The organism is Streptococcus sp. SS-4456, assembly GCF_036680365.1.
Classification (GTDB): domain Bacteria; phylum Bacillota; class Bacilli; order Lactobacillales; family Streptococcaceae; genus Streptococcus.
Genome location: NZ_JAVIHI010000011.1, coordinates 1 through 57,255, shown reverse-complemented (window position 1 = coordinate 57,255; position 57,255 = coordinate 1). Strand labels below are relative to the sequence as shown.

Annotated in this window: 60 protein-coding genes (1 of these 60 only partly in view); 18 read left to right on the top strand and 42 right to left on the bottom strand. The window is 43.3% G+C overall.

What is annotated here, in order from left to right:
• The 10 genes from gndA to rsmH form a co-directional block, all read right to left on the bottom strand.
• A protein-coding gene (gene gndA, locus RFK25_RS05025) for an NADP-dependent phosphogluconate dehydrogenase (RefSeq protein WP_172028260.1) crosses the window boundary here: on the bottom strand, positions 1 to 1,153 show its 5' portion. It extends 275 nt beyond the left edge of the window; 1,153 of the gene's 1,428 nt are visible here — the first part of the coding sequence; its start codon is at positions 1,151 to 1,153; its stop codon lies beyond the left edge, outside the window.
• An 87-nt stretch (positions 1,154 to 1,240) separates the two neighbouring features.
• Positions 1,241 to 1,780 carry a YceD family protein gene (locus RFK25_RS05020; RefSeq protein ID WP_332411968.1) on the bottom strand — a complete coding sequence of 180 codons (540 nt, stop codon included), beginning with the start codon at positions 1,778 to 1,780 and terminating at the stop codon, positions 1,241 to 1,243.
• A 9-nt stretch (positions 1,781 to 1,789) separates the two neighbouring features.
• Positions 1,790 to 2,707, bottom strand: coding sequence for a thioredoxin-disulfide reductase (trxB, locus tag RFK25_RS05015; protein WP_332411966.1), 918 nt, complete (start codon positions 2,705 to 2,707; stop codon positions 1,790 to 1,792).
• Between the two features lie 11 nt (positions 2,708 to 2,718).
• Positions 2,719 to 2,943: a DUF4059 family protein gene (locus tag RFK25_RS05010; RefSeq protein ID WP_172028263.1), complete on the bottom strand. Its 225-nt coding sequence runs from the start codon at positions 2,941 to 2,943 to the stop codon at positions 2,719 to 2,721.
• Between the two features lie 17 nt (positions 2,944 to 2,960).
• Complete coding sequence (locus RFK25_RS05005) at positions 2,961 to 4,304, bottom strand: DEAD/DEAH box helicase (protein WP_332411963.1); 1,344 nt, start codon at positions 4,302 to 4,304, stop codon at positions 2,961 to 2,963.
• 209 nt (positions 4,305 to 4,513) lie between these two features.
• Entirely contained in the window at positions 4,514 to 5,347 is an 834-nt protein-coding gene (locus tag RFK25_RS05000; RefSeq protein WP_332411962.1) for a hypothetical protein, read from the bottom strand.
• A 98-nt stretch (positions 5,348 to 5,445) separates the two neighbouring features.
• Positions 5,446 to 6,444 (bottom strand): phospho-N-acetylmuramoyl-pentapeptide-transferase, encoded by a 999-nt coding sequence (mraY, locus tag RFK25_RS04995; protein WP_332411961.1) that lies wholly within the window; start codon positions 6,442 to 6,444, stop codon positions 5,446 to 5,448.
• A gap of 1 nt (position 6,445) precedes the next feature.
• A complete protein-coding gene (gene pbp2x, locus RFK25_RS04990) occupies positions 6,446 to 8,695 on the bottom strand; it encodes a penicillin-binding protein PBP2X (protein WP_332411959.1) in 2,250 nt (749 codons plus the stop codon).
• Positions 8,695 to 9,018 carry a cell division protein FtsL gene (ftsL, locus tag RFK25_RS04985; protein WP_024412194.1) on the bottom strand — a complete coding sequence of 108 codons (324 nt, stop codon included), beginning with the start codon at positions 9,016 to 9,018 and terminating at the stop codon, positions 8,695 to 8,697. The genes pbp2x and ftsL overlap by 1 nt, the downstream gene beginning before the upstream one ends.
• Positions 9,019 to 9,029: 11 nt before the next feature.
• The gene (gene rsmH, locus RFK25_RS04980) at positions 9,030 to 9,980 is read right to left on the bottom strand and encodes a 16S rRNA (cytosine(1402)-N(4))-methyltransferase RsmH (protein ID WP_332411955.1); all 951 of its coding nucleotides are present in this window, start codon (positions 9,978 to 9,980) and stop codon (positions 9,030 to 9,032) included.
• Positions 9,981 to 10,453: 473 nt separating this feature from the next.
• Between rsmH and RFK25_RS04975 the strand changes: the two genes are divergently transcribed.
• The 8 genes from RFK25_RS04975 to RFK25_RS04940 all read left to right on the top strand — a co-directional run bounded on the left by RFK25_RS04975 (position 10,454) and on the right by RFK25_RS04940 (position 16,253).
• Positions 10,454 to 10,642 (top strand): helix-turn-helix transcriptional regulator, encoded by a 189-nt coding sequence (locus tag RFK25_RS04975; protein ID WP_002942681.1) that lies wholly within the window; start codon positions 10,454 to 10,456, stop codon positions 10,640 to 10,642.
• Between the two features lie 15 nt (positions 10,643 to 10,657).
• A complete protein-coding gene (locus RFK25_RS04970; protein WP_332411953.1) occupies positions 10,658 to 10,858 on the top strand; it encodes a hypothetical protein in 201 nt (66 codons plus the stop codon).
• 10 nt (positions 10,859 to 10,868) lie between these two features.
• A complete protein-coding gene (locus RFK25_RS04965; RefSeq protein WP_332411950.1) occupies positions 10,869 to 11,951 on the top strand; it encodes a DUF3278 domain-containing protein in 1,083 nt (360 codons plus the stop codon).
• 12 nt (positions 11,952 to 11,963) lie between these two features.
• Positions 11,964 to 12,308 (top strand): MFS transporter, encoded by a 345-nt coding sequence (locus RFK25_RS04960; RefSeq protein WP_332411947.1) that lies wholly within the window; start codon positions 11,964 to 11,966, stop codon positions 12,306 to 12,308.
• The gene (locus RFK25_RS04955; protein ID WP_332411945.1) at positions 12,298 to 12,645 is read left to right on the top strand and encodes a hypothetical protein; all 348 of its coding nucleotides are present in this window, start codon (positions 12,298 to 12,300) and stop codon (positions 12,643 to 12,645) included. Before RFK25_RS04960 ends, RFK25_RS04955 begins: the two co-directional genes overlap by 11 nt.
• Before the next feature lie 175 nt (positions 12,646 to 12,820).
• The gene (locus RFK25_RS04950; RefSeq protein WP_332411943.1) at positions 12,821 to 14,170 is read left to right on the top strand and encodes a TrkH family potassium uptake protein; all 1,350 of its coding nucleotides are present in this window, start codon (positions 12,821 to 12,823) and stop codon (positions 14,168 to 14,170) included.
• Positions 14,171 to 14,180: 10 nt separating this feature from the next.
• Positions 14,181 to 14,846 carry a potassium channel family protein gene (locus tag RFK25_RS04945; protein ID WP_332411941.1) on the top strand — a complete coding sequence of 222 codons (666 nt, stop codon included), beginning with the start codon at positions 14,181 to 14,183 and terminating at the stop codon, positions 14,844 to 14,846.
• Positions 14,847 to 14,915: 69 nt separating this feature from the next.
• Entirely contained in the window at positions 14,916 to 16,253 is a 1,338-nt protein-coding gene (locus RFK25_RS04940; RefSeq protein ID WP_332411938.1) for an MATE family efflux transporter, read from the top strand.
• Between the two features lie 18 nt (positions 16,254 to 16,271).
• On the opposite strand, the gene RFK25_RS04935 is transcribed toward RFK25_RS04940, so the two are convergent.
• The 15 genes from RFK25_RS04935 to RFK25_RS04865 all read right to left on the bottom strand — a co-directional run bounded on the left by RFK25_RS04935 (position 16,272) and on the right by RFK25_RS04865 (position 30,526).
• A complete protein-coding gene (locus RFK25_RS04935) occupies positions 16,272 to 16,643 on the bottom strand; it encodes a hypothetical protein (RefSeq protein WP_332411937.1) in 372 nt (123 codons plus the stop codon).
• Positions 16,644 to 16,720: 77 nt separating this feature from the next.
• Positions 16,721 to 17,794: a site-2 protease family protein gene (locus RFK25_RS04930; protein WP_332411936.1), complete on the bottom strand. Its 1,074-nt coding sequence runs from the start codon at positions 17,792 to 17,794 to the stop codon at positions 16,721 to 16,723.
• Positions 17,795 to 17,875: 81 nt separating this feature from the next.
• Positions 17,876 to 18,133, bottom strand: a complete 258-nt coding sequence (locus RFK25_RS04925) for a DUF896 family protein (protein WP_024393888.1) — start codon at positions 18,131 to 18,133, stop codon at positions 17,876 to 17,878.
• A gap of 18 nt (positions 18,134 to 18,151) precedes the next feature.
• Positions 18,152 to 18,589 (bottom strand): hypothetical protein, encoded by a 438-nt coding sequence (locus RFK25_RS04920; protein ID WP_332411935.1) that lies wholly within the window; start codon positions 18,587 to 18,589, stop codon positions 18,152 to 18,154.
• A 9-nt stretch (positions 18,590 to 18,598) separates the two neighbouring features.
• Positions 18,599 to 20,635: a glycine--tRNA ligase subunit beta gene (gene glyS / locus RFK25_RS04915; protein ID WP_332411933.1), complete on the bottom strand. Its 2,037-nt coding sequence runs from the start codon at positions 20,633 to 20,635 to the stop codon at positions 18,599 to 18,601.
• Positions 20,635 to 21,552 carry a glycine--tRNA ligase subunit alpha gene (glyQ, locus tag RFK25_RS04910; RefSeq protein ID WP_002939388.1) on the bottom strand — a complete coding sequence of 306 codons (918 nt, stop codon included), beginning with the start codon at positions 21,550 to 21,552 and terminating at the stop codon, positions 20,635 to 20,637. The genes glyS and glyQ overlap by 1 nt, the downstream gene beginning before the upstream one ends.
• A gap of 195 nt (positions 21,553 to 21,747) precedes the next feature.
• Positions 21,748 to 22,509 (bottom strand): elongation factor Tu, encoded by a 762-nt coding sequence (locus tag RFK25_RS04905; protein ID WP_332411930.1) that lies wholly within the window; start codon positions 22,507 to 22,509, stop codon positions 21,748 to 21,750.
• A gap of 310 nt (positions 22,510 to 22,819) precedes the next feature.
• Complete coding sequence (locus RFK25_RS04900; protein WP_332411928.1) at positions 22,820 to 23,524, bottom strand: B3/B4 domain-containing protein; 705 nt, start codon at positions 23,522 to 23,524, stop codon at positions 22,820 to 22,822.
• Between the two features lie 196 nt (positions 23,525 to 23,720).
• Positions 23,721 to 24,350, bottom strand: coding sequence for a hypothetical protein (locus tag RFK25_RS04895; RefSeq protein WP_332411927.1), 630 nt, complete (start codon positions 24,348 to 24,350; stop codon positions 23,721 to 23,723).
• Between the two features lie 18 nt (positions 24,351 to 24,368).
• Entirely contained in the window at positions 24,369 to 25,280 is a 912-nt protein-coding gene (locus RFK25_RS04890; protein ID WP_332411926.1) for a hypothetical protein, read from the bottom strand.
• Positions 25,281 to 25,566: 286 nt separating this feature from the next.
• Positions 25,567 to 26,259, bottom strand: a complete 693-nt coding sequence (locus RFK25_RS04885) for a methionine ABC transporter permease (RefSeq protein WP_332411923.1) — start codon at positions 26,257 to 26,259, stop codon at positions 25,567 to 25,569.
• Positions 26,260 to 27,324: a methionine ABC transporter ATP-binding protein gene (locus RFK25_RS04880; RefSeq protein WP_332411922.1), complete on the bottom strand. Its 1,065-nt coding sequence runs from the start codon at positions 27,322 to 27,324 to the stop codon at positions 26,260 to 26,262. It abuts the gene before it with no gap.
• Positions 27,317 to 28,684: a M20/M25/M40 family metallo-hydrolase gene (locus RFK25_RS04875; protein WP_332411921.1), complete on the bottom strand. Its 1,368-nt coding sequence runs from the start codon at positions 28,682 to 28,684 to the stop codon at positions 27,317 to 27,319. The genes RFK25_RS04880 and RFK25_RS04875 overlap by 8 nt, the downstream gene beginning before the upstream one ends.
• Positions 28,685 to 28,822: 138 nt before the next feature.
• Positions 28,823 to 29,680: a MetQ/NlpA family ABC transporter substrate-binding protein gene (locus RFK25_RS04870; RefSeq protein WP_332411919.1), complete on the bottom strand. Its 858-nt coding sequence runs from the start codon at positions 29,678 to 29,680 to the stop codon at positions 28,823 to 28,825.
• 156 nt (positions 29,681 to 29,836) lie between these two features.
• On the bottom strand, positions 29,837 to 30,526 hold the full coding sequence (locus RFK25_RS04865) for a gamma-glutamyl-gamma-aminobutyrate hydrolase family protein (protein ID WP_332411918.1): 690 nt from the start codon (positions 30,524 to 30,526) through the stop codon (positions 29,837 to 29,839).
• 373 nt (positions 30,527 to 30,899) lie between these two features.
• Between RFK25_RS04865 and metE the strand changes: the two genes are divergently transcribed.
• A complete protein-coding gene (gene metE, locus RFK25_RS04860) occupies positions 30,900 to 33,149 on the top strand; it encodes a 5-methyltetrahydropteroyltriglutamate--homocysteine S-methyltransferase (protein ID WP_332411917.1) in 2,250 nt (749 codons plus the stop codon).
• 3 nt (positions 33,150 to 33,152) lie between these two features.
• Complete coding sequence (gene metF / locus RFK25_RS04855) at positions 33,153 to 34,040, top strand: methylenetetrahydrofolate reductase [NAD(P)H] (RefSeq protein ID WP_172050525.1); 888 nt, start codon at positions 33,153 to 33,155, stop codon at positions 34,038 to 34,040.
• Between the two features lie 650 nt (positions 34,041 to 34,690).
• On the opposite strand, the gene RFK25_RS04850 is transcribed toward metF, so the two are convergent.
• Positions 34,691 to 36,151, bottom strand: a complete 1,461-nt coding sequence (locus RFK25_RS04850; protein ID WP_332411914.1) for an NCS2 family permease — start codon at positions 36,149 to 36,151, stop codon at positions 34,691 to 34,693.
• 229 nt (positions 36,152 to 36,380) lie between these two features.
• Here RFK25_RS04850 and RFK25_RS04845 point away from each other — a divergent pair, with 229 nt between their 5' ends.
• The 7 genes from RFK25_RS04845 to RFK25_RS04815 all read left to right on the top strand — a co-directional run bounded on the left by RFK25_RS04845 (position 36,381) and on the right by RFK25_RS04815 (position 42,354).
• On the top strand, positions 36,381 to 37,193 hold the full coding sequence (locus RFK25_RS04845; RefSeq protein WP_332411912.1) for a Cof-type HAD-IIB family hydrolase: 813 nt from the start codon (positions 36,381 to 36,383) through the stop codon (positions 37,191 to 37,193).
• 221 nt (positions 37,194 to 37,414) lie between these two features.
• Positions 37,415 to 38,404, top strand: coding sequence for a PTS sugar transporter subunit IIB (locus RFK25_RS04840; protein ID WP_105144980.1), 990 nt, complete (start codon positions 37,415 to 37,417; stop codon positions 38,402 to 38,404).
• A 49-nt stretch (positions 38,405 to 38,453) separates the two neighbouring features.
• Positions 38,454 to 39,260: a PTS mannose/fructose/sorbose transporter subunit IIC gene (locus RFK25_RS04835; RefSeq protein ID WP_332411905.1), complete on the top strand. Its 807-nt coding sequence runs from the start codon at positions 38,454 to 38,456 to the stop codon at positions 39,258 to 39,260.
• Between the two features lie 21 nt (positions 39,261 to 39,281).
• A complete protein-coding gene (locus RFK25_RS04830; protein ID WP_105144979.1) occupies positions 39,282 to 40,193 on the top strand; it encodes a PTS system mannose/fructose/sorbose family transporter subunit IID in 912 nt (303 codons plus the stop codon).
• 63 nt (positions 40,194 to 40,256) lie between these two features.
• On the top strand, positions 40,257 to 40,631 hold the full coding sequence (locus RFK25_RS04825; RefSeq protein ID WP_105160027.1) for a DUF956 family protein: 375 nt from the start codon (positions 40,257 to 40,259) through the stop codon (positions 40,629 to 40,631).
• 214 nt (positions 40,632 to 40,845) lie between these two features.
• Positions 40,846 to 42,120 carry a serine--tRNA ligase gene (gene serS / locus RFK25_RS04820; protein WP_332411901.1) on the top strand — a complete coding sequence of 425 codons (1,275 nt, stop codon included), beginning with the start codon at positions 40,846 to 40,848 and terminating at the stop codon, positions 42,118 to 42,120.
• Between the two features lie 18 nt (positions 42,121 to 42,138).
• Positions 42,139 to 42,354, top strand: a complete 216-nt coding sequence (locus RFK25_RS04815; protein WP_332411899.1) for a PspC domain-containing protein — start codon at positions 42,139 to 42,141, stop codon at positions 42,352 to 42,354.
• Positions 42,355 to 42,399: 45 nt separating this feature from the next.
• Here RFK25_RS04815 and RFK25_RS04810 read toward each other — a convergent pair whose 3' ends face one another.
• The 16 genes from RFK25_RS04810 to RFK25_RS04735 form a co-directional block, all read right to left on the bottom strand.
• Complete coding sequence (locus RFK25_RS04810; RefSeq protein ID WP_332411897.1) at positions 42,400 to 43,068, bottom strand: CPBP family intramembrane glutamic endopeptidase; 669 nt, start codon at positions 43,066 to 43,068, stop codon at positions 42,400 to 42,402.
• Between the two features lie 10 nt (positions 43,069 to 43,078).
• Positions 43,079 to 43,540, bottom strand: a complete 462-nt coding sequence (locus RFK25_RS04805; protein WP_332411894.1) for a GNAT family N-acetyltransferase — start codon at positions 43,538 to 43,540, stop codon at positions 43,079 to 43,081.
• Positions 43,541 to 43,604: 64 nt separating this feature from the next.
• Positions 43,605 to 44,378 (bottom strand): acetyl-CoA carboxylase carboxyl transferase subunit alpha, encoded by a 774-nt coding sequence (locus RFK25_RS04800; RefSeq protein ID WP_332411893.1) that lies wholly within the window; start codon positions 44,376 to 44,378, stop codon positions 43,605 to 43,607.
• Positions 44,375 to 45,241 (bottom strand): acetyl-CoA carboxylase, carboxyltransferase subunit beta, encoded by an 867-nt coding sequence (gene accD, locus RFK25_RS04795; RefSeq protein WP_332411891.1) that lies wholly within the window; start codon positions 45,239 to 45,241, stop codon positions 44,375 to 44,377. Before accD ends, RFK25_RS04800 begins: the two co-directional genes overlap by 4 nt.
• 125 nt (positions 45,242 to 45,366) lie before the next feature.
• Positions 45,367 to 46,734, bottom strand: a complete 1,368-nt coding sequence (locus tag RFK25_RS04790) for an acetyl-CoA carboxylase biotin carboxylase subunit (protein ID WP_332411889.1) — start codon at positions 46,732 to 46,734, stop codon at positions 45,367 to 45,369.
• 296 nt (positions 46,735 to 47,030) lie between these two features.
• A complete protein-coding gene (gene fabZ, locus RFK25_RS04785) occupies positions 47,031 to 47,453 on the bottom strand; it encodes a 3-hydroxyacyl-ACP dehydratase FabZ (RefSeq protein ID WP_023371400.1) in 423 nt (140 codons plus the stop codon).
• Positions 47,450 to 47,926 (bottom strand): acetyl-CoA carboxylase biotin carboxyl carrier protein, encoded by a 477-nt coding sequence (accB, locus tag RFK25_RS04780; RefSeq protein ID WP_332411887.1) that lies wholly within the window; start codon positions 47,924 to 47,926, stop codon positions 47,450 to 47,452. The genes fabZ and accB overlap by 4 nt, the downstream gene beginning before the upstream one ends.
• A complete protein-coding gene (gene fabF, locus RFK25_RS04775) occupies positions 47,927 to 49,162 on the bottom strand; it encodes a beta-ketoacyl-ACP synthase II (protein ID WP_332411885.1) in 1,236 nt (411 codons plus the stop codon). It abuts the gene before it with no gap.
• 293 nt (positions 49,163 to 49,455) lie between these two features.
• Positions 49,456 to 50,190: a 3-oxoacyl-[acyl-carrier-protein] reductase gene (gene fabG / locus RFK25_RS04770; RefSeq protein WP_332411883.1), complete on the bottom strand. Its 735-nt coding sequence runs from the start codon at positions 50,188 to 50,190 to the stop codon at positions 49,456 to 49,458.
• Between the two features lie 9 nt (positions 50,191 to 50,199).
• On the bottom strand, positions 50,200 to 51,120 hold the full coding sequence (fabD, locus tag RFK25_RS04765) for an ACP S-malonyltransferase (protein ID WP_332411881.1): 921 nt from the start codon (positions 51,118 to 51,120) through the stop codon (positions 50,200 to 50,202).
• Between the two features lies 1 nt (position 51,121).
• Positions 51,122 to 52,087: an enoyl-[acyl-carrier-protein] reductase FabK gene (fabK, locus tag RFK25_RS04760; RefSeq protein WP_332411879.1), complete on the bottom strand. Its 966-nt coding sequence runs from the start codon at positions 52,085 to 52,087 to the stop codon at positions 51,122 to 51,124.
• 167 nt (positions 52,088 to 52,254) lie between these two features.
• The gene (locus RFK25_RS04755) at positions 52,255 to 52,479 is read right to left on the bottom strand and encodes an acyl carrier protein (protein ID WP_002938891.1); all 225 of its coding nucleotides are present in this window, start codon (positions 52,477 to 52,479) and stop codon (positions 52,255 to 52,257) included.
• 57 nt (positions 52,480 to 52,536) lie between these two features.
• Positions 52,537 to 53,514, bottom strand: coding sequence for a beta-ketoacyl-ACP synthase III (locus tag RFK25_RS04750; RefSeq protein WP_332411877.1), 978 nt, complete (start codon positions 53,512 to 53,514; stop codon positions 52,537 to 52,539).
• Positions 53,511 to 53,945: a fatty acid biosynthesis transcriptional regulator FabT gene (fabT, locus tag RFK25_RS04745; RefSeq protein ID WP_332411875.1), complete on the bottom strand. Its 435-nt coding sequence runs from the start codon at positions 53,943 to 53,945 to the stop codon at positions 53,511 to 53,513. The genes RFK25_RS04750 and fabT overlap by 4 nt, the downstream gene beginning before the upstream one ends.
• Before the next feature lie 79 nt (positions 53,946 to 54,024).
• A complete protein-coding gene (locus RFK25_RS04740) occupies positions 54,025 to 54,816 on the bottom strand; it encodes an enoyl-CoA hydratase (protein WP_332411873.1) in 792 nt (263 codons plus the stop codon).
• Positions 54,817 to 54,972: 156 nt separating this feature from the next.
• The gene (locus RFK25_RS04735; RefSeq protein WP_332411871.1) at positions 54,973 to 55,614 is read right to left on the bottom strand and encodes an HAD family hydrolase; all 642 of its coding nucleotides are present in this window, start codon (positions 55,612 to 55,614) and stop codon (positions 54,973 to 54,975) included.
• 173 nt (positions 55,615 to 55,787) lie between these two features.
• On the opposite strand from RFK25_RS04735, the gene RFK25_RS04730 reads away from it, so the two are divergent.
• Positions 55,788 to 57,143 carry an aspartate kinase gene (locus RFK25_RS04730; protein WP_332411868.1) on the top strand — a complete coding sequence of 452 codons (1,356 nt, stop codon included), beginning with the start codon at positions 55,788 to 55,790 and terminating at the stop codon, positions 57,141 to 57,143.
• The last annotated feature ends 112 nt before the right edge of the window (positions 57,144 to 57,255 follow it).

Sequence of the window (57,255 nt, the reverse complement as noted above, 5' to 3'; positions counted from 1 at the left end):
CACGTCCGTATGCATCTGTAATCTTTTGCAAGAAACGAGCACGGATGATACAACCTGCACGCCAGATTTTTGCGATTTCACCAAATGGCAGGTTCCAGTTGTTTTCTTTAGATGCTACACGTAATTGGGCAAAACCTTGTGCATAAGACATAATTTTTGAGAAGTAAAGGGCTTGACGGATTTTTTCAACCAATTCAGCCTTATCTCCTTCATAGGCAAATGGAGCTGGTTTTGGAAGGACCTTGCTAGCTGCCACACGCTCATCTTTGTAAGTTGAGATATAACGAGCAAATACGGATTCTGTAATCAATGACAATGGCACACCCAAATCAAGTGATGATTGGCTTGTCCATTTACCAGTACCTTTGTTACCAGCAGCATCCATGATATAGTCAACGATAGGACCATCTTGACCTTGGTCATCCTTGCGTTTCAAGATGTCCGCTGTGATTTCAATCAAGTAGCTGTCTAGTTCACCCTTGTTCCACTCAGTAAAGATGTCAGCCATTTCATCTACTGACAAGCCGAGCAAGTGTTGCATGAGGTCATATGACTCTGCAATCAACTGCATGTCACCATACTCGATACCATTGTGGACCATTTTTACGTAGTGACCAGCTCCATCTGGACCGATATAAGTCACACAAGGCGCTCCATCTTCTGGCGCTTTTGCTGAAATTTCTTCCAAGACATCTGCCACCAATTCGTAAGCTTCTTTTTGACCACCAGGCATGATAGATGGACCTTCAAGGGCTCCCTTTTCACCACCAGATACACCTGTACCGATGAAGTTGATACCTGAGTTTGCCAATTCTTTTGAACGACGGATAGTGTCTTCGTAGAAAGTATTTCCACCGTCAATCAAGATGTCTCCTTCATCCAAGTGTGGCAAGAGCGCTTGAATGGTTGCGTCTGTACCAGGACCAGCTTGAACCATAAGCATGATACGACGTGGTTTTTCGATAGATGCCACAAAGCTTTCCACATCGTAACTTGGTACCAAGTTTTTACCTGGGTTGCTTGCAACAACGTCTTCTGTCTTATCAGCAGAGCGGTTGTAAATGGCTACTGAATAACCACGTGATTCAACGTTAAGTGCCAGGTTGCGGCCCATAACAGCCATCCCTACCACACCAAAATTTGCTTTTGTCATTTGTTTACTCCTCTAATTTGTATCCCTTTCATTATACACCGAAAGGGGAAAGTTGACAAGAATTTTCAGATAATTTAACCATCCAAACTATTCTTCACTATCAAACAAGCCCTGCAATTGAGCAAAAGGACTATTGGCTTCTTTTTTCTCCTGGACATCTTGCTGAAAGGCTTCTTCTGTCATCAAGGTCCAGGCTTGACCAGATGGTAGGTCGGTTCCTGCCTCTTCCTCAGGTGTCAAAACCTTGATAGGAATAGCTAGGAGAATATTATCCGCTACACTTTCTTCTAAGACAATGTGGTCATCTTCTACTACCAGTACCATATCCTCATCAATCAAGTCCTGCTCCTTAAGAACTGCTTCATTGGCGACAAAGAGTTCATTGACGTCTTGCACTTCATGTAACAGGACAGGTTGCAAAGAACGGCTGGAAGCCAAGGTAATATCGTAAGTCATCTGATAGTCCAAGAAAAAGAAACCTGACTCAAAGCGAACATTTCCACTTACTTGTACAGGAGACAAGCCTAAAACTTCACTATTTCGAGCCTGCAATTCTTCCTGCAAGTCCAAGGTTTTCTCAAAGGAAATTCCATCTGGATTTTTCTGAATGTCGTAAATATGAAACATTGTATTCCCCTATTCAGCTAGTTCTGTGATGTAGTTATAGACTTCCTGACCAGCAACTGCCCCATTTCCAACAGCGGTCGCAATCTGACGCAGTTGGTTTTGGCGAATATCACCAATAGCGTAAATACCAGATTTGCTGGTTGCCATCTTTTCATCCGTGATAATCCAACCAGCCTCGTCCGTAATACCCAAATCGACAACCGAATCCGTCATCGGATCCAAACCGACATAGATAAAGACACCACCGAAGTCCAGTTCACTAACTTCTTCCGTTTTCACATTTTTGATACGGACACTTTGAACCCGAAGATTATCACCCTTGATTTCTTCCACGACGCTATCCCAGATAAAGTTGATTTTTTCATTGGCAAAAGCGCGGTCTTGAATGACTTTTTGGGCACGGAGCTGGTCACGTCGGTGAACGATAGTGACAGATTCTGCGAATTGTGTCAAGAAGAGGGCTTCTTCGACCGCAGAATCTCCACCACCGACAACCAAGAGTTTTTGTCCACGGAAGAAGGCTCCGTCGCAGACTGCACAGTAGGAAACTCCACGGCTATTGTAGGTATCCTCACCCGGAACACCTAGTAAACGATGTTTAGCCCCCATAGCTAGAATGACAGTTTTGGTTTCCAAAACACCGTCTTCTGTAATGACTTTCTTAATTGGTCCCTCTTCTTCGATACGCACCAAGGTACCAAAAATGTGATCTACTCCGAATTTTTCCAAAGGTTCAAACATTTTTTCTGCCAAGGCTGGACCAGAAATATGGTCATAGCCTGGATAGTTTTCAATTTCAGCGGTGTTGTTCATCTGGCCGCCGTAAATTCCACGCTCCAAAAGTGCCACTTTTAGATTGCTTCGTCCTGCGTAGAGGGCAGCAGTCATCCCTGCAGGACCTGCTCCAACAACTATTGTATCGTACATATCTTTTCCTTCTATGCTTTAAACATTAACAAAATCCCCATGACCCCAAAAGCAAGTATTGGAATGGTCATGACGTTGATCATCAACAAATCAAATATAAAATCTTGGCGCTCTTGTGGCGTTCGATCAACTTTTTTACCTGCTCTTACAGCAAAATAAATCAAGCTAGATAGAATAGCCAGCAGGGCTGCGACCAAAAGCCCCTGCAAATAAAAACTGAGAATATTTTGTAACATGGTCTTTTCCACCCCTCCTAGAAGGTTTGGCGTTTGGCCTTGCGCTCTGCACGTCCCTTGGCACGCGCTTCCACACGTTTGGTCTTGCGACGTTTCTCATCAACAGCCCATTGGATTTTCTTCTTGTAGCCTGGCTTGACTTTTTTCTTTTTCTTCTTAACCAAGCCAATCATTTCCAAGTCCAGTTTTTCACGAGTTTTTTCTCGGTTGACACGGCGATCACGGTCATAGGTATCGACAAACTCACCATTCTTCATTTCTTTTGGCAAGAATTTGATGTTAAGTTTTTCTAACTCTCGAATGTCCTCATCATCACTCGGCTGATAGAAGGTAATGGCTATGCCTGATAAGCCATTTCGTCCTGTTCGACCCACACGGTGGACAAAGAAGGAAAGGTCCTGAGGAATGGCATCGTTAATGACATGGCTAACACCTTCAATATCAATTCCACGCGCTGCCAAGTCTGTTGCTACGATGTACTGATAATCCAAGTTTTTCACCTGGTTCATGATTCGCTTGCGTTCACGCGGTGGAATATCCCCGTGAATTTTTGCAACCCGCAAACCATTTGCAGTTAAGTAACTGTGCAATTCATCTGCACGGGTCTTTGTATTAACAAAAATCATAGCCAAATATGGCTGCATGAGCTTGGTCGCTTCCAAAATCTGCGCATTGCGATCACGGCCCTTGGTTGAAATCAGCCAATTTTCAATGGTAGCTGAAATGACCGTCTGGGTCTTGATTTGTTCCATGACTGGATTGGACAAGTATTTTTTCAAAAACGGTTGCAGTTTCTGCGGAATAGTGGCTGAAAAGACCATAAATTGTAGATCTTTTGGCAGACTTCCGGCAATCTTATCTACCGTTTCCAAAAAGCCCATGTCCAAGGTCATATCTGCCTCATCCACCACAAAGGTTTTAGCTTTATGAATCGCAAGGTCACCTGATTTAACCAAGTCATAAATACGGCCCGGGGTCCCGACAACAATATGGGGCTGACCAGTTTGAAGTTTGTCAATTTGACGGTTTTTATCTGTACCACCAACATAATTGGTCACACGAACTTCGATGTCCGAATGACTAGCCAACTGGCGTGCTGCTTGATAAATCTGAGTTGCCAATTCTCGTGATGGAGCTGTAATAACTGCTTGAACCTGGTCTAATTCCTCATTTAGCTTTTGGAAGATGGGAATTAAGAAGGTATGGGTCTTTCCTGAGCCTGTTTTTGACTCTCCAATCAAGTCACGACCAGACAAGACGATTGGGATTAGTTTTTCCTGAACCTCTGTCGGCTGAACAAAGTTAATTTCTTTCAAGGCCTCCTGAATATAAGGCTTGAGTTTCATATCTGTAAATTTCATAGTTTCCTCTTTAGAACCCGTATTCACAAGGCAAGTATAGTCTTTTAGTACTAGTCAACGAACCGCAGGCATAACTGGAGTTAGGCAAGGCGAGTTAAAAAGAAAAACTAAATGACGATACCAACAATGGATACTGGTTCTTCATTATACTGCCTTCTATTATAGCATGATTTAGGTTGACAAGCAAAAAGGACGGATGCCCGCCCTCATTAACTCTCACTTACTTCAGTAAATTCTGCCTCGATAATCCCTAGTTCTTTTTCCTCTGCCAAACTAGCCTTGAAGGCTTCGCTGAGTTCTAGTTCGCTATCGAAATCACCATTTAATTTTTTTACAAAGGTATCGGCTAACAAACCACCCATTGGTTGGAAAGTAAAATAGGTCAAACCACCTGAAATCAGTCCACCCAAAATAGGGACCGCATTAGCAATGGTTTTCTCCACAGTCTTTTTGGTAATCTTAACACCAATCACTGCAGCAACCTTTTTCACCAAGGGATACCAAGTCGTTTTGGTCAGAGCCTGCATGGCTACTTTCTTACCAACATTTGCCCCAACTGTTTTGGATACTTTATTTAGAAGCACTGCTGAACCACCTGCTCCAAACATGACACCGATGTAGGCAATAATACGGATTTGAACCTCTTCTGGAATTTCCTTTCCTTGACCAACAAACAACTCATCTTCTCCAAAAAGATAGGCAATTTGCTGCGATAAATTCAAGGCAAAGCCAAAATACTGAGCAATATCTGCTGTCCCAGCTGCTATGGCAGTAAAAGGATTGCCCGGCAAGCCTGCTGCAAAGGATAGAAGCGAGGTCTTGGTTGTCATATCATTGATGATTTTATCGGCCTCTTTGCGCAGGGCTTCGAGGCTATAGACAGCTGTTGGCCCATCCGCTAAAATCTTATCTATATAAGGACTATCCTTAAACCGAGTTTTCAAAAATTCTTCCCTGTTGACTTTAACCATCGGAAGCTGACTAGCTGCCGTCATGGTCTGGAGCACGACTCCATAAAGCTGTTCTTGGTTCAACTGTTCCATAATTATCCTCCGCCGACTCTACTTCTCTTTATTCTACATCTCATCGACCATTTTTGTCAAGGTAAAAATAAAACAGCATTTCTGCTGTTTCTGAAATTCTATAGATAAAGAATAGCCAGGGTAATCAGGCTCATGACAAGTCCGACTGACCAAAGGAAGAAGTCAACCTGCCACTCACTCCATTTTTCAGACTTGCCTGTCAAACCACCCAACTCCAAATGATGATGGAATGGTGTCATACGGAAGATACGACGACCTTCTCCAAAGCGTTTTTTAGTATATTTGAAATACGAAACTTGTAACATAACAGATGACGTTTCGATAACATAGACCAAACCGATTAGGAGGAGGGTCCATTCTTGACGGAGGGCAATGGAAATGGTTGCCAACATCCCACCGAGTGCCAGACTTCCCACATCTCCCATGAAAATCTTGGCTGGTTTACGATTATAAACGAAGAAGCCAAGCAAGCCACCAATCATGGTTACACAGACCAAAAGAATGTCAAACTTCTGTTCCTTGTAGGCAATGACAGAATAGGCAAGCAAACTAATAACAACCGAAATAGAGGCCAAGCCATCAATACCATCAGTCAGGTTGACCGCATTTGAAAAACCAACCAACCAGAATAGAACAAAGGGTAAATAGAGCATACCGAGATTGATGATATGACCAAATACATTGAGCTCTCCTCCGCCAGCACCATTCACATGGACAAAGTAGAATACCAGTCCACCCAAAATCTGCAAGGCTAATTTTTGTTTCGGATTTAGCCCTTCATTGATTTTTTTGAATATTTTTAAGAAATCATCCAAAAAACCGACCAATCCATAGAGTGCAAGGATGAAGAGAATGGCTAAGACGCCACCCGTTAACATTTTCAAACTAGCCGCAAAGAGGAAGCTAACAATAATCGCTACCACCAGAAAGACTGTCCCACCCATGGTTGGGGTTCCTGCTTTGAACTGGTGTTGCTTGACATCCTCGTGCATCTGTTGCCCTTCGATGCGCTTGGCTTGATAAAAGGTAATAAATCGTGGTATCAGGATAACCGTTGCCAAAAAGGCTACCAGTCCCGATATGAGTGCAAACTGCATATTATTCTCCTAATGTAACTGTTAATTTCTTGGTTTTATTCAATTTGGTCCCTACTTCAACATTTTGTTTGACTACTTTTGAGCCCGAACCTTCGTAGGTTACCTCAATACCTGTCCATTCGGCAAAGATATCCATATTTTCTTTTGTTATGGCATATAGGTCAGGCATATCTTCCAACTTATTGGCCAACAAGAGGACTTGTTGATTAGGGGCTACCAAACTATCTTTTTCTAAGGAAACTTCCTTAATCTCAGCACCATTGCCCAGAATAACCGGTTGGACCAGATAACGGCGAAGTTCTTCCGCCGACTCACCCGGAGCTTTCCCTATCAAATCTGGTAACTTGTAGTCTGTTTCTTTTTCTACATAAGTCAAGGACGGAGCAGGTGCATCTAGATTGAGATTATCCTTCAATAACATTGCTTCTTTCAAAGTAGGACTGATAATAGTATCCCAAGAGAGAACACTCAAGACTTCTGGCTGACGAATGGTCACATACATAATAAATTCCGGGTCCTCAGCAGGAATCATGGCCACTACCGAGTTGGTATAGGCTCCTTTGATATAACCCTGGCCATCTTCACTGGCAATTTCGGCACTCCCTGATTTCATGGCAATATCATAGCCTTCCACCTGAATAGCTGGACCCTGCAAATCATGAGAGTAGAGTGTTCCGAACACAGGGTCTGTTCCGACATTGATCATATAGCCAAGAGTATCGTCTGCCGCTTTTTCCGAAACAGGGTTCCCGACTTCTTCTTTTGCAGCAATACGTGCAGAGTCTGTATTGGGATCATAAAGGGCGGAAATAAATTTCGGTTCTAACATAACCCCATTATTGGCAATAGATGTGAAACTTCTGATCATCTGGGTCTGGTTGGCAGAAATACCTTGACCAAAAGTTGACATTGCGATTGTGACAATATTGTCTTCCGGAACTAAGCCGGGTGCTTCATCTCCCATTCCGAAACGGGTTGGATAACCAAAACGGAACTTAGTCAGGTAATTCAACCATTTCTCATCCCCCATCTGCTGTTGGAGCAGGGTCATACCAACGTTACTTGACAAAGAAAAACCTTGGGCATAATTCAGGGTTACCGCAGATTGACCAGCGTTGAGGGTCCAGTCATTGATTTTTGCATCGGCAATCACATACTCGTTATTGGTATAGTAGGCATTTGGATCAAAAGTTCCATTGTCAATGGCTGATGCAACAGTCAAGACCTTCATGGTTGAACCAGGTTCAAAAGCCTCTTGGTAGAGGAGAGAACGCTCCAAAAGCCCCTCTTGGCCTAAACCTTCCTTGGTATCTGAATCATAACTAGGACGTTGCGTCGTTGCTAAAATTTCACCCGTCTTTGCAGACACTAAGGTAGCATTTGCATAACGACCTCTGGCGGTATCAAAGAAAGTATTCATATTGGTTTCCAAGGACCGTTGCAGGTCTGCAGAAATCGTCGTATAGACATCCTGACCGTTAATGGTTTCTTTCTTAACTGTTTCTGTTCCCGGCAGCACACGTCCCTGGCTGTCCTTTTCATAGACAACCTTGCCATCCTGACCGGCCAAAATATCGTTGAGATAGTACTCCATGCCACTCATACCTTGCAGGCTATGACTACCATCCTTGTTTTCAATCAAATTGGCTAACCCAACAAAGATTGAAGCAAAGTTTCCATTTGGATACATCCGACCTGGGCTGGCATTAAAGGCTATCCCTTCAATCCCCGCCGCCTTCATCTCCTCCTGGATAGTGGTCATGGTATTATAAGAAATATTTTTCCCTAAGGTTCCAAAATAAACCTGCTTCAGTTCTGGCTGTCGTAACTGTTGAAGAACGTAATCCGTTTCCATTCCAAGGTGGTTTTTGAATACATCTGCAACCTTACTAAATTGACTGTCCTGAACATAAAGAATTTTCTTCAATTCGGAAACATATTCCTTATCAATAATAGCATAAACGGTATAGGTGGTAGAATCTTCTGCAATAGGTATACCTGTTCGATCATAGATGGTTCCCCGTTTGGCCTGAACAGTTACTTCTTGCTGGTGGACAGCCTCTGCTCTCTCCGATAATTTCACACCTGCCTTGCTATCTGTACCAATAATGTAGGCAAAATTAAAGAGAAAGATAGAAAAGATTAAAATCGTCAAAAACAGCAGACCTTGGCCTACTCTTCGACGATTTTGGGACGGAAGATACCTTGTTTTCAGGACATACTGCAAGAGTTTATTGTTTCTTCTGGGCATTATTCAGCTACTCCAATATTGTCGTTATTAAATGTTAATCCAGCTTTCTCCGCTATCTCCATCAGACGTGCCGAACGTGTGAGCTCATTAACAGCCTGTTTGGCATCATTGATTTCAATCTGTTTTTGATTGATGTTTTGATTAACCTTGGCCATTTCAGACTGGACTTGAATCAAACGGGTCTGCAAGAAAATAATCCCTATCGCCAAGGCCAGACCGGATAGGATAATACTGGTATAAAAGGCTTTTTCTACACGGGTGAAGGTTTTAAACTTATCACCAATCACTCGCATGGTAGCTTCTCTACGTTTTTCTTGTAACATAGATGTTTCTCCTACTTATGTACTCTCTTGGCTACGCGCAACTTGGCTGAATGGGCACGATTATTGGTTTCCAATTCTTCTTGACTAGGTAAGATAGGCTTACGATTGACCAATTCAAGCGGTGCTTTTAAATCATCTGGGATAAAAGGCAAACCTTTTGGCACATCAATCGTACTCGCTTCCTTGAAGAGTTGTTTGGTCAAACGATCTTCTAAAGAATGGAAGGTAATGACGGAAATGCGTCCGTCCAAGGCTAATAAGTCAATGGCCTGCTGGATAGACTCATCCGCCGCTCCCAATTCATCGTTGACCTCAATCCGAATGGCCTGAAAAATCTGCTTGGCAGGATGTCCCTTCTTCTTGAGTTCCTTGGCAGGCTTAGCAGACTTAATCAGCTCTGCCAACTCTGTCGTTGTTTCAATCGGTTTGACAGCACGCGCCTGTTCAATCTTACGAGCAATCTGCTTGGAAAACTTATCCTCTCCATATTTGAAGAAAATCCGCACCAAATCATGGTAGTCATAGGAATTGACCACATCATAGGCCGTCAACTGACCATCACGGTTCATCCGCATGTCAAGCGGTGCATCCTGTTTATAGGAAAAACCTCGCTCCCGCTCATCCAGCTGAGGACTGGACACACCTAAATCGTAACAAATCCCATCAATTTCTGTCACTCCAAGTTCTGCCAAGCGGACCTTGAGGTTGCGGAAATTGTCCTTGATAAAGGTGACTTGTCCCTTTTCAATGTAGGATGCCAAGCGGATTTGGGCATGATCAATAGCCGTCTGATCCTGGTCGAAGGCATAAAGATGCCCACCATCTGTCAACTGACTGAGCAGGTACTCACTATGCCCTGCTCCACCCAGCGTTGCATCTACATAAATTCCATTTGGTTTGATGTCTAACATATCTACTGTCTCATGCAAGAGAACAGTTGTGTGATTAAATTCCTTGCTCATATCTTATCTATTGTACCACAAAATAAATCAAAAAGATGTTGCAAACTTTTTACAAAAAACATGTCAAATATAGTTGACAATATTTCTCCATAGGTATATAATAACATTACAGAAAGATGTCAGATATAGTTGACATAACCAGTGAGGCCTCCCACATTTTTTTACAGTTATATGTCGGATATAATTGACAACATTTTAAAGAGGCTGGGCTCAAGCCCCGCTTCTCAAAGTTAGTGTCAACATCTCAGCGCAGTGGTTGATTGGCAGATTTGTTCGTGTTTTACACTCCAAATCTGACCATTACGACTGTTGCGAACAAAGTTCGCTCTATTTCCAACCTCAAAAGGTTCACTGAACCTTTTGAGCTGTGCGGGGGTGGGAAGACGAACTCTTCTATGAATGGTCGAGTTCTTTCCCACTCCCTCATTTTTAGACAATTGTGTCAGATATAATTGACACAGAAAGGAGGGCACATGAACCGTGTCAAAGATTATCGCCTACTTCTAGGTATTTCCCAGCTGGATCTAGCCAAGGCCATCGGCGTATCCAGGCAGACCATCAACATGATTGAAAACAACAAGTACAACCCCTCGCTAGACCTTTGTATCAACCTAGCCAAAGCTTTACAGACCGACCTCAACAGCCTCTTTTGGAATGAATAGAAAGGAAAAATTACCATGAAAAAGAACACACGTAAAGCTCTCATCTCTACCCTTATTTTTATCCCTCTCTTTGTCCTCTTTCAGCTTTGGGGCAATAGCGGAGCTGACATCTTGCACATTATCAGCCAAGCCAAATTCTGGATACAACTGCTGATTGCTGGGACCATCTACTTCTTAGGCTTTGTTTACATCTTACCATTGTTCGATCAAAAATAAGGAGCTGCTTATGAAAAAGGAAACCTTTCAAGATAAATTGATCAAACGATTTTACGGTATCGCAGGTCCCTTGGATGAATTTCGCCAAAAAGAAGCCTTCCGACTAGGCAATACCTGCTTTATCCTGCTCTTTTGGGGCACCATGGTTCTTACCCTGCTGGCACTTGCCCTATCCAAACGCTACCCAGAAGTCGTTGCCTATGGCTACCCAACTGCTCTACTCCTATCCACTCTTTCCGCCAGTATGTATATGGCATCCAAGATGCGCCACAGCCAAGTGGACAGTTTAGATGTAGAAGAATTGACTAGCAAGGAACAGAAGCAGCTCAAGGGAGCAAGTTTCAAATTCACCCTCTATTTCACTGCCGTTATGTATATTTGGACTGTTGTTTTTGGTGCCTGGATGGAGGGACTCAATCCTCTCGACCACCTATTTGACCTCCGAAAATTCCTTGCAGCCTGTCTAGGTGGTATTTTCACAGGCATTGCTATCGAAATCATGTTACGCAAGCGCATGAAAAAAGCAGAACAACTGACTGTCAGCTCTGCTATTTCCAAAACAGAACCTAAGTGGATCCAAAACATGATACGGCACGTTTATGGTATTCGCGGGCCTTTAGACGAGTATCGACGGACTAAGGCAGATGAGATTGGGGGAATAGCCTTTATCTACCACTTCTACTTCCTAGCTCTCGGAAATGCCATCGCCTACTTCCTAGCCTACCGCTATCCTGTCGAGGTGGCTACCTACTATCCAATGATCATTGGCTTCTTCAGTATTATCCTAATTGGTATCGTTAATATGCGCACCCTCCATGCTGACCTGCCTCAATATGACGTGGACGAACTAAGCCCTGAGGAAAGACAAGGCCAGACCCTCAATCCACTCGTTTGGGGACTGGGGGTTGCCCTGCTATCTAGCCTCTTTGCTGGGCTGGCAGACCTCTTTAGCCTCCAGCTTCCCCTACTGGATTCCATCTTCCACGTAAAATCCCTCCTCTTCGGTGGCATGATGGGCCTCTTTGCCAGTCTAGCCCTGTCTGCCCTTGCCTATCTGCAAAAACTGGAAGCAGATACTGCCAGGAAAAAATAAGGAGCTGACCCCATGGATAAACCTTTTACACCCAAACAAACCTGTCGATTCTTTGTTCTATTTTATGCTATATTTTCTGCCTTCTTCATCTACTCTTACATGGTCAATGAGCCGATTAGTGGTTCCTTCTTACTTACCTTACCGACCATTCAAATCATCAAATCCTATCAAACAGCCGAAGAAAAACGATACTTTATCATTCAAGCCATCTTTGCCCTGTTTGCCATGACCTTGACCTATTCCGTGGGCATTTGGCTAGGACATGTCAAACCACGTGTTCTCATCCTTCCTGCTGGATTTGCTCTGGCTATTCTTTATCGGATTTATTTCAAAAAGGAGAAACCATATGAACATTGACAAACCGAAACTCATACTCGCTTTGTTTGTTCTCTCCTATACAGCAATTTGCGGCCTGTATATACATAGCTACCTGACTGGGGACAATCCACCAATCTTTATCTTACTGTTCACTATACTTCCAATCTTGAATAGTGACTGGCAAACTACCCGTCCAGAATCAAATGCTGTCCAAGAAGCTATCCATCTTTATCGTAAACCACTGCTCTGGTTTCTCATTGCAGGTTTTGCCCTAACTTTCTCCATTGGATTTTTCACTGGTCAAATCAAACCACTCTTAGCTGGATTTTGGGGAATATTAGCCATCCTACTCTTCTTTAGACAATTGAAAAAGTAAGGATATATCAATTCTCTACGAATAGGTAACTTCCTAAAAAAATGAAAAGTTTGGATAATATAGGGTTGGCTCAAATCCAGGCCTTTTTGGCTAGCAAATAATCTACTTTCTGGCTTACTTTTTTTCCTTTTTATGCTACAATATGCTCATCTTTATTTTTTGAAAAGGTAGCTTTATGAAAGCATTTAAGATACACCTTACTCCCAGCCAACGAATTATTCTCAGCTTTCTGCTGGTCATTCTCCTTGGCTCCCTCTTACTTAGTCTGCCCATTTCGCAAGTCCCTACATCTAATGCCCGTTACTGGGACCATCTCTTCACCTCTGTGTCCATGGTTTGCGTGACTGGATTGTTTACAAAAGCTGTTGCCGATACCTATTCTACGTTTGGTCAAATCATCTGTATGCTACTCATTCAGATTGGTGGACTGAGCCTGGTTGGTTTTATTGGCCTCTTTGCCCTACGAGGTGGTCGGAAAATCAATTTTATGAGTATGGCAACTCTCCAAGAAGCCCTCAATCGCTCTGACACAAAACATTTTAGAAATTTTCTCAAGTCTGTTTTCGGCTTCACCCTAGCCATTGAAACACTGGGAGCTATTCTCTTATCTCTGCACTTCGTACCAGAATTTGGTTGGGCTAGGGGGATATTTACTTCCATATTCCTAGCCGTTTCAGCCTTCTGTAATGCTGGTTTTGATAATTTCGGCGCCACCAGTATTGTCCGCTATGTTGACAATCCCTTGATTAACCTAACCTTAGCCAGCCTAATCATCATGGGAGGACTGGGCTTCTCTGTCTGGTTTGATTTGCAAACCCAGCTTGGGCAAAAATTCCATCTTCGTAAACTGGGATTTCATACCAAGGTGGTTCTAGGTTTGACTGCCACGATTTTGAGCTGTGGTACCCTATTAACCTTACTTACAGAGTGGAACAACCCTGCTACCATCGGTCACCTATCCTTTGGTCACAAACTACTAGCAAGCTTTTTCCAGACTGTGACCATGCGAACGGCGGGATTTGCTAGTATTGACTATACAACAGCGACTCCTATCACTCTGCTGATCTATATCTTTCAGATGATGCTGGGGGGAGCACCAGGAGGAACGGCGGGAGGAATTAAAATTACTGCCTTCCTCACCCTGGTCCTCTATGCCCGTAGCGAGATTTTGGGACTGCCCCATACCAACTTCCTTGGTCGTACCATTGATAGCCTGACCATCCGCAAGGCTTTTGCGACCTTCTCTGTCTTTCTTTTGGTCTTTTTGACAGGCTTGTTTGCTTTAGTTCTCACAGATAGGCAGCAACCCCTGCTCTTCTTGGTCTTTGAGGTCATGTCAGCCCTAGCAACCGTTGGCGTGACTGCCAACCTGACCCCATCACTCACCATGGCAGGACAGGCCGTTATCATGGCTCTCATGTTTTTCGGCCGCATAGGGCCTCTATCTATCCTAGCTAGCCTTTCCCTCCGTAAAGCTTCCAAAAAGGAAAGCCTACAATACGCCAAATCATCTATGCTTGTATAAAGGAGAAATCATGCCAAACTATACTATCGGAATACTAGGCTTAGGAGTATTCGGTACAACCATTGCCAAGACCCTACATAATTACGATTGCAATATCATTGCCATTGATAACCACGAACAACAAATTAACCATCTTGAACCCATTCTCACGCGAGGGATTGTTGGAGATATAACCGACCGTTCTCTCCTACGCGCTGCTGGCATCGGGAACTGTGATGCTGTCGTGGTTGCTACTGGTGAGAATTTAGAATCTAGCGTTCTCGCTGTCATGCATACCAAGGTTCTCGGCGTTCCCATGGTTGTTGCTAAAGTAAAGGGAACAACCGCTAAAGAAGTTCTCCTTCGTGTCGGTGCAGATAAGGTCATCTCTCCAGAACGAGAAACAGGTATTTCACTGGCCAAGCAACTTCTTCACAAAGACACAACCAGCCTCCTGGAACTAGAAGGAAATGTTTCCATCGTTGAATTTCATCCGCCTGCAAAATGGATTGGTAAGACCTTGGGCGAGCTCAAGCTCCGTCAACGCTATAAGATGAATATCATCGGTTACCGTAGCGGAGAAAATCAGGAATTAAATATCCAACTAACCCCAGACTATGTTTTCAAAACTGAAGAACTCATCATGGCCATTACAGATCATAATACCGTTGACCACTTTGAAGACTTAGCTAACTAAAATATTGAAAAAGCCTACTAGAGGATAAAACTCCTAGTAGGCTTCTCATCTGTTAACAAAGGAGAATGCATGAACGATTTAACAAAAGGAAAACCAATAATTGTCATCTTACAATTTGCCATCCCCTTACTGATTGGTTCTTTTTTCCAATTAGCCTATAACTTTGCCGATTCTATGATTGTGGGTCATACCCTGGGAAAAGAAGCCTTTGCCAGTGTCGGCTCAACTGCCAGCCTGATTTTTCTCATCATCGGTTTTGCACAAGGAGTGACCAATGGTCTGACCATCATTTCTGCCCAGCGCTTTGGGGCAGGTGACTTTGAAGGACTGAAAAAATCCTTTATCCATGGACTGTTCTACTCCTTCCTCATCAGTCTAGTATTGACACTTCTTGCCTTAGTCTTTTTGAAACCGATTTTAGTTTTGATGAGGACGCCTACCAGCATTCTTCCACATTCTCATGCCTTTCTGACAGCCATGTTCGGAGGACTGACCTTTACTATTTTCTATAATTTTCTCTCTTCTGCTCTCCGAAGTCTTGGAAATTCTAGAACGCCACTCATAGCCCTGATCATCGCTTGTTTTATCAATATCGGTCTAGACTTTTTCTTCATTCTAGTCATGAACTGGGGTGTTTTCGGAGCTGGTTTTGCAACGATTACAGCTCAAGCCTGCTCAGTTCTCTTTTTGATTTTTTACATCGTTCGCAAGGTTCCCCAATACCATATCGGCTTATCTGATATAAAATTAGACAAAGACAATCTCAAGAAACACGCACAACTAGCTTTTCCTATGGGCTTTCAAGCCAGTATTATCGCTATCGGAGCCATGACCCTACAATTCATGGTCAACCAACTTGGCACGGATGCTATTGCCGCCCAAGCCATTGCCCTCCGTACTGACCAGCTAGCTATGTTGCCCATGGTCAATCTTGGGCTAGCCATCGCAACCTTTACAGCTCAGAATTATGGAGCCAAATTCTACGATCGGATCCGAGAAGGTGTCCGTCATTCCCTCGTCATCAATATCATCTGGGCTATTGTTTTTGCACTTATTCTCATTCTAGCCAATCGATTCTTTTCTAGCCTTTTTCTTCCAAATGCCAGTCAAACAGTGCTGGACTTGGCTCTTGTTTACTACATCATTAACGGCTCTTGTTACTGGATCGTTGCTTCCCTCTTTATTCTTCGTAGCTTTATTCAGGGACTTGGCAAGGGCTTTATCCCAACACTAGCAGGCTTTGGGGAATTGATTTTCCGAGCAGCAGTCGCCATCATCGGTATGCAGTATTTCGGTTTTTATGGGACTGCCGCCGCTAACCCCGCCGCCTGGATTGGAAGCATCATCGTCCTGATTCCGAGTTCCATCATATTTATGAAAAAATTAAAAGCTGGACAAACTATATAAAGAAAACGCATGAGATTTTCATGCGTTTTTAAAATAATACTTTCTAAGAAATTGGATATGTAAGATATTCCAAAACGCACCATAGCTAAGCCCGACCAAGAAAGCTAAGCCGACTTGCACATTGGATACTGGTAGCAGATGAACAAAAAGAATGAGTCCCAAAATAACCACTAATAAAATAACTGTCGTTGTCTTATCCCACTTAAAATAGGCTGAAAAGGGCTTCTCAGGACAATCTTTCACTTCCTTGAATTGTTTGAAACTAGCACCAAGATTGGCCCCGGCAGCCCCCATAATAGCACCAAAATAGTAGTGAGGCAGTAGATAAACCGACAAAACAGCTACAGTAACATAGGCAAGCACCAAGAAGGCATATACAAATTTTTTCATGACCAACCTCCTAGTCCAAATCTTCTTATCATTATTTTAACATAATTTTTTGTATATCCAAGACTTATAAAAATATTTTACAGCTGACTTTCCGCCTCAATTTCTTCCAAAAGTTTACCATAAAAAGTCTGTTCATCAGCCAAAAGTGGACTGTTGGGCAGCATTTTTTTAGCCTGAGCCAGTGATTTCTTCAAGGCTTTGCAATCTTTAGTAATTCGCTGATGGTAGAGGGCTGCTATGACTTGGTAATTTCCCATAGGGTACTTGAGCAGAGCCTTGACCTGTTTGTCCTGACCCAACTCCCTAGCTTCATCTTCCAACCCCTGCAAGATATAGACTTCCAACAAAATAAGTTTGCTTGCTTTGATGATGTAATCATTATCGGATGTGGAGATCAATTGTTCCAAGCGCTCTTGGGCTTGTCGATACTCTCCCTTAAAGATCATGACTTCTGTCCAGTTGAGGTAATGTGTTTGGGGCAAATGCCCTGGCAAGATTGGGAGCTCCAAAACAAAATCACTCAAGTTGGCAGCAGTTGGATCTACCATAACTTGAGCCGTTTGTCGAAGAGCTTGATAGGTCAACTGACTATACTCAGGATGAGCACGCAACTCTTGTATCTTAGCACCATCCAAGAAACCAGAAGGGTTGGCATTGAGAACGAATAAAGATAGATTGAGAAGAATTTGCGATAATGGTAGCTCCCACTTCCCCGTCAAAACTCCCATCAAAGCAGAAAGCAAAACTAGAACAAGATGAACAATCAGGCCACCTGCAAACATCAAAATTGCCCGAGGATCATTCTCATCTTTTTTGACACCGATATACTGAGCAGCTGCCCCTTGCACAATCACAGTTTTCTTCCATTTCCATCCTTGATCAGTCTTGACCAACAAGCGATTGCCCAAGCCAAGTGCCACCAAGTCAAAACCTGTCAACCAACCAAAGAAAGCATGCCCCAATTCATGAAGAATGAGGGTCAGATAGAGTGTTCCCATAAACCAGATATAGCCTAGACCAACAATTAAAAAGATGCCCTCATCCGACTGAATAGGAAGCACTTCCTCCATACCAATGAAACAATAACATGCTCCAACAAAACTTAATAGGATAGAAAGCCCAATCACAAACCAATTCCATACTTTCTTCATAGCAAACCTCCGTTTTATATAGTATAACAAAAAAAGACTAGAAAACCCAGTCTTTCCTTGTTTTTTTTAGCAACCTTGCTCTTAGGAATTTGGATTATCCAAACTACGTCCGTGCAAGCCTTTTTCACGTTGGACTTGACGAAGTTTTTCAGGCGTCACATCATTACCGTCCTCATCGACGACCTTGATGCCTTCGATATGGGCACGCACGCTACGGCGGTAGCCCTCGATGTACTCCTCACGAAGAGCTGCTTGTTCCTGCAACTCCTCCTCTGTCAAGCCTTCTGCCTTTTTCTTGCGAGCCAATTCATTGATACGATCAATTTTTGCTTGTTCCATAATAACTCCTTTTATCTCTTAAAACACGGTCCACTTCCCTTGATTGTCCGGTAAATACGCTTCCTGTGGCATCAGAGGATTATAGGCAATTCTCACCACATCAACATTCTCTAATTGTCTTTTGCCTGTATAACTAACCGGAATTGGACCTAACTTAATAACTTCACCTATCCTATAAATAATAACATCATAAATTTCATAGGTTTTTCCATCCACATCATATGCATAAACATAGACATAATTCTTCTTAAAGCGTAGTTGCCTCATAAAACGCCCTTGCGTTTCAGCAGTACAAAGTTTCTGTTTGGACTTTTTGCGAATAGCAGGTTTAGCATTACCCTTTTCTATCTTAGATGTTCGCCACATCCAACGAATAAAGAAAAACATAAAAACAATGAGCGCCAAAGCTTGCAAAGGAATGATAACGTACAACTCTATAATTCTGAAAAGAGACATACTACCTACCTACTTACTATTCAAGAGATTGAAGACCGCCACAGCACTTGCCTTATCTGCCAAGGTTTTCAGCACTGCCAAGCGGTTGGCTTTGACTGCTGCGTCATCTACCATAACCATGGTATTGTCGAAGAAGGCAGCGATGACTGGGCTGAGAGCAAAGAGCTTGTCCAAGTTGCCTACCATGTCTTCTGTCAACTCCAAGCCAGCCACTGCAGCAGCAAGTGCCTTCTCCTGCTCATTTTCAAAGAGGGCCTCGTCAATCGCAGTCGCCTCCGCCTTTTCAGCCAAGTTGAAGACCCGTGACAAGTTTTCCACGGCTTCCTTGTAGTCAGCCTCTTTTGATTTTTGGAAAATAGCAGAGCTGGCTGCCAGTTGCAGTCTGACCACAAAGGTTGAGCTTGCAAGCACAGCCTCACGGATGTCTTTCGGAATGGCCTTATCCATCATCTTCTCTACACGAGCACGGATAAAGTCCATCACAGCTGGCTGGTTGTCATAGGTCAAGCTGGCAAAGTTCAAGCTGTACAACTCCGCAATCAACTGATCCAATGGAATTTCCCAACCAAACGCTTCCAAGATTCGAACGATCCCCTGTGTCGCACGACGAAGAGCGTAAGGGTCGTTTGAGCCAGACGGAATCAAACCAACTGAGAAGAAGGATAGGAGGGTGTCAAATTTGTCAGCCAGAGCCAAGACCGCACCGACCTTGCTTTCAGGCAACTCGCCTTCTGCTGAGTTTGGCAAGTAGTGCTCACGGATTGCTGCTGCCACCGCAGGTTTTTCCCCTGCAAGAAGGGCATACTTCTCCCCCATAATCCCTTGCAATTCATCAAACTCGCCGACCATACCTGTCAAGAGGTCAAACTTGTAGATGTCCGCAGCACGTGCCACATCTGCTTTTTCATCCGCAGACAAGCCTGCCAAGTCAGCCAGTTTTTCTGCGATAACCTTGGTGCGTGCCATGTGCTCGTAAAGTGAGCCGATTTTCTCATGGAAGGTCACGACTTTCAAACGTTCTACCAAGTCGGCAATCTTGAGTTTTTGATCTTCACGCCAGAAGAACTCGCCGTCTTCCAAACGTGCCACCAAGACTTTTTCATTTCCTTTGATGACATTTTCAAGGTGCTGGTCGTTACCGTTGCGGACGGAGATGAAGTTTGGCAAGAGTTTTCCTGCTTTATCACGCACCACGAAGTAACGTTGGTGATTTTTCATAGAAGTAACCAAGACTTCTTCTGGTACTTCCAGGTATTTGGTGTCAAAGGAACCCATGAAGGCAGTTGGGTACTCGACCAAGTTGAGAACTTCATTGAGTAGGTCTTCATCAATCTCAACTGTCACATTGTGTTTGTCCTCGATAGCCTTGATTTGCTCGACAATCATATTTTGACGCTCTGCGGGATCAGTGATAACAAACTGTGCACGCAAATCAGCCTCGTAAGAATCTGCACTTGCAATCTCAGTTTCATTTCCAAGGAAACGATGACCACGGCTGATGCGAGCTGATGAAATGTCTAAGAAATCCATATCCAATGCTTCATCGTCCAAGAGAACGGTCAAGGTGTGGACAGGACGGATGTAGGCGAATTTGTTGGACGCCCAGTTCATGCTGACAGGGAAGGTCATAGCCTTCAAGACCTCTGGAATGCCCGCCAAGACTGCCTTAGCTGGCTGACCCGCTTCATGCTTGGTCACATAGACATACTCTTCGCCCTTGATCTCGCGAAACTCGATGTCAGCGGTCGTCAAGCCTTTACCACGGACAAAGCCTTCCGCAGCTTTAGTGAAGTTTCCGTCTGCATCCAAGGCAATCTTCTTAGAAGGACCCTTGAAATCTTCTGTAAGATCAGTCTGCTGGTCTGCCAAACCACGCACACGAACAGCCAAACGGCGTGGCGTTGAAAAGACATCGATGCTATCAAAAGCCAAGCGATTGTCTGTCAAAAAGGTTGACATGCGGTCACGCAACTGGTGCATGGCTGGGGTTACGATGTAGGCAGGAATTTCTTCCAAGCCAAGTTCAACAAGTAAATTCTTTGTCATTATTCTGCGTCCTCCTTCAACAATTCTGCTCGTGTTGCTTCGTCTAAAAGTGGGAAGCCAAGTTTCTTCCGCTCTGCCACAAAGGTTTTGGCAACGACACGAGCAAGGTTACGGATACGGGCGATGTAGCCTGCACGCTCGGTTACAGACACAGCACCGCGGGCATCCAACAGGTTAAAGGTATGGGAACATTTGAGCACATAGTCAAAGGCTGGGTGAACCAAGCCCTCTTCCAAAGCCCGCTCTGCTTCTTTTTCAAACTTGGTAAAGTTTTCAAGGAGCATATCCTGATCTGATACTTCAAAGGAGTATTTTGAATGCTCGTATTCTGGCTGGATAAAGATTTCACCGTATTTAACACCGTCAGCCCATTCGATATCGTAAACAGAGTCAACCTCTTGGATATAGGAAGCCAAACGCTCCAAACCATAAGTTACTTCAGCTGTGACAGGACCTGTCGCCAAACCACCAACCTGTTGGAAGTAGGTAAACTGCGTGATTTCCATACCGTCCAACCAAACTTCCCAGCCAAGACCAGCTGAGCCTGTTGACGGGTTTTCCCAGTTATCCTCAACGAAACGAATGTCGTGTTCCAAAGGATTGATGCCCAAACGCTCCAAAGATTCCAAGTAAAGTTCTTGGATATTAGACGGAGATGGTTTCATAACCACTTGGAATTGGTGGTGCTGATACAAACGGTTTGGATTTTCCCCGTAACGACCGTCCGCAGGACGACGACTTGGCTCAACATAAGCCGCATTCCATGGCTCAGGACCAATAGCACGCAAGAAAGTGTAAGGGCTCATAGTCCCCGCACCCTTTTCCGTATCATAAGCCTGCATGAGCAAGCACCCCTGCTCATTCCAAAATTGTTGTAAGGTCAGGATAATTTCCTGGAATGTAAGTTTTTTTGACATATTCTTCCTTCTTTCTATTTTAAATATTCTTGCGACGTGAGCCTTCCTAGCCGATATTGCTAGGAAAGGCGAACTAGTACAGCGTCTAGCTCAGTCGCCATAGCGATGAGCGTGTGGCAATTCGACTGAAAGGAGACTATGCCACTGACGCTGTGAAATGTAAGTTTTTTTGCCATAAGTTACTCCTGTTTCTTTTTAAATTTCTTTTTCTAATAATTCTTCCTGCACAAACCAGTTGAGTAGCGAAACGCTTTGGTCTGACTGCGCCCATTTATGATAGGTTTCAAAAAGTGCTTGGACCGAACCTACTTTCTCTACTAACTGGTCAATGGTGAGAAAACTTCGCCAGTACTCGTAAAAAATACTCGCGTAATCTCCTTCGTAAGTGGATTTTCCAAAAGCATCCAAGGAATGCCAGCCGTGTTTTTCTTGAAAGAGGTCAACCAAGAGCTGATTACAGAACCGCTCTTGAGCAAACTCTTCTTCTGTCAAAAAATACTGTCTGCTGATGTACTCGACCATGCCCTCTTCAAACCAGATGTTTGCATCATAGTCCGCAAAGTCATCCAGAAAAAGGTCTGACCAATGCGCCAGCTCATGACCGATAATTTGCAACAGATGATTTTCCGACAAACCTTTGTAGTGAGCACTCAATGTCTGCAAGTCTGGGCTGTTCTCGTAGCTATCTAGTTGATGCTGGTAAATCTTTTTCCAAACTGCTAAGTCTGGTGTCATGACCATGCGGATATCATTAGTGTAGGCTGGTATGGGACTTTGGACAAGTAATTTTCTTGCAGCTTCTTCATTTGCCCAGATAAGGGCTTGGGGCAAATCACGAACTTGATATTCCTTCCTTAGAAAATGGATATAGTCATGCCATTTTGCCTCGTATTTCAAGACAAATTGCTGATAGTTAAACAGCTGTTCTTGGCTATCCACTAGATAAAAATTCTTCATATCCTCTCTTTTCTCTCTGGTAAAACAGAAAAAGAACCACATTCTCTTCCCCTGTCAGCAGACATAGGGGCGTTGAGAACGCGGTTCCACCCTAATTTATTACTTCATTGATTTGATTGTTATAACAGTCCGAACTTGGTCACGACTGGGAAAGCGCCAATTATTTCAAGACTGGCTTGGCTTTCACTCACCCAAGCTCGCTAGACAGACTTTTGAAACAACCTTCTTTCATGCTTAGTATTGTAGCAGAAAAATCAGCATTTGTCTAGAAAGACCACTATTTATCCGAACACAATCCTACTGACAAATCCTACAAGGCTATTGCAGGTCTATCGCAATCTAGTAGATATTTTTCTGGTACTACTCCCAAGAATTTTTCTGCGTGTTGACTGATAAAATCTAGGGCATTTTCCAAATCTTCTACTCTATCAGAATTGACCAACTCCATGACCAAGAAAGCATTCTTTGTCTCATCCGTAATCATGGTTCGTTCACCATCGCGCCAGTTGAAACAACGACAGACCGCCCCCTTATCATCCTTGTAGCAAACTTCCCCTGGTAAAGTTGGATTATTGGTTTCATCACCAATGAGATAGAATTCATCCCCACCCTCAGTGACCGTTAGTTGGAGATTGCCTACAAATGTATCTAAATCTTCAGCACCACATGGAAGACCAAAACGTAAACTCGCCGCATTATAAATGTCCACTAATGGAGAAATTGTTGTGACTGGACGGTCACTAGTTGAACGTTTCAAAAGAGCTTCGATACTAGAACGCGCGCCTTTTTTTGTTTTAAATTTTTGATAGGCTTGACGATATGTACGAATGACCTCGTTCTCACTAAAGGTATCTTCCGTAAGAAATTTCTGGGCAATTCCGTTGCTTTCTTCAAGCAAGTTCACAAGTTCTTCTGGAGATTGCGATGGAGCCTTATAGTCTTTCAATAATAGCACTCCAATTTTTGCCTCTGGAAATAGACTCCAAAAAGATGAATCAATAACAAATTGTGACATATTCTCACTCCTTTTATAGAAAAATCAGCACCCCATGAACACCTTCTAAGACCTAACGATGTTCATAAAATGCTGTTGCATGACTACCCGGTGGCAGTGTTAATTTAATTAAATTTATTGTATAAAATCACTGAGATAATGTCAAACATTATCTTAGAATAGCGGGAATCACTCTATGAGGTTAGCCACAAGAAAATTAAAATTTATCCACAAAATTATCTTTATTGATGCGAACGTTGAGGTACATATAAAATGCCGATAGGAGCGTGCACAAAATCAAAACGATGCCAACTGGTTTCAATTCTGGGACATCATAATTTGCCAGAGCTAGTACAGGAATACTCAATACAATATAGGGAAGTAACATGGTTGACCCTGCAGCAACATCTACTAAATCTTTGTCAGGATCCTCAACAAACCAAAGGAATGGTAGAAATAGACGGAGCCATTTTGCCCTCTCTGTAGATTCTAAAATTGGTCGAATAAATAGAGTCAACAACTTGTATCCAACAAAAGCAAGTAAACGATACCACCATAGAAAAACAAAGGCAAGAAGGATACCGATTAGCCAGGTCCAAATATCAAATCCATCCTCCTTACGACCTTTTGGTGCAAACAAATTCGCTAAGATAACTCCCACTCCTATTTGAGGAACAAGACTGACCCATGTATCTAAATTAGGATTATCATATCCAATTTTTACATACTGTAAGCCATCGTGATAATAGACGTTATTGTTGGAATCAATATAAGTCCCTTCCTTATAGGGTTGAAGTTCACCCACATTTTTCTTAACATATTCATTTGCTGTTTTACGAAATACCATATTTGCCTACCTCAATTTCTATTTTTTTAATACATTGTAAATTGTATTAAATGTTGTCATCTGTTGAATTTGCTCCGCTCGCTGTAGTGTGGCAGCTTGTTGGCGCAACAGTTGGTCATATTGACTTTCTTGATGATACAGATTTAAAGCTTCCTGTAAGGTATTGACACGCCCCTCATTGACATAACCAAGCATTGTTTCAAAAAAGAATGATGAACTATGTTGCCCCTGTTGCATAATCAATGGATGCTCCTGAGCTTTTTGATAGTGCCAACTTTTACACTCTTTTACTTCCTCAAGCCTTTGTTTAATCACTGCAATATCTTCTTGCTTTTTCTGATGTTTTCTTTTTGCAAAAATACCGATAATAGTTGATAAGAAAAAGAATATCAAACTCCTTTGAATATAGCCATCATAGTCATTGCCGAAAACCAATTCACCAATAGCAAAGAAGAGGGTCAAACCAAGAAGCCACCAAATCCAATTCCCCTTTTTTTCCCTGTTAGACCAGGCAATTAGCACCTCATTTTCCCAATGCAGAGTTGATTCCCATCTACTCATCAAAATCACTGCATCATAAAGATACCACTTCAATTCATTTACATTGAATTTTTCAAAGAAACCTATTCCATATACCGAACGGTACCATTCCTCAGAGGTCATTACTTGACTAGTCAGATGCCGAACTCTTTCAAGAGTTCCTGCGCTCTCGCCTAATTCATCAACGGCTTTCTCATCTTCCGGCGAGAATACTATTTTATTCATTAAGTAATGCTCATAAGTTGGGGTATCTTTAGCTGCTTCACTCTTGTAACCGTCAGGGATATCGTAATAACGATACTCTTCAATAATCCTGTTTTTCTTTTGCAAATTCTCTGCCTTAAATTGTTCGATTAGTTGCAAATCCTCTTGATCTAGAAACTTTGCCATTTTTACCTCCAAAATCTATTTCTTTTCAATCCATTTTATGAGAGTATTTTTTGCATTTATAGACATGCACAAGTTTGTGCACCTCTTAAAAATAGCAAATCCGAATGATTATCGCCAATTTTAATAACCGAATGGCTTCCACATTTCGGACACATATATTTCTCCCTTTTTTGCTTTTTAGGAAGGCTTGGCTGTAAAGTCAAGCCTTGTTATACTAGTATAACAAGGAATTTGTCAAATATTTTGCATCAAAAAAGAGGACCAACTGTCCTCTCAAAAACATAACTTATCTATGACTAATCTTCCTGGTCAAGAAATCACCAATGAATTGAATGGCAAAGATGATAACCAAAATCAAAAGAGTTGCTAAAAAGGTCACATCATCATTATAGCGCAAGTAACCATAGGATAGGGCAACTTGTCCCAAACCACCTGCTCCGATAGCCCCTGCCATGGCAGTATAGCCCACCAATGAAACCAAAGCAAAAGTTGTCACACGAATTAAGTCTGGTAGCCCCTCACGCAGATAGACAAGGACAATATCCCAGAAAGTCGCACCTGATGCCTGAGCCGCCTCAATGACACCACGGTCCAATTCTGACAGGACTACTTCAACCTGACGGGCAAAGAAGGGAAAGACTGAAAGGGCAAGGGGCACCAAGGCTGCCTCTGTACCAATAGTTTTGCCAACAATAATTTTGGTTAAGGGAGAAATCGCTGCCAACAAGATAATGAAGGGAATGGCACGGAAAATCGAAGCCACCTTGTCCAAAATCCAGTAGGCAGTCTTATTGGCAATGACCCCACGTGAACCTGTCAGAACTAAGAACAAACCAGAAACCAAGCCCATAAAACCACCGAAAGCAAAGGAAACAAAGGTCATATAGAGGGTCAAATTAAAATGTGTTAACCAACCTGTCTGACCATCCCAGCCCAATTTATAAATATCTGGAAAATTCGTTTGAATCCATTCTAACATCTAGTTTGCTCCTTTCAAAATCGTCACTTCTACACGAGCCTCTGTCACAGCTTCTAAAGCACGGTGTAACTGACTAGGTTCTCCTGAGAGAATGACCACCATTTCACCGACTGGTGTATGGTCCAATATCTCAATATTACCATACAAAATATTGGCAGATACTTGATAGAATTTATACAAGTCATTCACAATCGCCGTATCCGTATTGGAACCAGCATATTTCAATTGAACTAAGATACTATTTTCAGGCAAATTCTGAACAATATCTTGCTGGTAAATTTTCACCAAGGCTTCATCAATTCCTGTTGCTGTTTTGATGAAATCCTGTGTCAATTCTTCTTTTGGATGAGAGAAAATTTCTAACACTGAACCCTCTTCGATCAAGCGACCATCCTGCATAACAGCCACACGGTTACAAATGTCTTTTACAATCTGCATCTCGTGGGTAATCATAACAATGGTCAAGCCCAATTTTTCATTCAATTCCTGCAAGAGTGCCAAAATTTGCTTAGTCGTTTTCGGATCCAAGGCAGATGTTGACTCATCTGAAATCAAGATTTTAGGGTCATTGGCCAAGGCACGGGCAATAGCAACACGTTGCTTTTGACCACCGGACAACTGAGCTGGATAGTTTTCAGCACGGTCAGAAAGCCCAACCAAGTCTAATAACTTAGCAACCTTTTCCTTTTTCTCTTCCTTGCTCAAACCCGAATGCTTAAGGGCAAAGGCTACGTTTTCTTCTGCCGTCATCTGAGCCATCAGATTGAAATGCTGGAAAATCATGCCAATCTCACGGCGTTTGCTTCGCAATTGAGCTGGGGTAAGTGTGACCTTATCTCCCTCGTAAATCACATCTTCATCAATGGTAATCTTACCCGCAGACGGAACCTGCAACAAATTGATGACGCGGACAAGGGTAGATTTACCAGCTCCAGAATAACCTACGATACCGTAAATATCCCCTTGATTGATATGAATGGTTACATCTTTTACCGCTTCAATGGTCCGTTTTTTCTGCTGGAAGGTTACATCAATATTATCTAGCTTAATCATTTCCTTACTCATAACTTGCAATTAACTCCTCTACTAATTCAACATGGCTATAGTAGTCAGCGATGCTGACATTTTCATCATCGGCATGGTCACGGCTATTGGCATTTCCTAATCCAAATCCTGCAATCGGCACACCTAGAGCATGAAAGACGGTATGCATAGGGCCTGTCCCAGGAGAAGTCGGCAAGACAGCAACTCCTTCTGGCGTCAATTTTTTAGCCAATTCAATCACATTGACAATGGCAGGATGAGACATATCACTTCGGTAGCTCATTTCCCCCAAAGTAAAGATAACCTCAACTTTGTCAAATCCATGCTTGTCCAAATGATGGCGAATCTTGTCCAAAACATCGTGTGGCTCCAAACCAGGAACCAGACGGACCTCCATCTTAGCAGAAGCCTGAGCTGGTATGATGGTCTTGACACCTTGACCAAGATAGCCAGTTGACAAACCTTCAATAGTAATTGACGGCTCAAAATACAAACGCTTCAGAAACTCGCGCCGTTCCTCTACCAAAGTAGGCAGTGTTAGGCCATAAATCTCCTTCATAGACTGACTGGTCGCCAACGCAAATTCCTCCACCAAGGCCAGTTCACGTTCATTTGGTTCTTGAACTTGTTCGTAAATACCATCTACCAAGATTCGTCCATCTGCCGCTCTCATGGATTGAAGAGCTGACAACAAATACCAACTTGCCGAATCAATAACTCCTCCATAAGAAGAATGAATGTCCAAGTCAGCTGATTTAACCTGAAGATCGAAGGTCACAATTCCCTTATTGCCCCCAGCAATTTCTAGCTGATGCAAGCTATTGCGATGCCCCTGCTCCCAGACCAGCAAATCAGCACCAATCAAGTGTTCTTTGTATTTTGAAAGATACTTATCCAAGTCGACAGAGGCTGACTCTTCTGCCCCCTCCATAATAAAGATAATATTAACAGGGAGCTGACCATCTTGTCTAGCCTGGTATTTTTTCAAGGCCGACAGACGAGCAGTGATATGCCCTTTGTCATCGTCCACCCCGCGACCATAGATATAACCATCAGAAATAGTCAATTCAAAGGGGTTGCCCTTCTTCCAGACCTGATCGGCATCAGCAGGAACCGTGTCATAGTGATTGTAGAAAATCAAGGTTTTGGCATTTGGAACACTTGCCTCAAACCTAGCCATGACAAATGGTGCTGCATAGCTGTCGTCTAAAACAACAGCTGCCCCAGCCTCTTCAAACATTTCTTTCAAATAAGTGGCTACATCCAGTAAACCAATCTGTTGAGCAAAGATGGATTTCTTTGAAATCAAGACTTTTAATTTTTCAAAATAGGTCTGAATAATCGTATCCTGCTCAAAGGCTTGAATTTTCGCTTCTGACATATCTTCTCCTCTATACAATCTACTAACCAAAATCAAATATATTATGGTATTTCTAACTTTAGTTAAAAGATTGTCTTATCTCTATAAAAACAGATAGAGGGCTGAACAATTCTGTCCAGTCCTCGACCTATTTGCATTTTACCAAACTGGCTCATCCATACCGTCAGATGTTGTTTCAATGACTTCTTTCACTTCATCTGTGTGGTAGGCTTCGATAATTTTCTTAATCGCTGCTGCTTGCTCTGATTTTTCCCAATCGCTACGAGCGGCAATCAAGTTATACCATTGTTTTGAATTTTCATCTTTTTGCTCTTTGTAAAGGGCATTTTTGTAATCCAAACCAGCTTCCAATACGAAGGTGTTGTTTACAACCGCTGCATCAACTGAGCTAAGTGAGCTTGCCGTTTGGCTTGCATCCAACTCAGTAATTTTCAAGTTTTTCTTGTTTTCAGTAATATCAGCAATAGTTGCCAATTCTGTACCGGATACACCAACCTTGATCAAACCAGCTGCTTGAAGAAGGTAAAGGGCACGACTTTCGTTTGTTGGGTCGTTTGGAACCGCAATTTCAGCACCATCCGGAATTTCTTCCACTTTCGTGTACTTGTTTTTGCCATCAGCTGTACCTGAGTAAAGACGGATTGGTGCGATATAAGTATCTGCAATAGCAACCAAGTCTTCACCATTTTCTTCATTCCAGTTATTCAAGAAGTTATAGTGCTGGAAGGCGTTGATGTCTACTTCGTTTTCAGCTACTGCCTTGTTTGGCTGAGAGTAGTCTGTAAATTGAGTGAATTCCAATTTCACTTCATCACCAAGAATTTCTTGAACTTTATCCCAACGTGCTTGCTCAGAATCGCTCAAGCTCATCACACCTACACGAACAGTTGTTGCTGAAGAATCAGATGAAGACCTAGAAGACGAGCTACCACATGCAGCAAGAACACCTACTGATAAGGCAGCTGCTGCTAAACTAAACAATTTTTTTAATTTCATAAAAATTTCTCCTTATTTTTGAACTGTATCTATCTTAACACAGAAACGACAATCTGACCAATTGGCTTTTTTTATAGTTCGTTATAACTAAAATTTATAACAAATACCTTTGCAATTATAAGCGTTGATAATAAAAAGAGGGAAGTCATTCCCTCATTAAAACAGATCTACTATATACTGAAACAAGTCTCTATGTTGCTTGCAGTCATTGTATAGAAATTCTGGGTGCCATTGAATACCAAACAAGGCTTGTTTCCCCTTGCTTTCGTAGGCTTCAATCGTACCATCTCGTGGATCTAGTCCAGTTGCCACCAAACCTGGTGCCAAATCTTTAATACGCTGATGATGGAAAGAATTAATGGAGCTACCTTGAGAGAACAACTGACTGACACGACTCTTTGGTTTAACCTGTAAACGATGTGAAGTTCCCTCGATACCCTCTTGCCAATGATCAGCCACTTCCTGCTCTAAACTACCACCTAGAGCAACATTGAGCAACTGCATACCACGGCAAACGGCAAAAATAGGTTTTCCTTGCCGAAGGGCTTCCTCAATCAAAGCTAACTCAAATGCATCACGTTCCAAGAGGTAATCATCACTATCAATCAAGCGTTTTTGACCGTAGAGACTTGGATCCACATGCTGACCACCTGACAAAATCAACTTGTCAATCATATCGATATAGTCTTTAGCTAGATCAGGAGTTCCCATAGGAATAACCATTGGTACACCACCTGCCTGACGAACGCTGTCTGCCAATTCACGCACTACCGTTACATATACGCGACCAGATTTAGTTGGAAATTCTTGCTCATTTCCTGAAATTCCAATAATCACCTTTCCCATAAGAAACTCCTTTCTGTAATTTTTTACATTGTAACACGACCAGCTAAGTCTGTCTAATATAGAAGTTTTATAGACCGATTAGAAAATATTTATCAAGGATACATATAAATCATGATTTCAATTCCTCTCTACCATCTCATAGATAAAACCTATCGCCCACATAAGAAAAAACTATACCAGTTCCAAGACCAGAAAATACGATAGGAATAAATAGCCGTATTCCAGGCTTTTATATAGAAGAAAGAGTGTCTAAACCCATCTCGTCCCAGTTTGTTATAGCCAAAACCTATAACATACCCTAATTTTTTCCAATTATACAAGTGGTGTTTTTTCTGTTAGGATAAGAGCATAGAAATATTTTGGAGGAAATCCTATGACAACAACTATTATCGGCTTCCCACGTATCGGCGAACACCGCGAATTAAAATTTATTACTGAAAAATACTTTAGAAATGAAATTCCACAAGAAGAACTCTTGACAGCAGCTAAAGACTTGCGTGCCAAGCACTGGAATATTGTCAAAGAAGCGGGCATTACTGAAATCCCAAGCAACGACTTCTCTCACTATGACAATGTTTTGGATGCAGCTGTTCTCTTCAACATCGTACCCAAAGCTATTCAGGACCTTGATTTGACAGATCTTGAAAAATACTTTGCCTTGGCGCGTGGCTACCAAGGAGATAAGGGTGACGTGCGTGCTAGACCAATGAAAAAATGGTTCAACACCAACTACCACTATATCGTTCCTGCTATCGAAAAAGACACAGACATCAAACTAGCAGGTCATAAGATTTTCGATGAATTCCAAGAAGCAAAAGACTTGGGCATTACTACTCGTCCAGTTTTGATCGGTCCCTTCACTCTCTTGCAATTGACAGATTTCGAAGAAGGTACGACAGCTACTGATTTCGCTGACAGCTTAGTTGCAGCTTACGGACAAGTCTTTGCAAAATTGGCAGAACTTGGCGCTGAGAAAATCCAGTTAGACGAGCCTAGCTTGGTCAAGGACTTGACTGCAGAAGAAAAAGCCCTCTTCCTTAACATCTACCAAACACTCTTGGCAGATAAAAAAGGCTTGCAAGTCCTAATCCAAACCTACTTCGGTGATGTGCGTGATATTTACACTGAATTGACAAACCTACCAGTCGATGCCATCGGTCTTGACTTTGTAGAAGGTAAGGAAACGGCTGCACTTGTTGCGACAGGCTTCCCAGCTGATAAAACACTCTACGCAGGTATCGTCAACGGTAAGAACATCTGGCGCAACAATTATGAAAAGAGCCTGGCTGTACTTGATGCTATCCCAGCTGAAAATATCGTTCTAACAACTTCTTGTTCCCTTCTTCATGTACCATTTACAACAGCCAATGAAGAATTTGAACCAGCTATCCTTAACCACTTCGCTTTTGCAGTTGAAAAATTGAGCGAATTGCGCGACTTAGATGCTATCCGAAATGGTCAAGGAGATACTGTGCTTGCTGCCAATAAGGAACTCTTTGCCCTTGAACGCGTTGGTCGTGATGCAGCACTTTCTGATCGCCTGGCAGGATTGACAGACGCAGACTACACTCGCTTGCCTGTCTTTGCAGAACGCGAAGCTATTCAACGCGAAAAATTGAACCTCCCCCTTCTTCCAACAACTACTATCGGATCCTTCCCTCAAACCAAGGACGTTCGTAGCACACGTTTAGCTTTCCGCAAAGGAAACATCTCAGAAGAAGAATACGATACATTTGTCAAAGCGCAAACAGACGAATGGATTGCTTGGCAGGAAGAAGTTGATTTCGATGTGCTTGTACACGGTGAGTTCGAGCGTAACGACATGGTAGAATACTTCGGTGAAAACTTGTCTGGTTACCTCTTCAGCAAAAACGGTTGGGTACAATCCTACGGTATGCGTGGAGTAAAACCACCAATCATCTGGGGTGATGTTACTCGCTTGAACCCAATTACTGTTAAATGGTCTAGCTATGCTCAAAGCCGTACCAACAAACCAGTCAAAGGTATGTTGACTGGTCCTGTAACCATCCTCAACTGGTCCTTCCCACGTGAAGATATTTCTATTAAAGAATCAACCCTTCAAATTGCTCTTGCTATCAAGGAAGAAGTTCTCGACCTTGAAGCAGCTGGGATCAAGATTATCCAAATCGACGAAGCAGCACTTCGTGAAAAATTGCCACTCCGCCGTAGCGACTGGTACAGCGAGTATCTTGACTGGGCAATTCCAGCCTTCCGTTTGGTTCACTCAACTGTTGCGCCAGACACACAAATCCATACCCACATGTGCTATAGCGAATTTACAGACATCATCCCTGCCATCGACAACATGGATGCGGATGTTATCTCCTTTGAAGCTAGCCGTTCAAATCTAGTCATCCTCGATGAACTCAAGGCTAAGAACTTCCAAACTCAGGTAGGTCCTGGTGTCTATGACATCCACTCTCCACGTGTCCCTGCAGTTGCTGAAATTGCACACACTATCCAAGCCATCCTTGCAAAAGTACCGAAAGAAAAAGTTTGGATTAACCCAGACTGCGGTCTTAAAACGCGTGGCGAATCAGAAACAAAAGCTAGCCTTATCCACTTGACCCAAGCAGCTAAGGCAGCCAGAAAGGAACTCTAATTTATGATCGGTCAAACCCCAAGTCTATCATTTGAAATTTTTCCTCCAAAACCAGAAGTAGGCAATGAAAAGATTATCCAAACCCTTGATCAGATGCAGGGTTTGGCCCCTCATTTTATCAGTGTTACCTGTAGTAATAACAACCTCAATATTGAAGAAACCACTGTTCGCCTGGTCAACCATGTTCGCAACGAGTTGGGCATTCCTACCATTGCCCACCTACCAGCAGCATATTTGACCAAAGAAAAGGTCAAATCTGTCCTTCAATCACTTGATGAGGTCGGAGTGCATCAAATTTTAGCCCTGCGTGGAGATATTATCGATGGACTTCCACCCAAAGAGGACTTCCAATATGCAACGGATCTCGTTTCCTTCATCAAACAAGAGGCTCCCCACTTTGATATCATTGGAGCTTGTTATCCAGAAGTACACCCTGAGTCCCAAAACTCTGTAACTGACATCAAAAATTTGAAAAAGAAGGTTGATGCAGGCTGCTCAAGTTTGGTAACCCAGCTCTTCTTTGATAACGAGGCCTTCTATGAATTTCAAGAGAAATGTTCGCTAGCGGACATCGAAGTGCCGATTATCGCAGGTATTATGCCTATCATCAACAGGAATCAGGCACTTCGTCTCTTGAAAACTTGCGAGAACATTCGCTTGCCACGCAAGTTCAAGGCTATCTTAGAAAAATATGAGCACAATCCTGAGTCACTTCGTGCAGCAGGCTTGGCTTACGCAGTTGACCAGATTGTCGACCTAGTGACCAACGATGTAGCTGGTGTCCACCTCTACACCATGAACAACGCGGAAACTGCCCGTTATATCCACAAGGCTACACACTCTCTCTTTAACCACTACCAAGGAAATTTATCAAGCGTAACTGGTAGATAGAACACCAAAAGACTTGAAAAGTGTTTTAGAAGACACCTTCCAAGTCTTTTTTCGATGGCAAGAAAACCAATTATGATTGAGATAAGTGATAGACATTCGAATAAAATAGACAGGACAAATGCCATTTCCTGCAGTATCAGGAAGAAAAATTTGTCAATACTTCCTAACCCCTTCTCACTCCCCAAAATATAGATAATGTTTTTGAGACCCTCCTCATCAAATTCCACTGACATAAACCAATTCTTTCATATTTATAGGTGAATTTGAAACAGCCCACTAGATGTCTTGAACAGCCTCTATTTGACAGAGTGCAACAAGGCAAGTTCAAAATTCGGTAGAATAAAGTGTCCAAGGATTGGTTTTACCCGAGCCAAAAACTCGCAAACAAGGTTAAGAGATCGGAGATATAGAAACAAAGTTGCAAACTCCAATCTGATATTGACAGGTGATAGAATACAAGAAATATTATAGCAATAAAGAGAAAACTAAATAGCGATAACTTGTGCTAAAGTCTACCTAATCGAGAACAGTAACTATAAGCCTTCGCTAACCGAAATGACTACTTCTTCTCGAACAAATAATAAGCAAATACAAAAGCTGACCACTTAACGCAGTCAGCTCAGATATATACTTGTTAGTTGTTTATCTTCTTATAAGAAGGCAAGAATGATAAAGTTAAGAATGAAGAGGGCAGTTGCTCCCCAAAGGATTGGGTGAATTTCTTTTGTTTTACCAGTTGAAATTTTTACCAAGCAATAGAAGATGAAGGCTGCTGCAATACCGTATGAGATAGAGAAGCAGAGTGCCATGAAGAAGGCTGCAAAGAAGGCTGGAAGCGCATCTTCAAAGTGGCTCCAATCAACATCAAGGAATGATGAAACCATCATAACACCGACGATAATCAAGGCTGGAGCTGTTGCAGCTGCTGGTACAATACCGATAAATGGCAAGATAAGGATTGAAAGCAAGAATAGAACTGCTGTCGTAACAGCTGTCAAACCAGTACGACCACCCGCAGAGATACCTGCCGCAGACTCAACATAAGTCGTTGTATTAGATGTACCGAAAATAGCACCAATTGAAGTACCAATAGCATCAGCAAAGAGCGCTCTATCCATCTTAGAGTTAAATCCAGTACCATTTTCAAGAGCTTTCTCATCTTCTTCTGAGAAGATACCTGTCTTACGACCAGTACCGATAAAGGTACCGAGTGTATCAAAGGTATCTGACAAGCTGAAGGCAAAGATAGTCATCAAAACAAGTGGAAGACGGCTTGAATCAGCAAAGAGAGAAGACAAACCACCGAAGGCTGCTAGGAAAGTTGTACCCAATTCTGCAAAGGCAGTTCCAATATTGTTATTAGCCAAGTCAATTGTAGAAAGGTCTACAACACCTGCTGGAATACCTGCCAAGGTTGTCGCAAGGATACCAATCAAAATCGCACCACGAACATTTTTAATAACCAAGACAGCTGTCAAGAGAAGACCGAAAACAGTCAAGAGAACACTTGGATCAGTAAAGGTTGAAATACTAGGTACGACACCACCACCAGCAAAAACTGAGAAGACCCCATTTGCGAAAGTTTCTGCTGTAGCATCTGCTGGAGCAACTCCGTTAACAGTAATAATATCTGAACCAGAAGTCAAGAAGGTAATCAAGTTAGAGTTCTTGAAACCAAGGTAGGCAACGAATACACCGATACCACCACCGATTGCGTGTTGCAAGCTAATTGGAATAGCCTTAATGATGCTCTTACGGACCTTAGTAACTGTAATAAAGATATTGAATAAACCACAGAGGAAAACCATAGCCAAAGCTTCTTGCCAAGTAAAACCAAGACCGATAACAACTGTATAGGTAAAGAAAGCGTTCAAGCCCATCCCTGGTGCCAAGGCATAAGGAACATTGGCGAAGAGACCCATAACAAGCGTTGAAACCGCGCTGGCAATGATGGTTGCCAAGAATACTGCCTGAGTTGGCATACCAGCAACACTGAGGATGCTTGGGTTAACAAACAAAATATAGCTCATGGCGAAGAAAGTCGTAAGACCAGCCATAATTTCAGTAGAAACGGTCGTTCCATGTTCTTTTAGTTTAAAAAACTGTTCCATTTTTCAATTATTCTCCTTTTATTTACGAACGATATAGCTATTATATACAAATCGTTTTTATACTTCAAGCAATTCGTGTATGAAAACGTTATTTTCTAAAACAACGTTCGTTTTTCACGAATATTTCCTCTTGTTTTTGCTTCGCATCCTAAAAACGATTAGCTTTTTGCTTTTCTACAGGCATTTTGCTATACTGGAACTTATTAGTTTCAAAAAGGATAAGACAAGTATGAAGAAAAAAATTATTTCCATTGACCTAGATGGTACCTTACTAAATCAAGATAGTCAACTAAGTGACTACACAGTTTCTACTATTAAAAAGGTAAAAGAGGCTGGACATACCGTTTTGATTGCCACAGGTCGTCCCTATCGTATGGCAGAGCAATTTTACAACCAATTAGAGTTGGATACGCCCATGATTAACTTCAATGGTTCCCTCATTCACCTTCCCGGGAAAAAATGGGCATGGGAAAAGAATATTCTTATTGATAAAAAATACCTACTCGATTTTTTGAAGGAAGAGGAGCGGTTTGAAGCAGACTTTATCGCAGGAGAATATAAAAATAAATTCTTCATTACGCAAAAACATTTAGATAAAATCGACCCTTCCCTCATGGGAGTTGAGCAAATTACACCAGACACACTCATTAAACCTGAGCTGATTACCAGCGACCCCCACTCTATCCTCATGCAAACACGGGCTACAGATAAGTATCAGCTTGCCAAGGAAATGAAGGCCTACTTCAATGATGAACTGGAAATCAATACTTGGGGAGGTCCCTTAAATATTCTAGAAACTTGTGCTAAAGGAGTTAATAAAGCTACCGCCCTTAGCTATGTCTTAAGCCTCTTCCAAGCCAGTCCGAGCGATCTAGTCGCTTTCGGAGATGAGCGCAATGATGTCGAAATGCTGGAACTCGCTAGCATTAGCTATGCCATGAAAAACTGTAGTGATATCCTTCGTCCTCACGCAGACCGCTTGACTGAATTTACAAATAGCGAAGATGGTGTTGCCAAAGAACTAGAAAAATTATTCCTCTAAGAAAGAACTGCCTCTGCAGTTTTTTTCTTTTATTTTGCATAGCCAGCAACAGATTTCTGAAAATAGTATGTAAAAATTTCGGAAATTTTTTCTGTTTTTAACACAAATTAGCTTGACAAATTACATGAAAACGTTTTATAATATACAAGTTCAAGAAAATGTAAGCCCATTCATTAGTTTTACATTTCAAAGGAACTAGAAAAAATTTAGGGGGAACAATAATGAGTATTGGAATCATTATTGCAAGTCATGGTGAATTTGCAGCTGGCATTCATCAGTCTGGTCAAATGATTTTTGGCGAACAAGAAAAAGTTCAAGTTGTAACTTTTATGCCAAGTGAAGGACCAGATGATCTATATGCTAAGCTCAATGCAGCTGTTGACTCATTCGATGCTGATGATGAAGTGTTGGTATTGGCGGACCTGTGGAGTGGTTCACCATTTAACCAAGCAAGTCGTGTTGCTGGCGAACGTCCAGACCGTAAATTTGCCATCATCACTGGTCTTAACTTGCCAATGCTAATTCAAGCCTACACAGAGCGTCTAATGGATGCTTCTGCAGGGGTTGAAAAGGTTGCTGCAAACATTATCAAGGAAGCCAAAGATGGTATCAAGGTTCTTCCAGAAGAACTTCAACCAGCTGAGGCAACTCCAGTTGCAAGTGCTGCACAAGCACCTAAAGGAGCAATCCCTCCAGGAACTGTTATCGGTGATGGTAAGTTGAAAATCAACTTAGCTCGTATCGATACTCGTCTCTTGCATGGTCAGGTCGCTACTGCTTGGACTCCAGCTTCTAAGGCTGACCGTATCATCGTCGCTTCAGATACAGTTGCACAAGACGACCTTCGTAAGCAATTGATCAAGCAAGCGGCTCCAGGAAACGTTAAAGCAAACGTTGTTCCTATCAAGAAACTGATTGAGGTTTCTAAAGATCCTCGCTTCGGTAACACACACGCTTTGATTCTCTTTGAAACACCTCAAGAAGCTCTTGAAGCAATCGAAGGTGGCGTAGAAATCAAGGAATTGAACGTTGGTTCTATGGCTCACTCAACAGGTAAAACAATGGTGAACACTGTTCTTTCTATGGATAAGGACGATGTTGCAACCTTTGAACGCTTGCGTGAACTTGGTGTCAAATTCGATGTACGTAAAGTTCCAAACGATTCACCAAAAGATTTGTTTGACTTGATTAACAAGGCAGATGTTAAATAATAACTGATTAACACTGTGTGATTATCAGAAATATGAAAGGATTATAAATATGTCAGATATTTCAATTATTTCTGCAATTTTGGTCGTTTTTGTGGCCTTTCTTGCAGGTATGGAAGGTGTCCTTGACCAATTCCAATTCCATCAACCAATCGTTGCATGTACCCTCATCGGTCTTGTTACCGGTAACCTAACAGCTGGTGTTATGCTTGGAGGAACTCTCCAACTTGTTGCTCTTGGCTGGTCAAACATCGGTGCTGCGATTGCACCAGACGCTGCCCTTGCCTCTGTTGCTGCCGCTATCATTTTGATTAAGGGTGGTGACTTCTCAGCAACTGCTATCTCAGTTGCTCAAGGTCTTGCGATCCCTCTTGCTGTTGCAGGTCTTTTCCTTACAATGCTTGTGCGTACTGCATCTGTTGCCCTTGTACACGGTGCTGACGCTGCTGCAGAACGTGGTGATTTCGGTGCACTTGAGCGCTACCACTTGATCGCTCTTTCTCTTCAAGGTCTTCGTATTGCTGTTCCTGCTGCCCTTCTTCTTGCTATCCCAACTGAGGCTGTTCAAGCTGCTCTTGAATCTATGCCAGCTTGGTTGTCAGGTGGTATGAACGTCGGTGGTGGTATGGTTGTTGCCGTAGGTTTCGCTATGGTTATCAACATGATGGCTACTCGTGAAGTATGGCCATTCTTCGCTATCGGTTTCGCTCTTGCTGCTGTTAGCCAATTGACACTTATCGCTCTTGGTGCTATCGGTGTATCTCTTGCCTTCATCTACCTTAACCTTTCTAAAAAAGGTGGAAATGGTGGCGGATCTGGTTCTAACGACCCAATCGGCGACATCCTAGAAGACTACTAAGAAGAAAGGAAGAACACAATCATGACAGAAAAAATTCAACTTTCAGTAAAAGATCGTAAAGCGATTTGCTGGCGTTCAACCTTCCTTCAAGCATCATGGAACTTTGAGCGTATGCAAAACTTGGGTTGGGCTTACACAATGGTTCCAGCTATCAAAAAACTTTACACTAAGAAAGAAGATCAAATTGCGGCTCTTAAACGCCACATGGAATTCTTTAACACACACCCATACGTTGCTGCACCTATCGTCGGTGTAACACTTGCCCTTGAAGAAGAGCGTGCAAACGGTGCTGATATCGATGACGCTGCTATCCAAGGTGTGAAAATCGGTATGATGGGACCTCTCGCTGGTATCGGTGACCCAGTATTCTGGTTTACAGTACGTCCTATCCTCGGTGCCTTAGGTGCTTCACTTGCTGTGTCAGGTAACATCCTTGGCCCAATCCTCTTCTTCGGTCTTTGGAATGCTATCCGTATGAGCTTCCTATGGTACACTCAAGAGTTTGGTTACAAATCAGGTAAAGAAATCACTAAAGATATGTCAGGTGGTATCCTCCAAGACATCACTAAAGGGGCTTCTATCCTCGGTATGTTCATCCTTGCCGTACTTGCTCAACGTTGGGTATCTATCGGCTTCAACTTCACGGTTTCTGAAGTTCCACTCTCAGAAGGTGCTTACATCGAGTGGGACAAATTGCCAGAAGGCTACGAAGGTATCCAAAAAGCCTTTGAATTGGTTGGTCAAGGTTTGTCACAAACTCCAACTAAAGTTACTACTTTCCAACAAAACTTGGATGGTCTTATCCCAGGCTTCATGCACTTGCTTCTTACCTTCCTATGTATGTGGTTGTTGAAGAAAAAAGTTTCTCCAATCACTATCATCGTTGGTTTGTTCGCATTCGGTATCGTAGCTCGCCTACTTGGAATTATGTAATCCATTAAGAAACCCCGCTCATGCGGGGTTTTATGGTATAATAAAACAAGAAATGAGGTAACTATGGCACAATCATTAAATAAACACGTCGAACTATCCACAACAGGCGTTTCCTATCTCAGTCTTGCAGGTGGAACGGTTGGCAAGTTCCTGCTAGGTGATCAAGCTCTGGAATTTTATGCTGATAACAACGTTGAAAATTACGTTCAAATTCCTTGGACATCTATCGATCAAATCGGTGCCAATGTTTCCAACAAGAAAATCAGTCGCCACTTCGAAGTCTATACTGATAGCGGTAAATTCCTTTTTGCTTCTAAAGATTCTGGTAAAATCCTAAAAATTGCTCGTGAACATATTGGCAATGATAAGGTGGTCAAATTACCAACTCTCCTGCAAATTCTAGGACAGAAAATCTCAAATCTATTTGCAAAAAAATAAAAAATCAAGTATAATAAGACAAACGGATAAGTAGTATCAGGCGTTTTTCAGAAAGTCTGCGGTCGCTGTGAGCAGATAAACAAGGGATATGAAATTCTACCGTTGGCTAAAAATGACATACTTAAAGTGCACAGAATGTGAAGCTGGATGGAACCGCGGTAAATATCGCTCCAGCATCTCTCATTCTGTGTTTTTTATTCTAAAGGAGACATCTATGCTAGATATCAAACGTATTCGTACAGATTTTGACGGAGTAGCTGCTAAACTTGCTACTCGTGGTGTGGCTGCCGAAACCTTGGCAGACATCAAGGAATTGGATGCAAAACGCCGCGAAATCTTGGTTACTGTAGAAGAGTTAAAAGCAGAGCGCAACACCGTTTCGGCGGAAATTGCCCAAGCAAAACGCAACAAGGAAAATGCGGATGACAAAATCGCTGCCATGCAGAAACTGTCTGCGGATGTGAAAAACTTGGACGCTCAGCTTTTGGAAATCGACGAAAAATTAAACGCTATTCTCACTGTTCTTCCAAATACGCCGCACGATTCTGTTCCTGTTGGTGCGGATGAAGAAGAAAACGTGGAAGTTCGTCGTTGGGGTACTCCACGTGAATTCACTTTCGAGCCAAAAGCTCACTGGGATTTGGGCGAAGACCTGGATATTTTGGACTGGGAACGTGGCGCAAAAGTAACTGGTGCACGCTTCCTCTTCTATAAGAACTTGGGTGCCCGCTTGGAGCGTGCCCTCTACAACTTCATGTTGGACGAGCACATCGCAGAAGGCTACCAGGAAATCATCACACCTTACATGGTCAACCATGACTCTATGTTCGGTACTGGTCAATATCCTAAATTCAAGGAAGATACTTTTGAGTTGGCTGATACCAACTTTGTCCTCATCCCAACTGCGGAAGTGCCATTGACCAACTACTACCGCAACGAGATTTTGGAAGAAAAAGACCTGCCAATCTACTTCACAGCCATGAGCCCATCTTTCCGTTCTGAAGCTGGTTCTGCTGGTCGTGACACCCGTGGTCTTATCCGCCTTCATCAATTCCACAAGGTTGAAATGGTCAAATTTGCTACACCAGAACAGTCTTATGATGAATTGGAAAAAATGACGGCAAATGCAGAGAATATCCTTCAAAAATTAGGCTTACCATACCGCGTTTTGGCCCTCTGTACAGGCGATATGGGCTTCTCAGCTGCCAAGACCTACGACTTGGAAGTCTGGATTCCAGCCCAAAATGCCTACCGTGAAATCTCAAGCTGTTCCAACACAGAAGATTTCCAAGCCCGTCGCGCCCAAATCCGCTACCGCGATGCTGCTGACAGCAAGGCCAAATTGCTCCACACCCTCAACGGTTCTGGTCTAGCGGTTGGTCGTACGGTTGCGGCAATCCTTGAAAACTATCAAAATGAAGACGGTTCTGTCACCATTCCAGAAGTTCTCCGTCCATACATGGGTGGGGTAGAAGTGATTAAACCATAGCATCTGGAGATCAACAGTATGAAAAAGAAATTGTACAAAGATAAAAGCCGCAAGGAATTTGCTGGTGTCATTGCTGGGCTTTATGATTATTTTGACCTATATGAAAACTATGGTTGGAATTTAGAAAACGTACGCTTGGCTGTCGTTTTCTTGGCCATTGTCACCAACCTCCCCTTTCTAACTGCCTATATCATTCTGGCCATACTTTTACCAGACAAGTCTGAACTCAACTAAAGCACGCAAAAGACGACTCCACTCGGAATCGTCTTTTCTTTATGCTTATTGAAAATAGTAGAAAGCCACCACCGACCAGGCATTGTTGATAAAATGCACTGCCATGGGATAGATAAGGTAATCTGTCTTGTAGTAGAGGTAAGCCATTAAAAATCCTGGGCTAGCATAAATAATCCATGAACCCAAATCTGTTGGTCCATGCAGGAAAGCAAAAATCAAACCAGATACTACAATTCCTAGAATCTTGTGCTTTTCAAATAGCTTTTTGAATAGATAGCCTCTGACAATGATCTCCTCGGTAATGGCTGCCTGACAGGCTACTCTTACAAAGGCTAACCAAAAAGGAATCGTTTGTAACAACTTTTCAATGCCAATCTGATTAGTTGTGTCTTCAATCCCTTGAAGGTCCATGATAAACTGTCCGAGATACTTGAATAACTGGGCCACAATATAGGTTAAAAGAACAATACTCAGACCCTTCCAAGTTAAGATTTTTCTATCCCAAATGGTGAGCCCTTTCCTTTCTGCCAACCAACACATAAAGACCATAATTCCAATAGAAGATATACCTGCAGTCCATTGAGCGACTGGCGAGGTTGATTGTTCCAATATGGAAATTGGAATATGATCGAGTAGCAACAATAGAAAGGCCAGCAGTAAAATCCAGATTTTCCGACAAAGCCATTCCAATCGTTGACTGAATGTTTCTAGCATTTCTAACCTCCTATCTTATCCACTTCTCCATATAGACCATATCCATGCCTTCTTGTTCAGGCTCTGTTTTGATGGCCTTGTAGCCGAGCTTTTCGTAGAAAGAAACTAATTTAGACTCCTGCAAAACCGTGCAGAGCACCCAGCGTCTAACTGTCGGATAAAGGCTTTCCAATTCGAGCATTGCCTTGTGCCCATAGCCTTTTCCTCTGTGGTCTGGATCAATGCCAATCAGACCTAGCCAGCCCTGGTCAGCATCTTCAGCGACTGTTGTTCGTACTAGTCCGACTGTGTGCCCTTTCTCAACAATCTTGTAGTAGCTGCAATTTGGTCGTGCAAAGCGTGATTGGAAATAGTCCATAGTTTCAATGGCTGGGTTGTACTGGTCCTGATAGGTTTCATAGAGGGATGCAAAGGCTCGGTGCTGAATGGGCAGTAATTCTTCTGCGTTTGATAAATCTGCTTTTACTAACATGGAAAACCTCCTGAAAATTATTTAATCCATTGTATCAAATCTAGCAAAAAAATACTAGGTCTTCCTAGTATTTTCTGAATCGTTTATAGCGGTTTTCGAGTAGTTGTTCAAGTGGTAAGGATTGTAAGAAAGCCAACTGGCTGACTAGGTTTTCCTTGATGTCAGCCAAGACTTCCTTGGTCGCTCTGCCATTTTCCAAAACAACCCGATCGACCACTTGGAGCTTCTCCAACTCATAGGAGGTAATCTTCATGAGTTCTGCCGCCTCCATGGCCCGACTGCCGTCTTTCCAGAGGATAGACGCGAACCCTTCGGGGCTGAGGACGGCGTACATGGAGTTTTCCAGCATCCAGACCTGGTCTGCCACCGCTAGAGCAAGAGCCCCACCAGAGCCGCCCTCGCCGATGATAATGGCGATAATGGGCACCTTGAGGTCGCTCATCTCCATGAGGTTGCGGGCAATGGCTTCGCCCTGTCCACGCTCCTCGGCACCGACACCGGGATAGGCTCCAGCAGTATTGATGAAGGTGACAACTGGACGGCCAAACTTCTCCGCCTGCTTCATGAGGCGAAGAGCCTTGCGGTAGCCTTCAGGGTGGGGCTGACCGAAATTGCGTTTGAGGTTGTCTTGGAGATTCTTCCCTTTTTGGATACCGATGACTGTCACCGGCTGACCTGCTAAAAAGCCGATGCCACCCACTACAGCTTCGTCATCACGGAAATTCCGATCGCCGTGCAGTTCGATAAAGTCATCAAAGAGTTGTCTGGCATAGTCCAAGGTCGTCAGGCGAGCTTGGTCACGTGCCAAACGGATCATACGTGCTACATCACTGGTCATCTAACACCTCCATGCATTCTCAACAAGCGACTAATGGTCGCTGGCAAGTCCTGACGTTTGACAATGGCATCGACAAAGCCGTGTTCTTGTAAAAATTCAGCCTTCTGGAAATCGTCAGGCAGATTTTCACGCACAGTTGACTCAATAACCCTACGGCCTGCAAAGCCAACCAGAGTCTGTGGCTCAGCCAGTATAATATCACCTTCCATAGCAAAACTAGCTGTCACACCTCCTGTTGTCGGGTCTGTCAAGACCGTAAGGTAAAAGAGGCCAGCGTTAGAATGGCGTTTTACAGCTGCAGAAATCTTAGCCATTTGCATCAGGCTCATAATGCCTTCCTGCATCCGAGCACCACCAGATGCGGTAAAAAGGACGACTGGCAACTTCTCTTCAGTAGCCAGTTCAAAGAGGCGGGTGATTTTCTCACCGACCACTGTTCCCATTGAAGCCATGATAAAGTGCGAATCCATAATGCCAAGGGCAACTGGCTGACCGCCGATGGTCGCCTTGCCTGTCAAAACAGCTTCATCCAAACCCGTTTTTTGACGGGTGGCTGCTAATTTCTCTAAATAATTGGGGAAGTCCAGCGGATTAGTTGTTTCAATCCCCGTAAATAATTCCTCAAACGAACCATCACTTACTGTCAAAGCCAGGCGTTCCTGAGCTGTAATCCGAAAATTATAGGAACAGTGTTGACAGGTTTTCTCTGGTCCCAAGTCCTTCTTGTAGAGGATTTCCTTACAAGCTGGGCATTTGGAAAAGAGTTCATCTGGCACCTCTGGCTTTGCTTGAGGTGCTGACTCTATCCGCGAACGATTGGGATTGATGCGGATATATTTGTCCTTTTTGCGAAACAAAGCCATAGCATTCTCCTAGTTTACTTTTTTTATCGTCATTTAGTTTTTCTTTTATTACTTCGTTAACTCGCCTTGGCTAACTCCAGTTATGCCTGCGGCTCGTTGCCTAGTACTAAAAGTAAACTAAAAGACTATAATTCTGCTTGATAGCGGGGTAAAAATTCCTCCATAAGGTAGGCAGTGTCATAATCACCAGCCACCACACGCTTGTCGGAAATCAAGTCCAGCTGGAAGTCTGTATTGGTCACCACTCCGTCAATTTCCAATTCGTAGAGGGCTCGCTGCATCTTCATCAGAGCTTCAAAGCGATTTTCCCCATGTACGATAACCTTAGCAATCATGGAATCGTAATAAGGTGGAATGGTGTAGCCTGGGTAAACAGCTGAATCTACACGTAGACCAACGCCACCGCTTGGTAGGTAGAGATTGGAAATCTTACCTGGACTTGGGGCGAAGTTGAAAGCAGGATTTTCAGCATTGATCCGGCATTCAATAGCATGGCCTGTAATCCGCACATCTTCTTGACGGACGCTGAGTTCCTGACCAGCCGCAATCTTGATTTGCTCCTTGACAATATCTACACCGGTTACAAACTCAGTTACAGGATGTTCTACCTGCACCCGTGTGTTCATTTCCATGAAGTAAAATTCGCCCTTGGCTTCGTCCAAGAGAAACTCAATAGTCCCTGCATTTTCATAGCCGACTGATTGGGCTGCACGGACCGCAGCTTGACCGATGCGAGCCCGCATAGTCTGACCAATGGCGATGGATGGAGCTTCTTCCAAGACCTTTTGATTGCTACGCTGAAGGGAACAATCTCGTTCTCCCAGATGAATGACATGGCCGTGCTGGTCCGCCAAAATCTGCACCTCTATATGCCGGGCTGGATAGACAACACGCTCCATGTACATGGCTCCGTTGCCAAAGGCTGCCTTGGCTTCGCTGGAAGCTGATTCGAAGGCTGGAACTAGGTCTTCGGCTTTTTCAACCTTACGAATCCCCTTGCCACCACCACCTGCCGATGCCTTGAGCATGACGGGGTAGCCAATCTTCTCAGCGATTGCAAGAGCTTCTTGGCTGGTCAATACCTCGCCGTCAGAGCCTGGAATGACAGGCACTTGAGCCTTAATCATTTCAGCCCGGGCATTGATCTTATCGCCCATAGTATCCATAACCGTCCCAGAAGGCCCGATAAATTTGATACCAACCTCTTCACAGAGGGTGGCGAATTTGGAGTTTTCACTCAAAAATCCAAAGCCAGGATGAATAGCCTGGGCACCTGTCACAACAGCCGCCGAGATAACCGCCTGCATATTGAGATAGGAATCTGTCGAACGAGCTGGTCCGATACAGATAGCCTCATCTGCCAACATGGTGTGGAGGGCTTCCTTGTCCGCCTCTGAATAGACAGCCACGGTCGCAATCCCCAACTCTCTGGCCGCACGAATGATCCGCACCGCAATCTCACCACGATTGGCAATCAAAATCTTCTCAAACATGATGAATCCTATCTCCTTTTTAACATAGAATAATTGTTATAACAATCTCAAGATGAGAATATTAAATAATGGTTATCAATAGCAGTTCTTCATTTTACTTTTAGTGCTTGCTCCAAAGGTTTGGGAAAACTTTGGAGGTTGGAAATGAGACGAATAAAATTCGTATCAATTGTTGTAGACAGTACTTGGGTACGGCAAAACGAGTTCAAATAATGATGAAATTATTTGAAGTTGGAAATAAGGAAACGAAGTTTCCTCGTTCGTCGACGCAATAAAAGATAAAATGGAGAACTGATTTATTTTCCAATAGCAAAAGTCAACACCCCCGACGCAGCCAGTTTTCCGTCCACTTCTGCCTTTGCCTCAACGACCGCAATGGTTCCACGGCGTTTGACAAATGTCGCGGTCATAATTAACTGGTCACCAGGTACAACTTGCTTCTTAAATTTAACCTTGTCCATGCCGGCATAAAAGACCAGCTTGCCCTTGTTTTCTTCCTTGGACAACTCCAAGACACCTGCGGTTTGTGCCAAAGCCTCCATGATGAGAACACCTGGCATGACAGGATAGTCTGGGAAATGCCCGTTGAAGAAGGGCTCGTTAATGGTCACATTTTTAAGGGCGACAATCTCATCTTCCGATACTTCAAGGACACGATCGACCAAGAGCATAGGGTAGCGATGAGGAAGAGCCTCTTTAATTTTCAAAATATCAATCATTTGATGCGTACCAATCCTTGTCCAAATTCTACAACATCCTGGTTGGCCACCAAAATCTCTGTGACCACACCGTCACGGTCAGCAGGTACTTCGTTCATGACCTTCATGGCTTCGATAATCATGAGAGTCTGCCCTTTCTTGACCGTATCGCCAACTGCTACAAAGGCTGGCTTGTCAGGAGCTGGTGACAAATAGGCCACACCAACAAGTGGACTTTCCACTACCGCACCTTCTGCCGCAGGGGCTGAGCTGGCTTCTACTGGAGTTACCTCACTGGTTTCAACTGCTGGCACAGGGGCTGGGCTTGCAGGAGCTACTGGAGCAAGCGGAGCTTCTACCGCTGGACTCGGAGCCGCTATCGCCTGCTGGTTTTTACTGAAATGCAAGGTTTCCCCAGCATTGCTATATGAAAATTCTCGCAAACTTGACTGGTCAAACTGACTCATCAGGTCTTTAATTTCTGTAATATTCACTTAGACCTCCCAACGTTTGAAAGCGATGACTGAATTATGCCCACCAAAGCCAAATGTATTTGAAATGGCATGACGGATTTCCATGTCACGACCTTGACCATAGATAACATCCGCTTCGATGTAGTCAGATAATTCCGTTGTACCAGCTGTCTTTGGTGCGTAAGAATGACGCATAGCCTCAATGACAGCTGCCGCCTCAACTGCACCCGCTGCACCCAACAAGTGACCTGTGAAGGACTTGGTGGAAGAAACTGGCGTGTTCTTGCCGAAGACAGATACGATAGCTTGGCTTTCCCCTTTTTCATTAGCCGGTGTCGAAGTCCCATGGGCATTGATGTAGTCAATATCAGCTGGCTCCAAACCTGCTTCTGAAATGGCCAACTTCATAGCCTTGATAGCACCCAAACCTTCTGGGTGTGGAGAGGTCATGTGGTGGGCATCGCAGGTATTTCCATAGCCAACAATTTCAGCCAAGATGGTTGCCCCACGCGCCTCTGCATGCTCCAAACTTTCCAAGACCAAGACCGCAGCACCCTCTCCCATGACAAAACCATTGCGGTCCTTGTCAAAGGGAATAGAAGCACGTTCTGGGTCCTCAGTCGTCGACATCGCTGTTAAAGCTTGGAAGCCACCGATTGCAAAAGGCGTAATAGCCGCTTCTGAACCACCTGCCAACATAACATCTTGGAAGCCAAACTTGATTTCACGGAAGGCTTCTCCCAAGGCATCGTTTGACGAAGCACAGGCTGTGATGACACACTTGCAGACACCATTGGCACCGACCTGCATAGCAATATTTCCAGCCGCCATGTTTGGCAAAGCCTTCGGAAGTGCCATAGGACGAATCCGTTTTGGTCCTTTTTCGTTCATGCGAGCAACCTGCTCTTCAATTTCCAAAATCCCACCGATACCAGTTGACAAGATAACACCGAAACGATCGCTGTCAACCGCTTCTGTATCAAGATTGGCATTAGCTACTGCCTCTTGAGCCGCATAAAGAGCATAGAGGGAGTAGTTGTCGTAGCGGTTAGTATCTTTTTTAACGAAGTATTTGTCAAAAGGAAAATCTTTGATTTCCGCTGCATTATGGACAGTATAGTCACTAGTATCAAACTTGGTAATCTTTCCAATCCCAATCTTGCCATTGACCATGCTATCCCAGAATTCTTCTGGCGTATTTCCAATTGGAGATGTCAGACCGTAGCCTGTAACTACTACATGATTTAATTTTGTCATTTTCAAACCTCTCTTAAAACAACACACAAAACAATATTGAATTCAAAGCGCGTCATTGCAGTCTTTCAGTTTGCTTTTAGTACTACGAACAAAGTTCATTTCAACAAGCCGCAGACAGCTTCAATAGTCCAGTAGACTATTGAAGATTGGAAATCGTACTTACGATAGTAAGTACCGCTCCGTTAGTACGGCAAAGCGAGTTCAAACAATCCAATAGATTGTTTGAAGCTGGAAATCTGGAAACGTAGTTTCCTCGCTCGTCGAAGTAATAAAAGATAAACTGGAAGACTGGATTACTGCATGGTCAAGCCGCCGTCAACCGCAATCACTTGTCCAGTTAGGTATTCTTGCTTGGCCAAGAACACTGCTACATCCGCAACTTCTTCCGTCAAGCCAAAGCGTTTCATAGGAATTTGCCCCAACATGGCATCCTTGATTTTGTCAGACAGGACATCCGTCATATCTGACTGGATAAAGCCTGGTGCGATAGCATTGACACGAACATTGCGACTAGCGACTTCACGAGCAATGGATTTTGTAAAGCCGATAACACCTGCCTTAGAAGCAGCATAGTTAGCCTGACCAGCATTCCCTGTCAAACCGACCACACTAGAAAGGTTGATAATAGCCCCTTCACGTGCCTTGGTCATCGGTTTCAAAACAGCCTGGGTCATGTTAAAGGTACCTGTTAGATTGATACTCAAGACACTCTCAAAATCCTCTTCCGTCATTCGCAAGGCCATACCATCCTTAGTAATCCCTGCATTGTTGACCAAGATATCGACGCTACCAAGAGCCTCAACTGCTTCAGCTACCATTCGTTTGGCTTCTGCCGAGCTAGAAATATCACCTGAAATCGCCACCACTTTTACACCGTAGCTTGAAAAGCTGTCCAGCAAGTCCTGGCCTAGCTGACCACGACCATTCAGCACCACATTGGCACCAAGGCTAGCAAACTTATGGGCAATGGCCAAGCCGATTCCACGACTTGAACCCGTCACAAACACATTTTTATTGGTAAGTTCCATGATTTCTCCTTATTGGCTAGTCAACAAGTCTGTTAGACTTGCCACATCTTCTACTGTCACCACCTCGGCTGTCTTATCAATTTTCTTGATAAAGCCTGCCAAAACCTTACCTGGACCGATTTCGATAAACTTGGTCACTCCAGCCGCCTGCATGGTTGTAATGGACTCGTAAAAACGGACAGGCTCCATGACCTGACGGGTCAAGAGGGACTTGATGTCCTCTTGTTTCATGACCTTGGCTTCCGTATTGCCAACTAATTCTACTTGGAAATCCGAAAACTCCACCTCTTCCAGAACCTGCGCCAATTGCTCCGAAGCTGGACGCAAGAGAGCTGTGTGGAAAGGCCCCGACACGTTGAGGGGAATCATACGTTTGACACCCGCCGCCTTCAAGGCTTCCACCGCCTCATCCACAGCTGCCACCTCGCCACCGATAACGATTTGGGCTGGTGTATTGTAGTTGGCCGGAGAAACAATCCCAGAGGTAACTGATGAACAGACCTCTTCGATTAAGCTGACATCTGCATTGAGGACAGCGACCATCTTACCAGTCCCTGCTGGTGCAGTCGTCTCCATAAACTCACCTCGTTTGGCAATCAAGGCAATGGCATCTTCAAAGGCCAAGGCACCTGAAGCAACCAAGGCTGCATATTCTCCCAAGGACAAACCAGCCACCATGTCGGGTTTAATCCCCTTTTCTGCCAATAAACGATAAATCGCAAGGGAAGTTGTCAAAATCGCAGGCTGGGTATAGCGGGTCTGGTTGAGCTTGTCTTCCTGATGGTCAATCAAGTCCCGCACATCATAGCCCAGAATCTGACTAGCCTGGTCGTAAGTTTCCTTGACAATGGGATAGGTGTCATAGAGGTCACGGGCCATACCGAGTGTCTGAGCCCCTTGACCTGCAAATAGAAAGGCTGTTTTTGTCATCTTATTCTCCAACGGAAGCCCAGCGACTCGCTTGTTCCTGAATCACCTTAGCAGCTCCAAAATATAAATCTTTCAAAATTTCTTCACAGGTTTCTTCCTTGGTCACCAAGCCAGCAATCTGACCTGCCATAACCGAACCATTGACCACATCACCATCTACAACGGCATTGCGAAGGGCACCTGCACCCAGTTCTTCAATGGATTCTGCTGAAATTTTCCCAGCAAGGAAGTCTTTTTCCGCAGCCGCATAGGCTGTCGAAAGCTTGTTCTTAATGGCACGCACCGAATGACCTACAACAGACGCCGATACTGTTGTGTCAATATCCTTAGCCTTGAGGACTTTTTCCTTGTAGGCTGGATGGGCGTTTGATTCTTTGGCTACAACAAAACGTGTTCCAACTTGAATAGCTTCTGCACCCAACATAAAGGCAGCTGCAGCACCTGCACCATCTGCAATACCACCTGCAGCAATCACAGGAATTGATACTGCTTCAACAACCTGACGAACCAGGGTCATGGTGGTCAATTTACCGATGTGACCACCTGCTTCCATCCCTTCAGCGATGACGGCATCCACACCCAGTTTTTCCATGCGTTTAGCCAAAGCGACACTTGGAACCACTGGAATAACAATAATACCAGCTGCGTGCAAACGTTCCATGTATTTTCCAGGGTTCCCCGCACCCGTTGTCACCACCTTGACACCTTCTTCGATAACTAGGTCAACAATATCATCTGCAAAAGGCGACAAAAGCATGATATTGACACCGAAAGGCTTGTCTGTGATAGACTTGACTTTATCAATATTCGCCTTGACGACTTCTTTTGGAGCATTGCCTCCACCGATAATACCTAAACCACCAGCATTTGAAACTGCGCCAGCCAAGTCACCGTCAGCCACCCAGGCCATACCACCTTGGAAAATCGGATAATCAATGTTCAATAATTCTGTAATCTTTGTTTTCATATTTCTCTCAATCTTTCTTTGCTTAGCTAATCATTTGAACATCAAACTATTAGCTAAACAAGCGAGAGCAAGGCCCTCACTTAACAATTAGTTTGATGTTTCAATGTTTTGAATATCAAACTATCTATCCAAAGAAAAATGCTCACAAGCACTTTTCTATCGCAATCTTATTTAGTTTTTTCTTCAACATATGCAACCAAGTCGCCTACAGTTGTCAAACCTTCTTCTGTATCGATTTGGATGTCGAATGCATCTTCGATTTCAGATATAACTTGGAAAAGATCCAATGAATCCGCGTCCAAATCTTCAAAGGTTGTTGTAAGGGTTACTTCTTCAGCATCCTTACCCAATTCTTCAACGATGATTTCTTGTACTTTTTCAAATACTGCCATGATAGTGCTCCTTTTTATATAAAAATATTTTTAATCTTGCCAGAGGCAAGGAATTAACTAAAGTTTAAGTAGTAGCGTTCCCCAAGTCAGACCGCCACCAAAACCTGCCAATACAACCGTTTGGCTACCATCCAAGCGTAGACTACCTGCCTCCACACACTCCGATAGGAGAATAGGAATGCTGGCCGCACTGGTATTTCCATAGTGCATCATATTGGCTGGAAATTTCTCAATACCAAGGCCCAGCTTGCGTGCCATCTTGTCCAGAATCCGACTGTTGGCCTGATGAAGCAAGAAATAGTCCACCTCATCACCAGTCAAACCCTGACTGTCTAGTAGCTCTGCAATGGTCTTGGTCACATCGCGAACCGCAAACTCGAAAATCGCTCTACCGTCCATCTGCAAATAAGGTTGGTTGCCTCCCTCTTTCGAGAAGGGAGAATGCAGACCCGTCTGGCCAGAGGTTAGACTAAGGCCACGACTGCCGTCCGTTCGGTTGATTTCTGCCAGGAAATGCTGCTCAGTACTAGCCTCCAGCAAGACACCACCAGCCCCGTCCCCAAACAAAACTGCCGTCCCACGATCTGTCCAGTCAAGAGTCTTGGACAAGACCTCCGCTCCAATCACAATTCCCTTTTGGTAAATCCCAGAGGAAATCAGTTTGTCTGCGGTGGATAGTGCAAACACGAAACCCGAACAAGCTGCGACTAGGTCATAGGCAAAAGCCTTCTTAGCACCGATTGCCGCCTGGACACGAGCTGCCGTTGACGGCATAGCTGAATCTGGTGTAATGGTAGCAACGATGATGAAATCAATGGCTTCAGCAGCTACACCTGACTTGTCTAGCAGGTCTTGGGCAACACGACTGGCTAAATCGCTGGTATTCTCATCGACTGTAATTCGTCGTTGTCGAATACCTGTCCGTGCTGCAATCCAGTCGTCGCTGGTATCCATGATTTGGGCCAAATCATCATTGCTCACAATTCGTTCAGGAACATAGTGGGCAACCTGACTGATTTTAGCGAAGGTTCTCATTTCAAATCCTCCAAGAAATTATAGAGTTTGTAGAGCCCTTTTTTCATCACTTGGTATTCTGCCTCATCCATCCCGTCTGTAATCTGCTTGACCATTTCATTATGAAATTTTCGGTGCAAACGATAGACCAGACGACCTTTCTTGGTCAGATAGAGATGAACCACCCGTCTATCTTTAGTGGAACGAATTCGCTCAACATAGCCTTTTCGTTCTAAATTATTTAGACTGGTCGTTACCGTACCAAGTGTGACCATCAAAGTACGAGCTACATCGCTCGGCGTCGCTCCAGCGATTTCACCGATGATGTCAATGGTATGCATTTCTTTAATGGAAATATCATTGAACCGACTACCTCGAAGACTTGTTTCTTCAATCACCAACACATTATTAAATATAGCGGTCAGGTATTCATTGATTTTTGAATCTTCCAAAACAGGTCTCCTTTACTTTGATAATCAAAGTATAAGCTAAAATAATTTGAATGTCAAACATTTTTTCTAAAAAATTAAATTATTTTCCTGTGAATACTGGTCTTCTCCGCTCAGCGTGGGCCCGAACACCTTCTTTAAAATCTTCTTTAAAAGCCAAGCTTTCTTGCAAGTCCAATTCCAAGCGGCGATAGGATTCCCAGTCCTTGAACTGACTTTCCCAGACCAGTTGCTTTATGGCAACATAAGAGTTAATAGAGCCACGCATGAGTTTTTTGATAACCTGTTGAACAGTCTTTTCCAACTTTTCTGGCTCAACCAGTTTGTAGACAATCCCGTATTCTAGGGCTTTCTCCGCAGACAATCCCTCTCCTGTCATGGCCAAGTGACTGGCACGATTGGCTCCAATGGCACGACTGAGCAGGAAAATACCACCTGCGTCTGGAGCCAACCCAACGCCAACAAAAGCTTGGATAAATTTGGTCTTGGTGGAGGCAATAACAAAATCAGCTGCCACTGCCATATTAGCCGCCGCACCCGCTACTGCTCCATCGGTAACCATAATGACAACTTTAGGTAGTTGCTTGAGGGCGAAGGAGATATCATTCACCAGCTCTGCGATGCGCACAAGAGAAGGAATATCGTCCTCATCCACTGCTCGCTTCATCTCGACCAAATCTCCACCAACAGAGAAAATGTGACCTGCTGCTTCAATCTGCAAGAAATGAACTTGGTCATTCTGAGCCGTCTCTTCGATAGCCTCAAGAATTTCTTCACACATTGGGATGTTAAAACCATTGGCAACATCGGGACGATTAAAGGTTAGAACGGCAAGACTTCCTGTTACCTGATAGGAAATTGTTTGGTAGGTCATCTCTTCTCCTTTGAAAATGATTTGATCGTTAAAACATTTGAATATCAAATTTCAAACTCTTGTATCTCATTCTAGCACAGATTTGCAATTTGTCACTATTTTTCCAAAAATATAGTGTGACATCCGAAAAAAAGCTGGCAAAACCAACTTTTTCTATTAAACATCTAAGTCATTCATTGCCTGTCCTAAACTATCTACTAACCTATCAGCTTGTGACTGGTCGATACCGTAATACCGATCCCGAATAGCCCAGACAGTCAGATCTGCCGTTTTTGCTGCAGCAATCCCCTTAGAACTGTCTTCAAAGACCAAAATATCCTTTTTATCCACTCCTAAAGCTTGGACTGCCTGTTCATACACTGCTGGATGTGGCTTTGGTGCTTGACAGTCCATACCAGAAAATACATATTCAAAATACTTTCTAATCCCTACTTCAGACAAGGCTCGTTCAATATCTGCCTTATCTGTATTGGAGGCCAATGCCAGAGGTAAGCCTTTAGTAGCCAAACGCTCCAGACTATCTCTTACATCTGGAAACAGGCGCTCAGCATAAGGTGTTGGACGTTCTTCCTTATAGAGCCGATATTCCGCTTCTAAGGCTGGCACATCCCAATTTTCATAATCATCTGCTAAAATCCGCTTCCACATTTGGCTGGCTCTTCCACCAACAAAAATAGATGGTTCCAAGTGCTCTACTGATAAGCCCTTAGTAGCTAGAAAATCAATTCGACGGTGAAAATAAAACGTTTCCGTATCAAACAGGACACCATCCATATCAAAAATAATTGCTTTTACCATGTCTTTCTCCTATTCCTATCTATTGTAACATAGGCGGAAGTTTTTTGTTTTCAGAAAATTTTCGAGAGAGCAATTGTTCGCTTTAAAGACCAGTAGCCATAAGATTTGCTTATAAGTACTGACAATCCCTTACTATTCTGCTATAATAGAAAAAAATATCCTAGGAGTTACAGATGAAAGTGATTAAATTTGGCGGAAGTTCTCTCGCTTCTGCTAGTCAATTAGAAAAAGTATTCAATATTGTCCAATCCGATCCTGAGCGTCGCTTTGTCGTTGTTTCAGCACCTGGCAAACGAAACGCTGAAGATACAAAGGTTACAGATGCCTTGATTAAGTACTACAAGGACTATATCCATGGAAAAGATGTTACTGCAAGTCAAGAATGGATTATCAACCGCTACCAGGCGATGGTGGATGAACTTGGTTTCCCTGCAAAGAGCATGAAGAAAATTGCCGAAAGCATCAAGGATTTAGCAAGTTTGCCAATTGAGAACAACGATTTTCTTTACGATGCATTCTTGGCAGCTGGTGAAGATAACAATGCTAAGTTGATTGCTGAGTATTTCACCTACAAGGGACTGCCCGCACGCTATGTCCATCCCAAGAAGGCTGGCATTTTCGTCAGCTCTGAGCCTGGCAATGCCCGCATTCTTCCATCAAGCTATGATAAAATTGAAGAACTGCGTAACTCAGATGAAATCTTGATTATTCCTGGTTTCTTTGGTGTTACGATTGACAATCAAATTTGTACCTTCTCACGTGGAGGGTCAGACATCACTGGTTCTATCGTAGCAGCAGGGGTAAAGGCTGATCTTTACGAAAACTTTACTGATGTAGATGGTATCTTTGCTGCCCATCCTGGTATTATCAAAAATCCACATTCTATCAAGGAATTGACTTATCGTGAGATGCGCGAATTAGCTTATGCCGGCTTCTCCGTGCTCCATGATGAGGCTCTTCTCCCGGCCTATCGCGGTCGCATTCCATTGGTTATTAAAAATACCAATAACCCTGGTCATCCTGGCACTCGTATTGTTCACAAACACACTGAAGAAACCGTTCCTGTTGTTGGTATCGCAGCAGATGATGACTTCGTAAGTATCAATATGTCTAAGTACCTGATGAACCGTGAAGTTGGTTTTGGGCGCAAGGTTCTGCAAATTCTTGAAGATCTCAATATACGGTTTGAACATATGCCGACTGGTATTGATGACCTATCTATCGTTCTCCGCGAGCGTGAGTTAACGCCTATCAAGGAGGAAGAAATCCTTCGTCAACTCAAGACCAAACTAGAAGTTGATAAGGCAGAAATTGAACATGGGCTCTCTACCATCATGATTGTTGGTGAAAATATGAAGAGCCATGTCGGTGTAACTGCTACTGCAACGGCTGCACTTTCTCAACAAAATGTCAACCTGGCCATGATTTCGCAAGGTGCCAGCGAAGTTTCCGTTATGTTCGTTGTCAAAACAGAAGAAAAAGAGAAGGCTCTCAAGGCCCTCTATGATGCATTTTTTGAGGAGAAATAAGTAAAAACCATGCTAGATTACTGAACTGCACCCCAAAAGTTAGACAGAAAAAATCTAACATTTGGGGTGCTATTTTTATGAAATTGAGCTATGAAGACAAAATCGAAATCTA

Bases quoted from the DNA above. Each gene is read 5' to 3' on its own strand.
- RFK25_RS04925 (WP_024393888.1), bottom strand. From the start codon at position 18,133: ATGGAACAAGCAAAAATTGATCGTATCAATGAATTGGCTCGCAAGAAA.
- fabZ (WP_023371400.1), bottom strand. From the start codon at position 47,453: ATGATTGATATTTTGAAAATTAAAGAGGCTCTTCCTCATCGCTACCCT.
- RFK25_RS04955 (WP_332411945.1), top strand. From the start codon at position 12,298: ATGAACATTGACAAACCGAAACTCATACTCGCTTTGTTTGTTCTCTCC.
- RFK25_RS04830 (WP_105144979.1), top strand. From the start codon at position 39,282: ATGACAGAAAAAATTCAACTTTCAGTAAAAGATCGTAAAGCGATTTGC.
- RFK25_RS04790 (WP_332411889.1), bottom strand. From the start codon at position 46,734: ATGTTTGAGAAGATTTTGATTGCCAATCGTGGTGAGATTGCGGTGCGG.
- rsmH (WP_332411955.1), bottom strand. From the start codon at position 9,980: ATGAGCAAGGAATTTAATCACACAACTGTTCTCTTGCATGAGACAGTA.
- RFK25_RS05010 (WP_172028263.1), bottom strand. From the start codon at position 2,943: ATGTTACAAAATATTCTCAGTTTTTATTTGCAGGGGCTTTTGGTCGCA.
- fabD (WP_332411881.1), bottom strand. From the start codon at position 51,120: ATGACAAAAACAGCCTTTCTATTTGCAGGTCAAGGGGCTCAGACACTC.
- glyS (WP_332411933.1), bottom strand. From the start codon at position 20,635: ATGACAAAGAATTTACTTGTTGAACTTGGCTTGGAAGAAATTCCTGCC.
- RFK25_RS04930 (WP_332411936.1), bottom strand. From the start codon at position 17,794: ATGAAGAAAGTATGGAATTGGTTTGTGATTGGGCTTTCTATCCTATTA.
- fabK (WP_332411879.1), bottom strand. From the start codon at position 52,087: ATGAAAACAAAGATTACAGAATTATTGAACATTGATTATCCGATTTTC.
- RFK25_RS04730 (WP_332411868.1), top strand. From the start codon at position 55,788: ATGAAAGTGATTAAATTTGGCGGAAGTTCTCTCGCTTCTGCTAGTCAA.
- RFK25_RS04840 (WP_105144980.1), top strand. From the start codon at position 37,415: ATGAGTATTGGAATCATTATTGCAAGTCATGGTGAATTTGCAGCTGGC.
- RFK25_RS04740 (WP_332411873.1), bottom strand. From the start codon at position 54,816: ATGACCTACCAAACAATTTCCTATCAGGTAACAGGAAGTCTTGCCGTT.
- RFK25_RS04735 (WP_332411871.1), bottom strand. From the start codon at position 55,614: ATGGTAAAAGCAATTATTTTTGATATGGATGGTGTCCTGTTTGATACG.
- RFK25_RS04970 (WP_332411953.1), top strand. From the start codon at position 10,658: ATGAAAAAGAACACACGTAAAGCTCTCATCTCTACCCTTATTTTTATC.
- RFK25_RS04865 (WP_332411918.1), bottom strand. From the start codon at position 30,526: ATGGGAAAGGTGATTATTGGAATTTCAGGAAATGAGCAAGAATTTCCA.
- RFK25_RS04935 (WP_332411937.1), bottom strand. From the start codon at position 16,643: ATGAAAAAATTTGTATATGCCTTCTTGGTGCTTGCCTATGTTACTGTA.
- fabG (WP_332411883.1), bottom strand. From the start codon at position 50,190: ATGGAACTTACCAATAAAAATGTGTTTGTGACGGGTTCAAGTCGTGGA.
- RFK25_RS05000 (WP_332411962.1), bottom strand. From the start codon at position 5,347: ATGGAACAGTTGAACCAAGAACAGCTTTATGGAGTCGTGCTCCAGACC.
- glyQ (WP_002939388.1), bottom strand. From the start codon at position 21,552: ATGTCAAAAAAACTTACATTCCAGGAAATTATCCTGACCTTACAACAA.
- serS (WP_332411901.1), top strand. From the start codon at position 40,846: ATGCTAGATATCAAACGTATTCGTACAGATTTTGACGGAGTAGCTGCT.
- RFK25_RS04905 (WP_332411930.1), bottom strand. From the start codon at position 22,509: ATGAAGAATTTTTATCTAGTGGATAGCCAAGAACAGCTGTTTAACTAT.
- RFK25_RS04920 (WP_332411935.1), bottom strand. From the start codon at position 18,589: ATGTCTCTTTTCAGAATTATAGAGTTGTACGTTATCATTCCTTTGCAA.
- RFK25_RS04880 (WP_332411922.1), bottom strand. From the start codon at position 27,324: ATGAGTAAGGAAATGATTAAGCTAGATAATATTGATGTAACCTTCCAG.
- RFK25_RS04815 (WP_332411899.1), top strand. From the start codon at position 42,139: ATGAAAAAGAAATTGTACAAAGATAAAAGCCGCAAGGAATTTGCTGGT.
- RFK25_RS04960 (WP_332411947.1), top strand. From the start codon at position 11,964: ATGGATAAACCTTTTACACCCAAACAAACCTGTCGATTCTTTGTTCTA.
- RFK25_RS04890 (WP_332411926.1), bottom strand. From the start codon at position 25,280: ATGGCAAAGTTTCTAGATCAAGAGGATTTGCAACTAATCGAACAATTT.
- RFK25_RS04800 (WP_332411893.1), bottom strand. From the start codon at position 44,378: ATGACCAGTGATGTAGCACGTATGATCCGTTTGGCACGTGACCAAGCT.
- fabF (WP_332411885.1), bottom strand. From the start codon at position 49,162: ATGACAAAATTAAATCATGTAGTAGTTACAGGCTACGGTCTGACATCT.
- RFK25_RS04895 (WP_332411927.1), bottom strand. From the start codon at position 24,350: ATGGTATTTCGTAAAACAGCAAATGAATATGTTAAGAAAAATGTGGGT.
- RFK25_RS04950 (WP_332411943.1), top strand. From the start codon at position 12,821: ATGAAAGCATTTAAGATACACCTTACTCCCAGCCAACGAATTATTCTC.
- RFK25_RS04845 (WP_332411912.1), top strand. From the start codon at position 36,381: ATGAAGAAAAAAATTATTTCCATTGACCTAGATGGTACCTTACTAAAT.
- RFK25_RS04965 (WP_332411950.1), top strand. From the start codon at position 10,869: ATGAAAAAGGAAACCTTTCAAGATAAATTGATCAAACGATTTTACGGT.
- RFK25_RS04750 (WP_332411877.1), bottom strand. From the start codon at position 53,514: ATGAGAACCTTCGCTAAAATCAGTCAGGTTGCCCACTATGTTCCTGAA.
- RFK25_RS04870 (WP_332411919.1), bottom strand. From the start codon at position 29,680: ATGAAATTAAAAAAATTGTTTAGTTTAGCAGCAGCTGCCTTATCAGTA.
- RFK25_RS04940 (WP_332411938.1), top strand. From the start codon at position 14,916: ATGAACGATTTAACAAAAGGAAAACCAATAATTGTCATCTTACAATTT.
- ftsL (WP_024412194.1), bottom strand. From the start codon at position 9,018: ATGTTACAAGAAAAACGTAGAGAAGCTACCATGCGAGTGATTGGTGAT.
- mraY (WP_332411961.1), bottom strand. From the start codon at position 6,444: ATGCAGTTTGCACTCATATCGGGACTGGTAGCCTTTTTGGCAACGGTT.
- RFK25_RS04825 (WP_105160027.1), top strand. From the start codon at position 40,257: ATGGCACAATCATTAAATAAACACGTCGAACTATCCACAACAGGCGTT.
- RFK25_RS04805 (WP_332411894.1), bottom strand. From the start codon at position 43,540: ATGTTAGTAAAAGCAGATTTATCAAACGCAGAAGAATTACTGCCCATT.
- RFK25_RS04885 (WP_332411923.1), bottom strand. From the start codon at position 26,259: ATGTTAGAATGGATTCAAACGAATTTTCCAGATATTTATAAATTGGGC.
- RFK25_RS05005 (WP_332411963.1), bottom strand. From the start codon at position 4,304: ATGAAATTTACAGATATGAAACTCAAGCCTTATATTCAGGAGGCCTTG.
- pbp2x (WP_332411959.1), bottom strand. From the start codon at position 8,695: ATGCCCAGAAGAAACAATAAACTCTTGCAGTATGTCCTGAAAACAAGG.
- RFK25_RS04810 (WP_332411897.1), bottom strand. From the start codon at position 43,068: ATGCTAGAAACATTCAGTCAACGATTGGAATGGCTTTGTCGGAAAATC.
- RFK25_RS04900 (WP_332411928.1), bottom strand. From the start codon at position 23,524: ATGTCACAATTTGTTATTGATTCATCTTTTTGGAGTCTATTTCCAGAG.
- metE (WP_332411917.1), top strand. From the start codon at position 30,900: ATGACAACAACTATTATCGGCTTCCCACGTATCGGCGAACACCGCGAA.
- accD (WP_332411891.1), bottom strand. From the start codon at position 45,241: ATGGCTTTGTTTCGCAAAAAGGACAAATATATCCGCATCAATCCCAAT.
- RFK25_RS04755 (WP_002938891.1), bottom strand. From the start codon at position 52,479: ATGGCAGTATTTGAAAAAGTACAAGAAATCATCGTTGAAGAATTGGGT.
- RFK25_RS04850 (WP_332411914.1), bottom strand. From the start codon at position 36,151: ATGGAACAGTTTTTTAAACTAAAAGAACATGGAACGACCGTTTCTACT.
- RFK25_RS04975 (WP_002942681.1), top strand. From the start codon at position 10,454: ATGAACCGTGTCAAAGATTATCGCCTACTTCTAGGTATTTCCCAGCTG.
- RFK25_RS04875 (WP_332411921.1), bottom strand. From the start codon at position 28,684: ATGTCAGAAGCGAAAATTCAAGCCTTTGAGCAGGATACGATTATTCAG.
- RFK25_RS05020 (WP_332411968.1), bottom strand. From the start codon at position 1,780: ATGTTTCATATTTACGACATTCAGAAAAATCCAGATGGAATTTCCTTT.
- RFK25_RS04945 (WP_332411941.1), top strand. From the start codon at position 14,181: ATGCCAAACTATACTATCGGAATACTAGGCTTAGGAGTATTCGGTACA.
- RFK25_RS04835 (WP_332411905.1), top strand. From the start codon at position 38,454: ATGTCAGATATTTCAATTATTTCTGCAATTTTGGTCGTTTTTGTGGCC.
- trxB (WP_332411966.1), bottom strand. From the start codon at position 2,707: ATGTACGATACAATAGTTGTTGGAGCAGGTCCTGCAGGGATGACTGCT.
- metF (WP_172050525.1), top strand. From the start codon at position 33,153: ATGATCGGTCAAACCCCAAGTCTATCATTTGAAATTTTTCCTCCAAAA.